This window comes from Paraburkholderia sp. J41 (assembly GCF_905220235.1).
GTDB lineage: Bacteria > Pseudomonadota > Gammaproteobacteria > Burkholderiales > Burkholderiaceae > Paraburkholderia.
On record NZ_CAJMZE010000010.1, the window covers coordinates 1 to 57,671 of the forward strand.

The 57,671-nt window shown below is 65.9% G+C and carries 49 protein-coding genes, 1 tRNA gene and 2 riboswitches (1 of these 52 running past the window's edge); of the genes, 26 read left to right on the forward strand and 24 right to left on the reverse strand.

The features are described from left to right. Positions 1-222: 222 nt before the first annotated feature. The 15 genes from U5805_RS12450 to flhD all read right to left on the reverse strand — a co-directional run bounded on the left by U5805_RS12450 (position 223) and on the right by flhD (position 16,077). On the reverse strand, positions 223-1,518 hold the full coding sequence (locus tag U5805_RS12450) for a DUF3443 domain-containing protein (RefSeq protein ID WP_415914589.1): 1,296 nt from the start codon (positions 1,516-1,518) through the stop codon (positions 223-225). A 22-nt stretch (positions 1,519-1,540) separates the two neighbouring features. Further along, a complete protein-coding gene (locus U5805_RS12455) occupies positions 1,541-2,161 on the reverse strand; it encodes a DUF2844 domain-containing protein (protein ID WP_415914583.1) in 621 nt (206 codons plus the stop codon). Between the two features lie 309 nt (positions 2,162-2,470). Next, positions 2,471-3,235 carry a protein phosphatase CheZ gene (gene cheZ, locus U5805_RS12460; protein ID WP_322103785.1) on the reverse strand — a complete coding sequence of 255 codons (765 nt, stop codon included), beginning with the start codon at positions 3,233-3,235 and terminating at the stop codon, positions 2,471-2,473. 1 nt (position 3,236) lies between these two features. Beyond that, positions 3,237-3,632, reverse strand: coding sequence for a chemotaxis response regulator CheY (cheY, locus tag U5805_RS12465; protein WP_230509555.1), 396 nt, complete (start codon positions 3,630-3,632; stop codon positions 3,237-3,239). Between the two features lie 179 nt (positions 3,633-3,811). Then, entirely contained in the window at positions 3,812-4,948 is a 1,137-nt protein-coding gene (locus tag U5805_RS12470) for a chemotaxis response regulator protein-glutamate methylesterase (protein ID WP_322103786.1), read from the reverse strand. Next, a complete protein-coding gene (cheD, locus tag U5805_RS12475; protein WP_322103787.1) occupies positions 4,945-5,781 on the reverse strand; it encodes a chemoreceptor glutamine deamidase CheD in 837 nt (278 codons plus the stop codon). The genes U5805_RS12470 and cheD overlap by 4 nt, the downstream gene beginning before the upstream one ends. Then, positions 5,778-6,743, reverse strand: a complete 966-nt coding sequence (locus U5805_RS12480) for a CheR family methyltransferase (protein ID WP_415914584.1) — start codon at positions 6,741-6,743, stop codon at positions 5,778-5,780. Before U5805_RS12480 ends, cheD begins: the two co-directional genes overlap by 4 nt. A gap of 311 nt (positions 6,744-7,054) precedes the next feature. After that, positions 7,055-8,935, reverse strand: coding sequence for a methyl-accepting chemotaxis protein (locus tag U5805_RS12485; protein ID WP_322103788.1), 1,881 nt, complete (start codon positions 8,933-8,935; stop codon positions 7,055-7,057). A 183-nt stretch (positions 8,936-9,118) separates the two neighbouring features. Continuing rightward, positions 9,119-9,655: a chemotaxis protein CheW gene (gene cheW / locus U5805_RS12490; protein ID WP_322103789.1), complete on the reverse strand. Its 537-nt coding sequence runs from the start codon at positions 9,653-9,655 to the stop codon at positions 9,119-9,121. 57 nt (positions 9,656-9,712) lie between these two features. After that, on the reverse strand, positions 9,713-12,052 hold the full coding sequence (gene cheA, locus U5805_RS12495; protein WP_322103790.1) for a chemotaxis protein CheA: 2,340 nt from the start codon (positions 12,050-12,052) through the stop codon (positions 9,713-9,715). A gap of 55 nt (positions 12,053-12,107) precedes the next feature. Next, positions 12,108-12,482: a response regulator gene (locus U5805_RS12500; RefSeq protein WP_322103791.1), complete on the reverse strand. Its 375-nt coding sequence runs from the start codon at positions 12,480-12,482 to the stop codon at positions 12,108-12,110. A gap of 13 nt (positions 12,483-12,495) precedes the next feature. Beyond that, positions 12,496-13,584: a flagellar motor protein MotB gene (gene motB / locus U5805_RS12505; protein WP_322103792.1), complete on the reverse strand. Its 1,089-nt coding sequence runs from the start codon at positions 13,582-13,584 to the stop codon at positions 12,496-12,498. 10 nt (positions 13,585-13,594) lie between these two features. Next, positions 13,595-14,455: a flagellar motor stator protein MotA gene (gene motA, locus U5805_RS12510; protein WP_322103793.1), complete on the reverse strand. Its 861-nt coding sequence runs from the start codon at positions 14,453-14,455 to the stop codon at positions 13,595-13,597. A gap of 487 nt (positions 14,456-14,942) precedes the next feature. After that, the gene (gene flhC / locus U5805_RS12515; protein ID WP_322103794.1) at positions 14,943-15,494 is read right to left on the reverse strand and encodes a flagellar transcriptional regulator FlhC; all 552 of its coding nucleotides are present in this window, start codon (positions 15,492-15,494) and stop codon (positions 14,943-14,945) included. A 265-nt stretch (positions 15,495-15,759) separates the two neighbouring features. Then, the gene (gene flhD, locus U5805_RS12520; protein ID WP_322103795.1) at positions 15,760-16,077 is read right to left on the reverse strand and encodes a flagellar transcriptional regulator FlhD; all 318 of its coding nucleotides are present in this window, start codon (positions 16,075-16,077) and stop codon (positions 15,760-15,762) included. A 582-nt stretch (positions 16,078-16,659) separates the two neighbouring features. Here flhD and U5805_RS12525 point away from each other — a divergent pair. After that, complete coding sequence (locus U5805_RS12525; protein ID WP_322103796.1) at positions 16,660-17,724, forward strand: glycosyltransferase family 4 protein; 1,065 nt, start codon at positions 16,660-16,662, stop codon at positions 17,722-17,724. A gap of 309 nt (positions 17,725-18,033) precedes the next feature. Here U5805_RS12525 and U5805_RS12530 read toward each other — a convergent pair whose 3' ends face one another. After that, a complete protein-coding gene (locus U5805_RS12530) occupies positions 18,034-18,330 on the reverse strand; it encodes an H-NS histone family protein (protein ID WP_322103797.1) in 297 nt (98 codons plus the stop codon). 284 nt (positions 18,331-18,614) lie between these two features. Here U5805_RS12530 and aqpZ point away from each other — a divergent pair, with 284 nt between their 5' ends. Together aqpZ and U5805_RS12540 are read left to right on the forward strand one after the other, a co-directional pair. Continuing rightward, positions 18,615-19,361, forward strand: coding sequence for an aquaporin Z (gene aqpZ / locus U5805_RS12535; protein WP_322103798.1), 747 nt, complete (start codon positions 18,615-18,617; stop codon positions 19,359-19,361). A 418-nt stretch (positions 19,362-19,779) separates the two neighbouring features. Beyond that, on the forward strand, positions 19,780-20,475 hold the full coding sequence (locus U5805_RS12540; protein ID WP_322103799.1) for a histidine phosphatase family protein: 696 nt from the start codon (positions 19,780-19,782) through the stop codon (positions 20,473-20,475). 233 nt (positions 20,476-20,708) lie between these two features. Here U5805_RS12540 and U5805_RS12545 read toward each other — a convergent pair whose 3' ends face one another. Next, positions 20,709-21,530: a Cof-type HAD-IIB family hydrolase gene (locus U5805_RS12545; protein WP_322103800.1), complete on the reverse strand. Its 822-nt coding sequence runs from the start codon at positions 21,528-21,530 to the stop codon at positions 20,709-20,711. 380 nt (positions 21,531-21,910) lie between these two features. Continuing rightward, complete coding sequence (locus tag U5805_RS12550; RefSeq protein ID WP_322103801.1) at positions 21,911-22,795, reverse strand: BadF/BadG/BcrA/BcrD ATPase family protein; 885 nt, start codon at positions 22,793-22,795, stop codon at positions 21,911-21,913. A gap of 169 nt (positions 22,796-22,964) precedes the next feature. On the opposite strand from U5805_RS12550, the gene U5805_RS12555 reads away from it, so the two are divergent. Beyond that, positions 22,965-23,573 carry a DNA-3-methyladenine glycosylase I gene (locus U5805_RS12555; RefSeq protein WP_322103802.1) on the forward strand — a complete coding sequence of 203 codons (609 nt, stop codon included), beginning with the start codon at positions 22,965-22,967 and terminating at the stop codon, positions 23,571-23,573. Positions 23,574-23,937: 364 nt separating this feature from the next. Beyond that, positions 23,938-24,390 carry a hypothetical protein gene (locus U5805_RS12560; RefSeq protein ID WP_322103803.1) on the forward strand — a complete coding sequence of 151 codons (453 nt, stop codon included), beginning with the start codon at positions 23,938-23,940 and terminating at the stop codon, positions 24,388-24,390. A gap of 143 nt (positions 24,391-24,533) precedes the next feature. Here U5805_RS12560 and rpsU read toward each other — a convergent pair whose 3' ends face one another. Both rpsU and U5805_RS12570 read right to left on the reverse strand, forming a co-directional pair. Further along, a complete protein-coding gene (gene rpsU / locus U5805_RS12565) occupies positions 24,534-24,746 on the reverse strand; it encodes a 30S ribosomal protein S21 (RefSeq protein ID WP_006401410.1) in 213 nt (70 codons plus the stop codon). Positions 24,747-25,224: 478 nt separating this feature from the next. Next, positions 25,225-26,166: an aldo/keto reductase gene (locus U5805_RS12570; protein ID WP_322103804.1), complete on the reverse strand. Its 942-nt coding sequence runs from the start codon at positions 26,164-26,166 to the stop codon at positions 25,225-25,227. Positions 26,167-26,681: 515 nt separating this feature from the next. Between U5805_RS12570 and U5805_RS12575 the strand changes: the two genes are divergently transcribed. From U5805_RS12575 to U5805_RS12590, 4 genes are all read left to right on the forward strand, one after another. Next, the gene (locus U5805_RS12575) at positions 26,682-28,154 is read left to right on the forward strand and encodes a flagellin (protein WP_322103805.1); all 1,473 of its coding nucleotides are present in this window, start codon (positions 26,682-26,684) and stop codon (positions 28,152-28,154) included. 161 nt (positions 28,155-28,315) lie between these two features. Continuing rightward, the gene (gene fliD / locus U5805_RS12580; RefSeq protein WP_322103806.1) at positions 28,316-29,875 is read left to right on the forward strand and encodes a flagellar filament capping protein FliD; all 1,560 of its coding nucleotides are present in this window, start codon (positions 28,316-28,318) and stop codon (positions 29,873-29,875) included. 16 nt (positions 29,876-29,891) lie between these two features. Beyond that, positions 29,892-30,200, forward strand: coding sequence for a flagellar protein FliT (locus U5805_RS12585; protein ID WP_322103807.1), 309 nt, complete (start codon positions 29,892-29,894; stop codon positions 30,198-30,200). A 229-nt stretch (positions 30,201-30,429) separates the two neighbouring features. Beyond that, positions 30,430-33,417 carry a tetratricopeptide repeat protein gene (locus tag U5805_RS12590; RefSeq protein ID WP_322103808.1) on the forward strand — a complete coding sequence of 996 codons (2,988 nt, stop codon included), beginning with the start codon at positions 30,430-30,432 and terminating at the stop codon, positions 33,415-33,417. 1,128 nt (positions 33,418-34,545) lie between these two features. Here U5805_RS12590 and U5805_RS12595 read toward each other — a convergent pair. Next, complete coding sequence (locus U5805_RS12595) at positions 34,546-35,214, reverse strand: hypothetical protein (protein ID WP_322103809.1); 669 nt, start codon at positions 35,212-35,214, stop codon at positions 34,546-34,548. A 287-nt stretch (positions 35,215-35,501) separates the two neighbouring features. Here U5805_RS12595 and rfbF point away from each other — a divergent pair, with 287 nt between their 5' ends. From rfbF to U5805_RS12660, 13 genes are all read left to right on the forward strand, one after another. Beyond that, complete coding sequence (rfbF, locus tag U5805_RS12600; protein WP_322103810.1) at positions 35,502-36,269, forward strand: glucose-1-phosphate cytidylyltransferase; 768 nt, start codon at positions 35,502-35,504, stop codon at positions 36,267-36,269. A gap of 2 nt (positions 36,270-36,271) precedes the next feature. Continuing rightward, complete coding sequence (gene rfbG, locus U5805_RS12605; protein WP_322103811.1) at positions 36,272-37,336, forward strand: CDP-glucose 4,6-dehydratase; 1,065 nt, start codon at positions 36,272-36,274, stop codon at positions 37,334-37,336. Positions 37,337-37,628: 292 nt separating this feature from the next. After that, a complete protein-coding gene (gene rfbH / locus U5805_RS12610) occupies positions 37,629-38,942 on the forward strand; it encodes a lipopolysaccharide biosynthesis protein RfbH (RefSeq protein WP_322103812.1) in 1,314 nt (437 codons plus the stop codon). A gap of 83 nt (positions 38,943-39,025) precedes the next feature. Beyond that, positions 39,026-40,111: an NAD(P)-dependent oxidoreductase gene (locus tag U5805_RS12615; protein ID WP_322103813.1), complete on the forward strand. Its 1,086-nt coding sequence runs from the start codon at positions 39,026-39,028 to the stop codon at positions 40,109-40,111. A gap of 105 nt (positions 40,112-40,216) precedes the next feature. Further along, positions 40,217-42,010, forward strand: a complete 1,794-nt coding sequence (locus U5805_RS12620; RefSeq protein ID WP_322103814.1) for a thiamine pyrophosphate-binding protein — start codon at positions 40,217-40,219, stop codon at positions 42,008-42,010. Between the two features lie 67 nt (positions 42,011-42,077). Next, a complete protein-coding gene (locus U5805_RS12625; protein ID WP_322103815.1) occupies positions 42,078-43,082 on the forward strand; it encodes an NAD-dependent 4,6-dehydratase LegB in 1,005 nt (334 codons plus the stop codon). A 3-nt stretch (positions 43,083-43,085) separates the two neighbouring features. Then, positions 43,086-44,243, forward strand: a complete 1,158-nt coding sequence (locus tag U5805_RS12630) for a LegC family aminotransferase (RefSeq protein WP_322103816.1) — start codon at positions 43,086-43,088, stop codon at positions 44,241-44,243. Continuing rightward, positions 44,240-44,863 (forward strand): acetyltransferase, encoded by a 624-nt coding sequence (locus U5805_RS12635; RefSeq protein WP_322103817.1) that lies wholly within the window; start codon positions 44,240-44,242, stop codon positions 44,861-44,863. The genes U5805_RS12630 and U5805_RS12635 overlap by 4 nt, the downstream gene beginning before the upstream one ends. Further along, entirely contained in the window at positions 44,860-45,864 is a 1,005-nt protein-coding gene (neuB, locus tag U5805_RS12640; RefSeq protein WP_322103818.1) for an N-acetylneuraminate synthase, read from the forward strand. Before U5805_RS12635 ends, neuB begins: the two co-directional genes overlap by 4 nt. 1 nt (position 45,865) lies before the next feature. After that, the gene (locus U5805_RS12645; RefSeq protein ID WP_322103819.1) at positions 45,866-46,783 is read left to right on the forward strand and encodes a Gfo/Idh/MocA family protein; all 918 of its coding nucleotides are present in this window, start codon (positions 45,866-45,868) and stop codon (positions 46,781-46,783) included. A gap of 52 nt (positions 46,784-46,835) precedes the next feature. Continuing rightward, positions 46,836-47,618, forward strand: a complete 783-nt coding sequence (locus tag U5805_RS12650; RefSeq protein ID WP_322103820.1) for an SDR family oxidoreductase — start codon at positions 46,836-46,838, stop codon at positions 47,616-47,618. Continuing rightward, complete coding sequence (gene neuC / locus U5805_RS12655; protein ID WP_322103821.1) at positions 47,500-48,825, forward strand: UDP-N-acetylglucosamine 2-epimerase; 1,326 nt, start codon at positions 47,500-47,502, stop codon at positions 48,823-48,825. Before U5805_RS12650 ends, neuC begins: the two co-directional genes overlap by 119 nt. A 90-nt stretch (positions 48,826-48,915) precedes the next feature. After that, the gene (locus tag U5805_RS12660; RefSeq protein WP_322103822.1) at positions 48,916-49,986 is read left to right on the forward strand and encodes a nucleotidyltransferase family protein; all 1,071 of its coding nucleotides are present in this window, start codon (positions 48,916-48,918) and stop codon (positions 49,984-49,986) included. A gap of 225 nt (positions 49,987-50,211) precedes the next feature. Here U5805_RS12660 and U5805_RS12665 read toward each other — a convergent pair. Continuing rightward, a tRNA-Arg gene (locus tag U5805_RS12665) sits at positions 50,212-50,287 on the reverse strand. Positions 50,288-50,665: 378 nt separating this feature from the next. Here U5805_RS12665 and U5805_RS12670 point away from each other — a divergent pair. Then, on the forward strand, positions 50,666-51,574 hold the full coding sequence (locus tag U5805_RS12670; RefSeq protein WP_322103823.1) for a c-type cytochrome: 909 nt from the start codon (positions 50,666-50,668) through the stop codon (positions 51,572-51,574). A 74-nt stretch (positions 51,575-51,648) separates the two neighbouring features. Here U5805_RS12670 and U5805_RS12675 read toward each other — a convergent pair whose 3' ends face one another. Beyond that, positions 51,649-52,278: a hypothetical protein gene (locus U5805_RS12675; RefSeq protein WP_322103824.1), complete on the reverse strand. Its 630-nt coding sequence runs from the start codon at positions 52,276-52,278 to the stop codon at positions 51,649-51,651. Positions 52,279-52,360: 82 nt separating this feature from the next. After that, entirely contained in the window at positions 52,361-54,451 is a 2,091-nt protein-coding gene (locus tag U5805_RS12680) for a UvrD-helicase domain-containing protein (protein ID WP_322103825.1), read from the reverse strand. Between the two features lie 431 nt (positions 54,452-54,882). Between U5805_RS12680 and U5805_RS12685 the strand changes: the two genes are divergently transcribed. The 3 genes from U5805_RS12685 to gcvT all read left to right on the forward strand — a co-directional run. After that, positions 54,883-55,929 (forward strand): oxidoreductase, encoded by a 1,047-nt coding sequence (locus U5805_RS12685; RefSeq protein WP_322103826.1) that lies wholly within the window; start codon positions 54,883-54,885, stop codon positions 55,927-55,929. 232 nt (positions 55,930-56,161) lie between these two features. After that, on the forward strand, positions 56,162-56,521 hold the full coding sequence (locus tag U5805_RS12690; protein ID WP_322103827.1) for a hypothetical protein: 360 nt from the start codon (positions 56,162-56,164) through the stop codon (positions 56,519-56,521). A gap of 322 nt (positions 56,522-56,843) precedes the next feature. Then, positions 56,844-56,950: riboswitch (glycine riboswitch) on the forward strand. A 36-nt stretch (positions 56,951-56,986) separates the two neighbouring features. Then, a riboswitch (glycine riboswitch) is annotated at positions 56,987-57,120 on the forward strand. 89 nt (positions 57,121-57,209) lie between these two features. Beyond that, positions 57,210-57,671: the start of a glycine cleavage system aminomethyltransferase GcvT gene (gene gcvT, locus U5805_RS12695; protein WP_322103828.1), read on the forward strand. 657 nt of this gene lie beyond the right edge of the window; 462 of the gene's 1,119 nt are visible here — the first part of the coding sequence; its start codon is at positions 57,210-57,212; the stop codon falls past the right edge of the window.

Consider the following 57,671-nt stretch of genomic DNA (forward strand, 5'->3'; position numbering starts at 1 on the left):
GAAACGCCGCACCGCTGAAACGCCACGCAGCTAGAACGCCGCGCCGCTAGAACGCCCTACCGCTAGAACGCCCTACCGCTAGAACGCCCCACCGCCAGAACGCGGCACCGCTGGAACGCCCAGCCGCCAGAACGCCACACCGCTAGAACGCTGTATCGCTGGAACGCCACGCTGCTGAAATGCCGCACCGCTGAAACGCCGCACCGCTGGAACGCCACGCCGCTAGAACGCCACGAACGGCGCCTTGCCGCCGCTCGCCGTCTGGTCGATGCCGTAGTAGACGTAACGGCCGTAGAAGAACGGCAACCCGAGGTCGAGGCTCGTGGCCGAGCCGAACTCGCCCGCAAGGTTGTTGGCCGCGTAGTTGTTGCCGTTGCCGAGCAGCGACTGCGCGTTCGCGACGTTAAAGCTGGCCGTGGCGGTCGCGCCGCCGCGCGCGGTGAGCGTGGCGCTCAGGCTTTGCGTCTGCGACGGGCAGTAGAACGAGCCGAGATTGCCGCCGCACTGCGGCAACGCGCTATCGACGAAAAAGAGGCCGTTCGAGCCCGAATCGAGAAACGCCGCCTTGAGCGCCGTGTTGTTGAAGGTGGCGGTGACGTTGCCCCATTGATCGGTGGCGAGCGTTTGCGCGCCCGTCATCGCGTTGTTCGACTGCGTGCCGATGCCGAACACCAGCGTGCCCGTGGCCGACGGCGCGCCGCTGTTCGAGACGGGCGCCATTTGCAGGATCACGCCGTTGTTGTCGGTCGCGAAATGCGGCACGGGGTTGGCCACCTGCTGCGCGATGGCGGCGGGCGTAATGGCGCAGTTCGTGCCGTTCGGGCAGGCGAAGTAGTTGCTGCCGCTCGCCGTGGTACACGACACGCCGCAATCGGTGGGCGCCACGCCCACGCCGAGAATGCCGTTCGCGCCCAGATCCTGCACCGTGTCCTGCGCCGCGCCGATGTTCGCGCACGCCTGCGGCGTGGACGAAGCGGCAAGGTCGCCGATTAGCTGGATCGGAATGTTCGACGCGGTTTCGCCGCCGAGCTTCACGTCGGCGGTGCGCACCGAGCCCCACGTATAGCCGTCGGCAAACGCGGTGCATTCCGCAAGGGTGCCGCCGCCCGCAGCCGCCGTGGCGGGCAGCGCGTTCGCGAACGACGCGGGCAGCGCCGAGGCGAGCAGCCGCAGGCCGAACGAAGCCGTGTCCACCTGCACGTTGTTCACGGTCGTGCAATTGCTCGTGCCCGCCACGCACAAGGTCACGCTCACGGTGGGAATGTTGGGCAACTGGCCGGTCAGCCCGGCGTTCACGGTCACGGGCACCGTGTTCGCGGCGGTCGCGGCGATGGGCTGCTGGCTCGGCCCCGAAGAAGCAGACGGCGACGAAGGCGATCCGCCGCCGTTGTTCGCCGCGGCGTCGTTGCCGCTGCCTCCGCCGCCGCACGCGGCCACGAGGGAGACGGCCGAGACGACCAGCGCGATCGCGGCCGACCGCAGGGAGCGCCACGCGGCGCCGTTCGAAGATGGGGAAATCAGCACGCTCGGCCTCCGCTCGTCATTGGATATCGGCGGCGCTCACGCCGGCCGGCAACGCCTGCGGCAGCCATGCCTGCCCCGAGAAAGCGCCCATGTGGCCGCCCGAATGCACGACGAGCCCCGGCTGTTCGACCGCGCCGGAGCCGCGCACGCGCCCCGCCGCGCGGTTCGCCTTGACGCCGGCCACGTACTGCGGGAAATAGCTGCCGAGCAGCGCGGAAAGATCGGGCGGCTGCGGCCCGTTCCAGGCCACGCCGAACACGGCGCCCGCCGCCGAAAGGTATTCGCGCACGACGGTGCCGTTCGCAAGCGTGGTTTGCTGCACGGAATACGCGTTCGCGACCGCGGGCGCGCTTGCCGAGGCCGCCGAAGCCGCCGCGATCTGCACGGCCTGGCGCGCGACCGCCGCCGCCGAAGCGCTGCCGCCGCCGATCTGCGCGGCCACGGAAGCGGCCGCCGAAGCCGGGCTCAGCCGGCTGACGCTCGCACCGGCGGGCGTCGCCATGGGCGTGCCGCCCAGCCCCGCGAACGCGGGAAACGCCGCCGCGCCCAGCGCGCAGGCCAGCGCGGCACGGCACGCGAACACTCGCGCGGCCGTGGCGGAATACGGGATGAACGGATACGAGGTAAACGGATGCAAGGCGGCCCCTCCTTTTATCGACGGCGCGTTGCGCCACGCGCTTGCGGGACCCCCGCGCAAAAAGCGTGCGGCGGAACGAGGCAGCGAGACGGGCAACGGCGCGGCGGGCATCGTTGCACTGCGGCGGCGCGCGCCACGGCAGTGCAACGAGCGAATGTGCAGTAGTATGCCCGCCCTCGGCGACATCGGGCAGTTGGCCGGATGGCCAGCGCGCGGCACCCGCTAAAACGCACATTCGGCGCACATTCGGCGCACATTCGACGCACGCTCGACACTCCACGCGACGCCCGCATGGAGCGCCGCGCGCCCTCAGAACCCGAGGCTGGCGAGCAGATCGTCGACCTGCGCCTGGTCCTGCATGACGTCGGCCTTGCCTTCGGGATCGATCTGCGGCCCGTTGAGCAGATGCTCGGGGCTGCCGGTGCCGCTGGTTTCCTCGGCGAGCGCCGCCGCCGTCGCCGCGAACTGCTCGCGCCGCTCGGGAGCGATGTTCTCCACCAGCACCGTCAGCAATTGCTGCTCGATCAGGTAGACCACGTCCATGATCTTCTTGATCACCTGGCCCGTCAGGTCCTGGAAATCCTGCGCGAGCATGATTTCGAGCAGATGCTGATTGGTGGCCGTGGTCGCCTGCGGCACGTTGCCGAGGAATGCGCGCGTGTCGTCCATCAGTTGACGCACTTCCTCGCGGCCGATCGGCGCGTCGTACCACGTCGCCCAGCGGCTCGACAGGTCTTTCGCGTCGCGCTCCAGCGTTTCCTGGAGCGGCTTGGCGAGTTCGATCGCCGAAAGCACGCGCTCGGCGGCCTGCTCGGTCATGTTCGCGACGTAGCGCAGGCGGTCGCGCGCGTCGGGCACCGCCTCGGCGGCGCGTTCGACGTGCTTGTCGAGGCCGAGTTCGCGCATCGAGTCGCGCAGGTTGCGCGTGAGCTGGCCGATGCGCGCGAGGATGCGATCCGTCGCAAGCTCGCCCGTTTCGCCCGCCGCCGCCGGCGCGTCGCCGAGCGGCGCGGCGACCTCGCCTTGCGGCGCGCTGTCTTGCGCGCCGTCTTGCGCACTGATGGGCTCGTTCACGTCAGCTCCCCGCTTTCGCCATCTTCTCGAGAATCTTGTTGAGCTTCTCGTCGAGCGTCGCCGCCGTGAACGGCTTGACGACGTAGCCGCTCGCGCCGGCCTGCGCCGCCGCGATGATGTTCTCCTTCTTCGACTCGGCCGTGACCATCAGCACCGGCAGATGCGTGAGATTCGCGTCGGCGCGAATTTCCTTGAGCATCGCGAGGCCGTCGAGATTCGGCATGTTCCAGTCGGAGATCACGAAGTCGTAGCTGCCGCCGCGCAGGCGCGCGAGACCCGCCGCGCCGTCCTCGGCTTCGTCGACGTTCGCGTAGCCCAGCTCCTTGAGCAGGTTGCGGACGATCCGGCGCATCGTCGGAAAGTCGTCAACCACCAGAATCTTCATTCCCTTATCCATCTCGGTTCCATTCCTCCAGGCTCAAACCCGGGCAATTATCCAGACAAGCGCGGCGCCTATCCAGATAAATTAATCGCGAGCGATCGTGCCTGCTTTGGCCGCCAGCACAATCTCTCGATATTGGTCGCTCAAGCAGCTTCGCCGATGAGCGCGCACTCACGTTCCGCGGTCGCCGCCGCCTAGACCCGCTGCACGCGGTCGCCCATCGAGGCGAGTCGCGTCATCACGCGGCGGCTCATGTCGCCCAGCGCGGCCACTTCGTCCGCCGCGCCCAGCGCGATCGCCTCGCGCGGCATGCCGAACACGATGCAGCTCGCCTCGTCCTGCGCGAGCGTGTACGCGCCCGCGCGGCGCATTTCCAGCAGGCCCGCCGCGCCGTCGCGGCCCATGCCCGTCAGAATCACGCCGATGGCGTTCTTGCCCGCGTGCGTGGCCGCCGAGCGGAACAGCACGTCGACCGACGGACGATGCCGGTTTACCGGCGGGTCGTCGGACAGATGCGCGATGTAGTTGGCGCCGCTCCTCGCGAGCAGCAGGTGCGCGTGGCCCGGCGCGATATAGGCGTGGCCGGGCAGCACGCGCTCGCCGTGCTCCGCCTCCTTCACGGTGATGCGGCACAGCCCGTTCAGGCGCTGCGCGAACGATTTCGTGAAACCGGGCGGCATGTGCTGCGCGATCAGCACCGCCGGGGCGTCGGGCGGCAGCGGCTGGAGCACTTCGCGAATCGCTTCGGTGCCGCCGGTGGACGCGCCCACGATGATGAGCTTTTCGGTCGACAGCAGCGGATTGTTCACCATCGGCGCGGGCGCCGAAGCCGTTGCCGCGCCGTGCGCGTGGCCGGTTTGCGCGTGCGTTCCCGCGCCCGCGCCGGCGTGCGCGGCCGGGGCCGCATGGTGCGCGCGCACGCGGGCGCGCGCGGCGGCGCGCACCTTGTCGGCGAGCTTTTCCGAATATTCGAGCATGCCGTCGCGAATGCCGACCTTCGGCTTGGTGACGAAGTCGACGGCGCCCAGCTCCAGCGCGCGCAGCGTGATTTCGTTGCCGCGCTCGGTCAGCGACGACACCATCACGACCGGCATCGGCCGTAGGCGCATCAGCTTTTCCAGGAAGTCGAGGCCGTCCATGCGCGGCATTTCCACGTCGAGCGTGAGCACGTCGGGGTTGTGCTGCTTGATGAGTTCGCGCGCGACGAGCGGGTCCGGCGCCGTGGCGACCACGGTCATGTCGGGCTGGCTGTTGATGATTTCCGTCATCAGACTGCGAATCAGCGCCGAATCGTCGACGCAGAGAACCTTGATTTTTTGCACGGCGTTCACGCCTCCTCTACTGTTCTGGCGCCGTCTTGAGCCGATACTTGACCAGATGCGCGCAGCGCGGACGCCTTCGTGCCGAACAGTTCGATACGGGGGCGCGCGGCCTGCGGCTGCGATTGTGAATTCTTGTTCGATGCGGCGGCCGGCGTCGACGCGACGCCCGCCGGCGCGGCGCCCCGAGCGTTGCCGGCGTTACCGGCGTTGCCGGCGTTGAACAGCTCGACGCGCGCGCGCGCCCGTGCAAGCCGCTCGGCGCGCGCTTCGGCGCTTTGCTCGGCGAGCCGCTGCTCGCGCTCGGCCACGCTGGTGTCCTGCGAAAGACGCAGCTTCTTCACCATCACCTGGCCCGTGCGCGGCAGGAACGCGACCTTGCGCGGATGCGAGCCTTGCAGGTCCTCGGCGACGATGCGGATGTTCTCGGTCGCGAGATAGCGGCGCACGAACGCGGCGTTGCGGTCGCCGATGTTCATCGTCGTCATGCCCGCCAGCACGGCCGCGCCGCCGAACACCTTGGCTTCGAAGCGCTCGCGGCGGCCGCCCGCCTTGATGAGTTCGTTGATGAGCACTTCCATCGCATAGGCGCCGTAGCGCATCGAGTCCGAGGCGGCATGCAGCGCGTGCGAATCCGCGCCGTCGTCGGGCAGCATGAAGTGATTCATGCCGCCGATGCCGGCCGTGCGGTCCTGAATGCACGCGGCCACGCACGAGCCCAGCACGGTCACGAGCACCATGTCCTCGTTGGTCGTGTAGAACTCGTTGGGCAGGAGCTTCACGCCGGGACGCTGGAAGTGCGCGTCGAAATAGCGATTGGTCGCGATCGGCAAACGGGCGCTCATGCCGGCGCTCCGATCGCGTCGCTCGCGCGGCGCACGGCGCCGGCATCCGCCGACGACGCGGGCGCGGGCGTTGCCGGGCGGCCGCGCGCGAGTTCGTAGACGGTTTGCCCGCGCAGACGGAACGCCTGCGTCACGTACGTGAAGTTTTCCGAATGGCCCGCGAACAGCAGGCCGTCCGGCTTCATGAGCGGCTCGAAACGCGCGAGCACCTGCGCCTGCGTGGGCTTGTCGAAGTAGATCATCACGTTGCGGCAGAAGATGGCGTCGAAGGTCGTGCGCAATCCGTAGTCCGCGTCGGTGAGATTGAGCTGCTCGAACTTGATCATCGCGCGCAGCTCGGGGCGCACCTTCACGAGCCCCGCGTGCGCGCCGGTGCCCTTCAGGAAGAAGCGCTTCAGGCGCTCGGGCGTGAGGTGCTTGACCTGATCGAACGAGTACACGCCCGCTTCGGCCTTGGCGAGCACCTGCGTGTCGAGGTCGGTGGCGAGCACGCGCGCCTCGCGTGCCGCGCGCTCGCCGAGCGCTTCGACGAGCGTCATCGCGATCGAATACGGCTCCTCGCCCGTCGAGGCCGCCGAGCACCACACCGAAACCTGCGAGCGGCGCTTCACGAAATCCGCGAGGATCGGAAAGTGATGCGCCTCGCGAAAGAACGCCGTGAGGTTGGTCGTGAGCGCGTTCGTGAACGCTTCCCACTCGTTCGGGTCGTTGCGCTTTTCCAGCTCGTCGAGATAGGCGCGAAAGCTGTCGAGGCCGAGCGCGCGCAGGCGCCGCGCGAGGCGGCTGTACGCCATGTCGCGCTTGTGGTCGGACAGCGAGATGCCCGCGCGGCGATGGATCAGCGCGCGAATGCGCTCGAAGTCCGCCGAGGTGAACTCGAAGTCGCGGTTCGTTTCGCCCATGCCGGGCGCCGCGCCGCGCGCCGGATCGGCGTCGTGACGCGGGGTTCGCAGCGCTTTCATGCCGACGCTCCTTCGCCGCGCCCGCCCGCTCGCAATGCGTGCGGCGCACGGGCGTCCTGCCTCGCCGCCGTCGCCCGGCGGGCGGCGCGCGAACGATCTTGCCGTTGGGTAGCGCTCATGTGCATTGCCTTGCTCTCGTTGCCTTGCGTTGCTCGTCTTTGCCTGGTGTTTCGGGGTGCCGCGCGATATTGCGGGGTGCTGCCTTGCTGCCGTGGGTTTGAACACGCCGATGCCGCCCGTGCCGCGCGTGCGCTTATTTCCGCGCTTATTTCCGCGCCGGTTCGCGCGCTCGCGGCAACGTCACGGCCGCGTCAGAACGTTTCCCAGTCCGAATCGTCCGAAGCCGAAACGGTGCCGATGCTCGGCTCCGCGCGCGCCGGCGCGAGCTTCGCGGCAGGCTTCGGCGCCGCCTTCGCGGCCGCCGTTTCCACCGCCGCCGCTGCCGTCGATGCCGCCTTCACAGGCGCGCCGCGCTTTGCAGCCGAACCCGCCGCCGAACCTGCCGCCGACATCGACGCCGAACTTGCCACGGTACTTGCCATGGAAGTTGCCACGGAACTTGCCGACCCCGCCGCCTTCGTCGCCGCCGACGCCGACGCCGGCGCCGCGGCAGGCGGCGTCTTGCCGCGACCCAGCACGCCGCCCGTGCGCCAGCGGCCCAGCACGTTCTGCAACTGGCGCGTCTGTTCCTCGAGCGAGGCCGCCGCCGCCGCCGCTTGCTCCACGAGCGCCGCATTCTGCTGCGTGACCGTATCCATCTGCGTAACCGCGCGGTTGACCTGCTCGATGCCGCCCGACTGCTCCTCGCTCGCCGCGCTGATCTCGCCCATGATGTCGGTCACGCGGCGCACGGCCTGAAGGATTTCCTCCATCGTCGTGCCCGCGCGTCCCACCAGTTCCGAGCCGCTTTGCACCTTGTCGGCCGAATTGTTGATGAGTTCCTTGATCTCCTTCGCCGCGCTCGCGCTGCGCTGCGCGAGGCTGCGCACCTCGCCCGCGACCACCGCGAAGCCGCGCCCCTGCTCGCCCGCGCGCGCCGCTTCCACGGCGGCGTTCAACGCGAGAATGTTGGTCTGGAACGCAATGCCCTCGATCACGCTGATGATGTCGACGACCTTCGCCGAACTCGCCGCGATGTCCTGCATCGTATGCACCACCTGGCCCACGACTTCGCCGCCGCGCGTCGCGATATCGGACGCGTTCACGGCAAGCTGGCTCGCCTGGCGCGCGTTTTCGGCGTTCTGGCGCACGGTGCCCGTCAACTGCTCCATGCTCGACGCCGTCTCTTGCAGCGAAGCGGCCTGCTGCTCGGTGCGCTGCGAGAGGTCGGTGTTGCCCATGGCGATCTCGCGCGCGCCCACGTCGATGGAACCCGCGCCCGTATGCACGGCGGCCACGAGCGTGACGAGGCTTTCCTGCATCTGCTTGATGCCGGCGAACAGGCGGCCGATCTCGTTCTTGCTGTAGACCTCCACCGGCTGCGAGAGATCGCCCTGGGCGATGCGCTCGAAGCACGTGACGGCGTCGGCGAGCGGCTGCACGATCAGGCCGCGCAGCGCGAAGCGGATCGCCACGAGCAGCATGAGTGCGATCACGAGCGCCGCGCCGATCAGCACGCGCATGGTGGCGATCTGCGAGCGCGCGCTCGCTTCGCGCGCCTGCGCGCCGTCCTGAAGCTGCTGCGCGAGGGGCGCGGCCACGCTGTCGTAATCGACGAACAACGGGCTGATCCTGGTGTCGGCGACCGCGTGATACGCCGTTTGATCGTTGGCGCGCAGCGCCGCGAATTCGGGCTGCACGCCGTCCTGCAACAAGGTGGCGCGCTTGCCCGCGAGCGCGTCGAGCGTGGCCGCGTCGATGCCGCTCTTTTGCGCGGACTGGAAAGCCTTCCACGCGTCGTTCGACTTGCCGAGCAGTTCGTCGGCGCGATCGAGCGCCTTCTTCGCCTCGTCGGCGCTGCCCGCGGCCGCGAGCGCGCTTGCGCGTTCGAGCGAGACCCGCGAGCGCAGCAGGTACGACGACGCGTCGTTGAGCGTATGCATCGCGACCAGGTCGCCGCGCGCGATGGCGCCGAGCGAATCGCTCGCATTGCCGAGCGCGATTTGCCCGAGCGCGCCGACCACCATGGTCAGCGCCACCAGAATGACCCCGACGACGCTCAGCGTCGTGCGGATCGACCACTTTTGCAGCATCTCAGTGCTCCTGTCCTGTGCGAATGAGCGAGGCGGCGCGGCGCGGTTTTCGCCGATCGCGTTCGCGATCTCCGCGCGCCGGGGTTCTGGCAAGCCAAGGCGGTTGCGCCGCTCTTTTTACCGGCGGCTTTCCGCTCTTCCTCGCGCTGGCCTTTCGGCCCCCCGATAATCTACCGACCTGCGTCAGACCAACGCGTCGATCAGAGCCATTTCCCGGCTCGTCATCAGCTTTTCGATATCCATCAGGATCAGCATGCGGCCGTCCACGGTGCCGAGACCCGTGAGGTACTCGGTCGTGAGCGTCGCGCCGAATTCCGGCGCGGGCATGATCTGGTCCGTCTGGAGCGTGAGCACGTCCGAGACGCCGTCCACCACCATGCCCACGACGCGATGCGCGACGTTGAGAATGATCACGACGGTCTGGTGGTCGTATTCGACGCGGCCCAGATGAAACTTGATGCGCATGTCGACGATCGGCACGATGATGCCGCGCAGATTGATCACGCCCTTGATGAATTCGGGCGCGTTCGCGATGCGCGTCACGCTGTCGTAGCCGCGGATTTCCTGCACCTTGAGAATGTCGATGCCGTACTCTTCCTTGCCGAGCGTGAAGACGAGGAATTCCTGACCGCCTGCGTCGGCCTGCTGCGCGTCGCGGCGTTGCGCGCCGGCAAGCGCGCCCTGCGCGCCGCCGCCTTGAATCGAATGGACTTCTGCCACGTTAGCCCCTGAACGGTTGGGAAATGTTGAGTTGAGTGCGTGCGGTTTTCATGCCGGTCACGCGAATTCGGCGAACGCGCTTGCATTCGCGCTCGCGCTCGCGCCTACACCGTGCGCGTTGCGCGACTCGCGGTTGAGCGCGGCCACGTCCACGATCAGCGCGACGCTGCCGTCGCCGAGGATGGTCGCCGCCGAAATGCCGTGTACCTTGCGATAGTTCGTTTCGAGGTTTTTCACCACCACCTGCTGCTGGCCCACGAGTTCGTCGATCAGCATGGCGAAGCGGCGCCCCTCGGTTTCCATGATCGTGACGATGCCCTGCGTCGGGTCCGTGCGCGCGCCTTCCACGTTGAACACCTGATGCAGCGCGACGAGCGGCAGGTATTCGCCGCGCACGCGCACCACGCGGTCGCCGTTGGTGACCGTGTAGATGTCTTCGTGACGCGGTTGCAGCGACTCCATCACGAAGTTCAGCGGCAGGATGAAGATCTCGCTGCCCACCTTCACCGACATGCCGTCGAGAATCGCCAGCGTGAGCGGCAGCACGATGCGCGTCGTGGTGCCCTTGCCCGCGTGCGAGGTGATCTCCACGTGGCCGCCCATCGCCTGGATGTTGCGCTTGACCACGTCCATGCCCACGCCGCGGCCGGACACGTCCGTGACCTGCTCGGCGGTCGAGAAGCCCGGCATGAAGATGAGGTTCCACACTTCGTCGTCGCTCATCGACTCGCTGACCTGCATGCCCTGCTTCATCGCCTTCGCGAGAATCTTGTCGCGGCGCAGGCCGGCGCCGTCGTCGCTCACCTCGATCACGATGTTGCCGCCGTGATGCGCGGCGGAAAGCACGAGCTGGCCCGTGCCGTCCTTGCCCGCGGCGCGGCGCGCTTCCACGGTTTCGATGCCGTGGTCGAGCGAGTTGCGCACGAGGTGCGTGAGCGGGTCGATGATGCGCTCGATGAGGCTCTTGTCGAGTTCGGTCGCCTGACCGAAGGTGACAAGCTCGACTTCCTTCCCGAGCTTCGCCGCCAGATCGCGCACGAGACGCGGGAAGCGGCTGAAAACGTAATCCATCGGCATCATGCGGATCGACATCACCGCTTCCTGGAGATCGCGCGCGTTGCGCTCGAGCTGCGCCATGCCGTTGAAGAGGCGATCGTGCAGCGCCGGATCGAACGTGCTGGACGTTTCCGCGAGCATCGCCTGCGTGATGACGAGTTCGCCCACCAGGTTGATGAGCTGGTCGACCTTCTCCACGCCCACGCGAATCGAGCTGCCTTCCGCCGACGTGGCGGCGGCGGCCGGACGCGCCTTGCGTTCGTGGTCGTTGTGCGCGGCGGCGGCCGGGCTCGCAGCGCTCGCCGGCGCGGCCGCTTGCGGCGGCGGCGCGGGCATGGCCGGCGCGGGTGCGGCGGCCACGGGCGCGGCAACGGCCACGGCGGCGGCGGGCGCGGCCATGGGCGCGGCGGGCTCCGGCGCGAGCGCGGCGGCGGCCGGCTGCGCGTCGCCTTGCGGGGCGGCGCCGCGGCCGATCGAAATCTGGCTTTCGTCGATCACGAAGCAGCAGACGGCGATGATGTCGTCGGACGGCACGTCGGTTTCGAGCCACATCGTCAGGTCGTCGCCGGTCTTGACCTGACCGATGATGCGGCCGAGATTGCCCAGTTCTTCGACGAGCAGTTCCTGATCCTTGGCATCGACGGCGCGCAGCGTGATGCGCAGATGGGGGCCTTCGGCCGCCGCGCCGCCAGCCGCGGCCGGCGCTTCGGCGCCGCCGCTCGCGGCCTCGATCGCTTCGTTCACGACGTGCTCGGGCGCGCCGCCCGTTGCCGGTGCGGGCGCGGGCGCGGCGCCGAGCGTGCTATACGCCTCGAACGCGGCTTCGAGGTCTTCCTCGGAGTCGGGGCCTGCGGACGCGGGCGGCGCGGCGAAAGCCGGCTCGGCAACCGGCGCCGCCGCAACCGGAGCGGCGGGGGCGGCCGAAGCGGCTTCGGGCGCGGGCATGCCGAGGCTTTCCGCGTACAGGCGCTCGAGCTTGCCGCGCACGGCGGCCGCCGCTTGCGCGTCGGGTTCGGCGCTGGCGCGATACGCCGCAAGCTGATCCGACAGCACGTCCTTGGTTTCGAGGAACGTGTCGATCATGTCCTTGCGCAGCACCAGCTCGTTGTTGCGAGCGCGATCGAGCAGCGATTCGAGAATGTGCGTGGTTTCGGTGAGCGCCGTGAAGCCGAACGTGGCCGCGCCGCCCTTGATCGAGTGGGCCGCGCGGAAGATCGCCGCCAGATCCTCGGGATCGGGACGGCCGACGTCCAGGTTCAGGAGAAGCTGCTCCATCTGCGCGAGCAGCTCGTCCGCCTCGTCGAAGAACGTCTGATAGAACTGAGTGATGTCGAGAGTCATTGCTCTTTCACCGCGATAAATACCGGTTTGCTGTTCGGGAACGACGCGCCGCGCCTCATGGGTTGGCCTCGCCGAGCGCGCTCGCCAGATCGACGAGCAGTTCGGGGTCGACCGGCTTTTCGATCCAGCCGGTCGCGCCTGCGTCGCGCACGGCTGCCTTGAAGCCTTCGTCCGACTCCGTGGTCAGCACGAGAATGGGCGTTTCGAGGTACGAAGGATTCGCCCGCAACTGCTTGATGAGGTCGAGTCCGCCCATGCGCGGCATGTACAGGTCCGTGAGCACGAGGTCGAAGCGCTGGGCGAGCGCATGCTCCAGCCCTTCGTCGCCGTCGCACGCCACCGTCACGTCGTAGCCTGCCGAGCCGAGCGCCGCACGCAGGATCTCCCGCATGGACACCGAATCGTCGATCGCCAGAATGTGTCTGATCATCCGTTCCTCGTTGTCATTGCGCCGATGCCGCCGGCTTCGGCCCGAACGGCGCGATCTCCTGCGCCGCCCCGCCGCTGGGCGCCGCGCCCAGCTTCGGCGCGATCTCCACGGCCGCCGGCGACGCCTTGCCCGGAATCAGGTCGGGCGCGAGCGGGGGCAGGTTCTTGCCCGAGCCCGCCGCGTCGTCGGAAAGCGTGGTGGTGGTCGAGTCGTCGTGCATCATCGCGTCCTCGGACTTCTTGTTGAGCACGATGATGCTGATGCGGCGGTTCTCCGGGTCGAGCGGATCGGCCTTGTTCAGATTCTGCGTGGACGCAAGCCCGAGCACGCGCAACACCTTCGCTTCGTCCATGCCGCCCGCGACCAGCTCGCGGCGCGAGGCGTTCGCGCGGTCGGCGGAAAGCTCCCAGTTGCTGTAGCCCTTCTCGCCGCCCGCGTACGGCACGGCGTCGGTGTGGCCCTGCACCACGATGCGGTTGGGCACGTCGTTGAGCGTCTTGCCGATCGCACGGAGAATGTCGCGCATGTACGGCTCCACCACGTCGCGCGCGGTCGCGAACATCGGGCGCTTCTGCGAGTCGACGATCTCGATGCGCAAGCCCTGCAACGTCGAGTCGATGCGAATCTGCTGCTTGAACTGGCGCAGCGTGGGGTTCGCCTCGATGGCGGCCATCAGCTTCACCTGAAGATCGTGCAGGCGCACCTGCTCCTTGCGTTCGAGCGAGCCTTGCAACTGCTTGTTGGCGTCGTCGTCGTCGTGCGTCGAAGTCTGGCGCTCCGAGCGCTCGTTCTGGCCGTTGCTGCGGCGCGTGATGCCTTGATCCTGCGACGAGATATCGCGTCCGCCGCCCCTCACGATGCTGGAGTCTTCCGCGCTGCGGTCGCCGCCCCAGAGCGTGATCTTGAGCGGCTGGTTGAAGTAGTCGGCAATGCCGCGCAACTGCGCCGTCGACGCCGACGACAGCAGCCACATCAGCAGGAAGAACGCCATCATCGCGGTCATGAAGTCCGCGTAGGCGAGCTTCCATGCGCCGCCGTGGTGGCCGCCCTTCTTCGGTGCGGCGCGCTTGACGACGATCGCGCGGTCCTTGTTGTTGCTCATCGTGCCGTCCTTACTTCGCCTTCACGCGGCGCACGTGCTCTTCAAGCTCGGTGAACGAGGGGCGCTCGGTCGAAAACAGCACCTTGCGGCCGAACTCCACGGCAATCGCGGGCGCGTAGCCGTTCAGGCTCGCGAGGATCGTCACCTTGATGCACTGGAACATCTTGGTCGACTCGGTCACGCGCTGCTCGGCGAGCGAGGCGAGCGGGCCGATCAGGCCATACGAAAGCAGAATGCCGAGGAAGGTGCCGACGAGCGCCTGCGCGATCATCTCGCCGAGCACCGCGGGCGGCTTGTCGGCGGACGCCATGGTGTGAACCACGCCCATCACGGCCGCCACGATGCCGAACGCGGGCATGGCGTCGCCGACCTTCGAAAGCGCGTGCGCGGGCGCTTCGCCTTCGGAGTGGTGCGTTTCGATTTCCTCGTCCATGAGGCTTTCGATCTCGAAGGCGTTCATGTTGCCGCCCACCATCAGGCGCAGATAGTCGGTGAGAAATTCGACGATGTGATGGTCGGCCAGGATCTTCGGGTATTGCGTGAAGATCGGGCTTTTCGACGGATCGTCGATATCGGCTTCGAGCGTGAGCGTGCCTTCCTTGCGCGCCTTCGCGAGCAGGACGTAGAGCAGCGCGAGCAGCTCCATGTACACGTCCTTGCTGTACTTCGAGCCCTTGAACAGCGCCGGCAGCACGCGCAGCGTGGCCTTGATCGTCTTCATGCCGTTGCCGAGGATGAATGCGCCGAGGCCCGCCCCGGCGATCATCAGCACTTCGACCGGCTGCAAGAGCGCGGCAAGGTGGCCGCCCTCCATGGCATAGCCGCCGAAGACGCACGCGATCGTCACGAGAGTTCCAACGATAATCAGCACAGACGGGTCCTCACTGGAAAAAATGCGCCGCGAACCGCCGTCGGCCCGCGCCCTTAGCTGGGTTTACGGCATCGCCGCGAAAAACTTTGAGCGTGTGCGCCGAGCGCGGCGGGCGGGGTTTGCCCGTAGGGGTTGCCGTGAAGAGGGAAATTGGGGATGGAGCGAGCGGACGGCGCGGCGAGCGCGACGACGGCGCGCGGCGTGCCCCGGCGAGAGCGGGCGCGGCAACAGCGCGTGACGCGACGCGGGCCGGAGCGCGCGGCGCTCCTGTGGCGTTCGCGGCTCTCGCGGTGCTCGTGCGGCAATGCGCCGCCTTCGCGCGCCGCGCCGCATCTTCCCGGCATCGCTGCTCCTATTTCGCTATACCTTCGGCGCTTCTTTGCCGCTTCTTTGCCGCTTCATTGCCGCCTTCGTTGCTGCTTTATTACCGCTTCATTGCCGCATCCCGACCTCGCTTCGCCGCGCCCGGCAACGCATGGCGGGGCACTCAGGCCACGGCGTGCGCCGCCTGAACCGCCAGCGCCGCGCGTCGCGTGCGGCCCGCGCGCGACGGCGGCTGGCAGAGCCCGCAGACATACGCATGCCGCGGATCGTGCGCGTGCGCGACGAAATGGCCGCGGCAGCGCGTACACGGCGTCATCTGCAACAGGTTCGAGCCGAAATAGCGCACGAGCGTCCACGCGCGCGTGAGCGAGAGCGCGGCCGGTTCGTCCTGAATCCGGCACTGTTCCAGATAAAGGCGGTAACTCTTCGCGATCGCCTGCACCGGCTCGCAGCGCGCCTCGCGCCGCATGAAGAGAAACGTGTTGTAGAACAGCGAAGCGTGGACGTTGGGCTGCCACATCATGAACCAGTCGGTCGAAAACGGCAGCATGCCCTTGGGCGGCGACTCGCCCCTCACTTCCTTGTAGAGCCGCACGAGCCGCTCGCGGGAGAGCGAGGTTTCCGCCTCCAGCAATTGCAGGCGCGCGCCCAGTTCGATCAGCTCGATCGCGAGCGCGATCTCCTTGACCTCCTGCACCACACTTTTGGTCGCCATGGATCGTCGACGGATTCCCGATGAAAGTGCGACGAATCGCGAAACGCGATGAACGGGCCGCGCGGCGCATGGCAGCTTGGCGCGCGCGACGCCGTGCGCGAGCGCGGGACCGCGCGATGCCTGAGCGATGCCGCGACAGCGCCGATGTGCGCGCGCCGGCGCTTTTGCGCCGGTTTTGCGCCGGTTTTACGCCGGTTTGCGCCGAATTTCGCGCCGAACCCGGGCCGCCTCGCCGCACTGCGCGAAGGGTGCCCGCTTCGTGCGTTCAGCCGATCTGCTCGACGTCCTGGCTCGCCATGAGAATCGCCGAGTGCGTCTGCACGGACTTGCCCTTGTCGGCGAGCGCGCTGAGGATCGCGTGATCGTCGAAGCGGAAGCGGCAGAGCAACTGGTTCGATGCGGCCAGACGCACCGTCTGCGCGAACGAAAGGTTCGCGATCACTTCGGCGATCTGCTCGGAGATGCCCATGCGGAACATGCCCGTCGGCTTGTCCTCGCGCAACAGACGTTGCGCGAGCAACAGATACGACAGGTTCACTTCCTTGATCTCACTGAGCATGTCGCTGTGTATCTTCGCGCTCATGGATTCCCCCGAATCTGAAACTACGTGGCTGGTCAGGCCGCTTGCGGAAAACGTTTGCTCGCTCGATCGCGGCCCAAGGGCAGCCGAACGGCTCGGTTATGGTCGTGATGCCATTTTGGACGGGGCGCGAACAATTGAAAATTGGCGGGACGCCGCGACGCGTTGCGAGAAAAACTTTCGCATGCGTGTAGGAATTTTTCTGACAAGAACGCGGGAAGGGAGGCGGGAGGGGCGATGCGCGATGTCGAGCGCATACGAACAATCGTCTGTAGATTATAGGCTTTTTATAAATTGCGACATTGCGCCGCACACACGCAAGCCGCCGGGATGCGACCCGGGCACGCTGTTTGCGAATGCCGCGCGCACCCTGCGTCACGGTTTGCAATGGCCGCTTACCGTCGCTGTATCCCGCTGTAACAACATTAAGCGTTTGAAAAACCGCTCCGTCTGGCGCGATGAAGTCGCCATAATCGGTCTCAGGGATTACCCGAAACCGCTGAAAACCGCCGTATCCGCCGCAGTCGCCGCGCCATGCCGCTCATGTCGTCGCAATCCAGCGGCCTTTGCCAAGGAGATCATTCCATGCGAATCGCACAAATTGCGCCCCTCTATGAAGCCGTCCCGCCGAAGCTCTACGGCGGCACCGAGCGCGTCGTGTCCTATCTGACCGAGGCGCTGGTCGAGCAAGGCCACGAGGTGACGCTGTTCGCCAGCGGCGATTCGGTCACCTCGGCGAAGCTCGAAGCGGCGTGGCCGCGCGCGCTGCGGCTCGACCCGACCGTGCGCGACGCGCTCGCGCCGCACATCGTGCTGCTCGAGCGCGTGCGCCAGATGGCGCACCAGTTCGACGTGCTGCATTTTCACCTCGACTATCTGCCGTTCCCGCTGTTCTCGCAGATGGACACGCCGTTCGTCACCACGCTGCACGGCCGTCTCGACTTGCCCGAGTTGCAGCCGGTGTTCGAGACCTTCCAGGACGCGCCCGTCATCTCGATTTCCGATTCGCAGCGCCAGCCGCTGCCGCAGGCCGCGTGGCAGAACACCATCTACCACGGTCTGCCGAAGGATCTGCTCACGCCGCAAACGGGCAAGAAGCCCGAATATCTGGCGTTTCTCGGCCGCATCTGCCCGGAAAAGCGCGTGGACACGGCCATTCGCATCGCCGCGCTCTCGGGCCTGCCGCTGAAGATTGCCGCGAAGGTCGACAAGGTCGACCAGGAATATTTCAAGACCGAAATCGAGCCGCTGCTTTCGCAGGCCAACGTGGAGTTCATCGGCGAAATCAACGAGGCCCAGAAGCCCGAATTTCTCTCGGGCGCCAAGGCGCTGCTGTTCCCGATCGACTGGTCGGAGCCGTTCGGCCTCGTGATGATCGAGTCGATGGCGTGCGGCACGCCGGTGATCGCGTTCAACCGCGGCTCGGTGCCGGAAGTGATCGACCCCGGCGTGACGGGCTTTATCTGCGAGGACGCGCAGGGTGCCGTGGCGGCGCTCCAGAACATCGACACACTTTCGCGCGAAGCGATTCGTGCCCAGTTCGAGCGCCGTTTCACGTCGCACATCATGGCGCAGAATTATGTGGACACTTATACGGCGCTCATCGAAGCGGCGCAGCGCCCGGTTTTGCGCCGCGTGGCCGCCGGTTGACCGGCCGCGGCTCGCTCCGATCGGCTTCGCTCGGCTTCGATTGACTTCGTTCCGCCGCGATTCGCTGTAATTCGTTCCGATTGGCGTTCCGGGCGTGCTGCGCCCGGAAATTTGCGCATGACTTTCGAGATAAATGCTGAAGAACGGGCGAATTACGGCGGCCGGTAGCCACGTGAATCGTTTGCGTCGCCCGAAAAAAGCGAATTAGCCGCTTTCGCGCGAAAGGCAAAAAAAGCCGCATGCTACATGCGGCTTTTTTACTGGATAACCGCCAACGCCCGAATGGACGGATTGCGGCCCGGCGCGACTTCAACCAATCAGGTAGCGCTCGCGGTTCTTGCCCGCGATCCATTTCGGCGGCTTGCCGCGCCCGCTCCATGTCGCACCCGTTTTCGGGTCCTGATAGCGCGGCGGCAGCGGCGCCTTCTTCGGCGGGCGGCCACGGCGCGCGGCTTCGGCAAAACCGAGATCCTGCGCGGAAAGGCCGTATTCGGCGATTTTTTCCTTGATCATGGCGATCACGTCGGAAATTTCCGTGCGCCGCGCCTCCTCGGCCTGCGCCTGGAGCCGTGCGATCTGCGCTTTGAGTTCTGAATATTGCGACATTGCTTTCTCCCCTCTCCCATCTTCATGAAACGCGGTTGGATCGGAGATTAGACGTAATTAACGGAATTCGCAATTGCTATTAATACCGTTTTATCAAATCATTTCTTAATTAACGATGGAAACCGCACCGTCGAATTCGACTTACATCCATCGCAATAATGCGGTCTATTACGCCGGAATTGACAATCCTTGACAGCGCTTCAAATCGCGACTGCCTAGAATCAGTCATTTCCGGTGCCCGTGCTTACGCGGCGCCTTCAAATTTGACTTTCGAGGTGTCTGCAATGCACTTATCCAAACGACTCGCCGCCGAACTCGTCGGCACTTTCTGGCTCGTGCTAGGCGGCTGCGGAAGCGCCGTGCTCGCGGCGAATTTCGCGGGCCCGGTTCACGGTCTCGGCATCGGCTTCGTGGGCGTTTCGTTCGCGTTCGGCCTGACCGTGCTGACCATGGCCTATGCGATCGGCCATATTTCGGGCTGCCATCTGAACCCGGCGGTGAGCGTCGGCCTGACGGTGGCGGGCCGCTTTCCGGCGCGCGACCTCGTGCCGTACATCGTCGCGCAGGTCGTGGGCGCCGTGATCGGCGCGTTCGTGCTCTCGCAGATCGCGACGGGCAAGCCGGGCTTCGATCTCGTCGCGAGCGGCTTCGCGACCAACGGCTACGGCGAGCAGTCGCCGGGCCACTACACGATGGGCGCGGCCTTCGTCTGCGAGGTCGTCATGACCGCGTTCTTCCTGTTCGTGATCCTCGGCGCCACCGACAAGCGCGCGCCCGCCGGTTTCGCGCCCATCGCGATCGGCCTGTGCCTCACGCTCATTCACCTGATCTCGATTCCGGTCACCAACACGTCGGTCAACCCGGCGCGCTCGACCGGCCCGGCGCTGTTCGTGGGCGGCGAAGCCATCTCGCAACTGTGGCTGTTCTGGGTCGCGCCGATCGTCGGCGCCGTGATCGCCGGCATCGTGTACCCGGCGGTGGCGGGGCGCCGCGAAGCCGTCGCGGCCGTGACGGTGCGCGAAACGGCCTAAGCGCCTGATTTCGCATCGGCAGGAAACTACGGGCGCTTCGGCGCCCGTTGTGTTTTCTGGCGAGCTTTACGGTAATGCGGCGCGCCGCTTTTTCGATTCGTTGCGCAATGGCGCGTGGTTCAACGCTGTGCTTGGGTTTTGCGCTTGGGTTTTGCGCTTGGGTTTTGCGCTTGGGTTCTGTGCCCGGGTCCTGTGCTTGAGTCCCATGCTCGAACGCCGCGCTTTAATTGCGCACTTCACTCCCGCGTTCGAATTCCGCCACTGAACGCCGTGGCTCAAACCGGGATTCAACGCGGCGCTTGATGGCATGCCCATGCGGACAAGGGGGCGGCCGGCGCGCTGCTAGAATCGATCGATTCGCCGCCCGGTCCCGCCGCCAGTCAGCCCGTCGATACACACCGCCATGCACCCACGCCTCATGCCCGTCTCCCTTGCCCGCCCGGCCGCGAAAGTGGCCGCATGCATGAGTGCGCTCGTGTGCCTCGGAGCGCCGCTCGCGCACGCCGCGGATTCCACCGATGCCAATGCTGCCGCGCTCGCCGCGCAGACGTCGCGCGACACGGAAACGCTCGTTTTCGTGAGACACGGCGAAAAGCCGCCCGAAGGACTCGGCCAGCTTAATTGCAAGGGACTCAACCGCGCGCTCGCGCTGCCGGCCGTGATCGCGGCGAAGTACGGCAAGCCCGCGGCGATCTACGCGCCCGACCCCGGCGAGCGGAAAAAAGACAACGGCCATTCGTACTATTACGTGCGACCGCTCGCGACCGTCGAGCCGACTGCCATCCAGTTCGGCATGCCGATCGAAACGCCCTACGGACACTCGCAGATCGACGCGCTGGAAGGCACGCTCGTCGACAGGAAATGGCGCGGACGCACGGTGCTGATCGCGTGGGAACATCGCGAAATCGAGGCGTTCGTGCGGCGCATCGTTGCCGCGCACGGCGGCACTGCGAGCGACGTGCCGCGCTGGGAAAGCGCGGACTTCGACAGCGTGTACGTGGTGCGCGTCGACTGGAGCGGCAACACGCCCGTCATGCGGTTCGCGCACGAGCACGAAGGACTCGACGGACGCGCCGACGATTGCCCTTGCGCCCAATTGCCCGCCGCGCAGTGAGGCGGCGTGCGCTGTGTTCCAAGTTGTCCTCTCAGTTGCCCCAATCAATTACGCTCCGGTTGCCCTATCAATCACGCTCCCGGTTGCGTATGAGCGCGCACCCGAATTGGCGCTTTGAGCCGCACGCCCAGCTTCGCACTGATTGGCACTGATTGGCACTGATTGGCGCTCGCCCCGCGCCTGAATCACGTCGATCGCAGCCAATCGCCGCTGACCGACGGACGCAGCTTCGTTCAGGAAGCGAGTTCGTCCTTCAGCGAAAACAGCTTGCGCAGATGATGCGCGACACCCGCCTCGAAGTTATTGCCGATGCGCGGCACCGTGGGCAGCCGTTTGATGAGATCGGGATTTGCGTTGTTCATCATGAACGGATGACCCGCCGTTTCGAGCAGATCGATGTCGTTCATGTTGTCGCCGAATGCGATGCAGCCCGACGCGTCCAGGCCGAGCCGGTCGAGCACGACGCGCAGCGCGCGGCCTTTCGACACGCCGGCCACCATCACTTCGAGACAATCGGGCAGCGAGTAGGTGACATAGAGCGCGTCGCCGAATTCGCGTGCGAGATTCCGAGCGACGTGCGCGAGGTCGGCAGGGTCGCCGATGTAAAGCGCCTTCGCGATGCCGGCGCCTGCGTGGTCGCGCAACGTCGTGACGCGGTACTCGAAGCCGGAATCCTGGTGGTAAGCAAGCAGTTCGGGCGCGTGGCGGTCGATAAGCCAGGCGTCGTCGGTGTAGATGCTCACGATCACGCGGCCGTGCTCGCCCACGGTTTGCGGCGAGACGAGACGCTCGACCACGGGCGCGGGCAGGTTGCTCGCGTGGATCTGCGTGTCGTCGGGTGCATGCACGCGCGCGCCGTTCGCCGTGATCAGATACGGGCGAATGCCGAGCACGTTGCGGATGCCGGCCACGTCGCAATAATGGCGGCCGGTGGCAATGACGAACGGCAGCCCTTGGGCTTCGAGCGCGCCCAGCGTGGCGACGGTGAACGGGTCGACCTGATGGTCGCTGTTGAGCAGCGTTCCGTCGAGATCGGTTGCAATGACCTTGTACATGGCACTATCGAGCGGCTAACGAGAAACCAGCCATCCTAGCATTGACGGGCAAGCACCGCCCTTGACGCACCTCGCGCGCCGCGTCGAACGCGAGCCGCGCCGCGAGCCTGAACCGCACCGAAACTACGCGCCCGCGACTTGCCAGCGACGCGCAACCGCGCGGCTTTCAAGCAAGCGGCTTCGCCCTGCCGCGCTCAACCGAGCCGCTTTAGCCCGGCGACTTTCAACCGGGCGACTTTCAACCGGGCGACGATCAACCCGGCGACGATCGACCGGCGACGACCGGCGACGATCAACCGGCGACGATCAACCGGCGACTTTCAACCGGGTGAGTTTCAACCGGGCGACGATCGACCGGGCGACGATCGACCGGGTGACGATCAACCCGCCGCGAGCCGCGCCGCTTCCTGCTGCGCAAGCCGCAACGCGCCGCTCGTGGAATCCGCAAGCGGTGCGCGCAGGCGCTCGCGCTGCGCCGGCGGAATCCACTCGCGCAAGGGCTGGCCAAGTCCGCCCGCGAGAGCGACCGGCAGCGCCGCCTGCGGGTCGAGCGCCACGATGAATTTGCCGATGGCTTCGCCCGCCTCGCCAAGCAGCTTCGCGACGAACGGATGCCCGCGATGCGCGAGCACCACCGGCGCGAGACTCGCGTAAGCCGTTTGATTGGCCGCGCATTGCCAGACGATGAGACTTTCGCGGTCGGTCGCGCCGACGTGGGCAAGCAGCGCCTGCGCGAACGCGTCCATCGCCACGCGCCCGTCGAGCGCCTGCTGCGCCCAGACGATCGCACGCAGGCCAAACCACGCGCCGCTCGCTTCGTCGCCGGACGGAAAGCCGAAGCCGCCTGCAATGCGGCACTCGCCGCTCTCGGACAGCGCCGCCGCGATGCTGCCGGTGCCCAGCGCGACCACCACGCCCGGCGCGCCGCCGTGCGCGCCCAGCAGCGACGTGTAGACGTCGCTTTCCACGGCCAGCGCCGCGACGCCCGGTGCGGCCGCGAGAAACGGCCCGAGCCAGGCGGGGTTGTTCACGCCCGCGAGCCCGCAGCCGAGTATGCATTGCGACCAGTCGAACGGCACGCCCGCCTCGGCGAAAACCGCACGGCACCCCGCCTCGATCGATTGCCACGCGCGCTCGATGCCGAGCCCGAGCCCCGACGGGCCCGCCGTGGCGCGAGCCAGTTCGACGCCGTGGATGTCGCCGAGCGCGACGCGCGTGCCGGTGCCGCCGCCGTCCACGCCAACCAGCCAGGAATAGTTCTGCATGATGTTTGCCGCGCCTCGCGCGAAAAAGAGATGTCGAAAATCGTGTCGTGCCGCAGAGACTAACGGCTTGACCTCAATCGCACAATTAGCCGGATGGCCAGGGTGTTCTCGCGATCGCGATCCGTTATTCTTGCGGGGCCGCAATGGCGGCTCGCAAGGAGAATTCATCGTGACACACCGCTGTAACTGGGCGACGACCGAAGCGCTCGCGCATTACCACGATACCGAGTGGGGCGTCCCCTCGCGCGACGACCAGCACCTCTTCGAAATGCTCGTGCTCGAAGGGGCGCAGGCCGGCCTTTCGTGGTCGACAATCCTCAACAAGCGCGAAGGCTACCGGCGTGCATTCGCGGGTTTCGACGTCGCCAAGGTCGCGCGCTTCACGCCCAAACGCGTCGAAACGCTAATGGAAGACGCGTCCATCGTGCGCAATCGAGCGAAGATCGAATCGGCCATCCTCAACGCGCGCGCGGTTCAGCAGATTCAGGCCGAGCACGGCTCGCTCGCCAACTTCGTCTGGTCGTTCGTGAACGACACGCCGCTCCAGAACGACCTGGCTTCGTACCGCGACGCGCCCGCCTCGACGGAAGTCTCGGACGCGCTCAGCAAGGCGCTCAAGAAGTACGGGTGCAAGTTCGTCGGCACGACCATCTGCTACGCGTTCATGCAAGCCGTGGGCATGGTCAACGACCACGAGCGCGACTGCATGTGCCGCGCGGCGTGCGTCGCTCGCGCCACGGGGCACGGCAAGAAGCCGGGCAAAAAGCAGCCGGCGTGATGATAGGCGCGGCGGATTTCGTCAGCGTAAAAACGGCGGCAATTAGGCGATTGCTGCGTTTGGGCAACACCTCGCCGGCTCGGCGCCCGAAGTTGGGGAAAATCCCGAGCCGTCGTCTCGGTCGGTCGAAAACTCAAGCGCATCAAAGGGTTGCGCGACGCTCCGCGCACCGCTCGACCGCGCACGAAGCCGGTTTTCGATTCGCCATCGTGCGCAGCGCCACGTTTTTCTTTCGGCGCGCCGTTATAACGAAAGTGGATGCAGCGCGTCAGGGGACAGGTTCAGATGTCGGCCGGGAGGCCGGCGGCGCCGCATTCGAGGCGAATTAACCGCTGTGCCCGCCATCGGGGGACAGGGGGCTGAAATGAAAAACGTCCACTTCCTGACGCATCAGGAAATCTTCGACCGCGCCGTGGCGCATCTCGGCGGCCAAGGGCGCGCGTCGCTGCTTCCACGCGGCGGCGGCGCCTATCGGGGCGGCGGCTGCGGCGTCAACAGCCACGGCAACTACGGCGGCTGCCCGGTCGGCAGCCTGATCCGCCCACGAGACTATGTGAGCGCGATGGAGGGCATTCCCGTGCGCTTCGTCGGCCGCGAGGCCAGCGAGGTGCCGCTCTATATGGATGTCGGCGTGGCCGCGCTGAAGAAGGCGCTCTTGCGCGCGCACGTCAACATTTACGATCCAACCACGGTGAGCCTGCTTAGTTGCCTTCAGAACGTACACGACGTGTTCGGCGTGTGGGAATGGCGGGAGCGGCTTTGCTCGATCGCGGCGCAATTCGGACTATCGCCCGGGCACATCAGGGACGCGGCTTAGCGCGCCGGGCGGCTGCGTAAAAGCCGCCGCAAACTCCAACCCAGACGCAGACGTCAAACGCAATCGCCAATCGCCAAACGCAAACGGCGGCGCAGCTTCTTGCGAAGCATGCGCCGCCGTCTGGCGGATTTCTGAAAAAACTCTTAGTGGAGCTTCTTCGGCAGCATCTGGCTGCGCAGGCGCTTGTGCAGGCGCTTAACAGCAGCGGCCTTCTTGCGCTTGCGAACGGCCGTCGGCTTTTCGTAGGACTGGCGCTCACGCAGTTCGGCGATCAGGCCGTTCTTTTCGATTGCGCGGCGGAAGCGGCGGATTGCCACTTCGAACGGCTCGTTTTCTTTCAGAAGAATCGTCGTCATGTATTACCTGGTTCAATTTGCGTTTCAATGGCGCGAGCGTGGAATCGCTCACGCACCGGCCCTCCGGTCGTTCGCCGCGTGGGGGCGTAACGAGAGGCAAGGCGGCCACGGAGGCCGGAAAAGAGAATAGGGGGTTCACAGCGGAACGCGGCCAGGCTCACCTTGCAGCAAAACGCGCCTGACCGCCGGTTTGCGGCCGCCAACAGTAACGAACACGGCAACAAAACAGGCAAAGATCTCAATTCACTCTCAATGATATCAGGAAAGATTCCGCCTGACCAGGCTTTGTTGATGCACTTCAATGACTTGCACGAAGCGCCGCACACGTTCCCCAATGCGCGCCGCCCGTCCCGCGTCTCCTTCCCCCTTTCGTCCCGCATTTCGTCCCGCATTTCGTCAAGTCATCCGTCCGGCGATCAGAAATCGCGCAAAGCCGCGCCTGGCGGCATTCGGCGCCCGGCGCGGCCTGAGCGGCGCATCAGGCGCTGGCGTCGTTGAGCGCCTGAATATCGGCGGGATCGAGCTTCAGGCGCACGGCCGCCGCGAGGCTTTCGAGCTGATCGAGCGAAGTTGCGCTCGCGATCGGCGCCGTGATGCTCGGACGCGCGATCAGCCACGCGAGCGCCACCGCCGCGAGCGTGCTGCCGTGGCGCTCCGCCACGAAATCGAGCGCCGCCAGAATGCGGATGCCGCGATGGTCGAGATACTTTTCCACGCGCGAGCCGCGCGCGCTCTTGCTCAAGTCCTCGCGCGAACGGTACTTGCCCGACAAGAAGCCGCTCGCGAGGCTGTAATAGGGCACGACCGCGAGCTTCTGTGCGAGCGCCACGGGCTCGATGTCGGCTTCGTAGTGCGCGCGGTCGTACAGGTTGTATTCAGGCTGAACGATCTGATACGCGGGCAGGCCGGATTGCTTCGCCACGGCCAGCGCCTCCTCGATGCGCGCGCCGGTATAGTTCGACGCGCCGATCACGCGTACCTTGCCCGCCTCGATGAGCCGCTGGTACGCGCCCAGCGTTTCCTCCAGCGGCACGCTCTGGTCGTCCTCGTGCGAGAAGTAGACGTCGATGTAATCGGTTTGCAGGCGGCGCAGCGAATCCTCCACGGCGGCGGCGATGTTCGCGGCCGACAGCCCGCGCCGGCGCGCGTCCTTCGCGACCTTGGTCGCGATCACCACCTTGTCGCGCTTGCCGCTTTTCGCGAGCCATTTGCCGATGATCGTCTCCGACTCGCCGCCCTGGTTGCCGGGCACCCACGCCGAATAAACGTCGGCGGTGTCGATGAAATCGAGGCCGGCGTCGGTGAAGGCGTCGAGGATCGAGAACGAGGTGGCTTCGTCGGCCGTCCAGCCGAAAACGTTTCCGCCGAACATGAGCGGGGCGACCTGCAAGGCGGAAGTGCCGATCCTGCGTTGTTCCATGATGACTCCGTGAAATGGGCGAAATCGTCCGCGATGGTCCGCGATCTCCGCGCAATCTCCGCAAGATCGCCGCGACGGCGTCGTGACAGCGGCGAGCGGCACGCGCCGCGAATCCGGCTGCCGCGACCTCGCGAATCCTGGCTCCCGGGCTCGAAAAGCGGGACTGTTGAGCATACGCCGGCGCGCCGGACGTTGCAGCCGCGACGCCACGCGCGCCTCGGCGAACGCGCCGCAGCAAGAAGCGGTAACGCCTCGTAAGCGGTTCGCATCGACATGCCGGGCCTTCCGGACAGCCTGAAATCCCCGCCAACCCGCGTAAATCCGTGCGTCAGGCGCGGCGGGCGCGAATGCGCCGGACCTTGCGCGAAACGGGGCGCAATAGTTTGTGCAAGAACTCTCAAGTTTTTTTCAGGCCCGCCGTCAACCTTCACTGAGGCGGCCAGCAATGAACGATGTGCTTCCGCCGTTTTCAACGTGGCCAGGATTCAAAGACTCTAGCCTCTACGGAGAATTCCATGCTTAGCATCAACAGTAATATTTCGTCGCTCGTCGCCCAGGAAAATCTGAGCGGCTCGGGTAGCGCGCTTTCGCAGGCCATCACGCGCCTGTCGTCGGGCAAGCGCATCAACAGCGCGGCAGACGACGCAGCCGGTCTCGCGATCTCGACGACCCTGCAAACGGCGATCAACGGCCTCACGCAAGGCGTGTCGAACGCGAACGACGGCGTTTCGATGGTCCAGACGGCTAGCACGGGTCTGAGCCAGATCACGCAAAGCTTGCAAACCATTCGCCAGCTCGCCAACGAAGCCGCGGGCGGCTCGCTCTCCTCGAGCAACCAGGCAGCGCTGCAACAGGAAGTGTCGCAGCAGATCGCCGAAGTGAACCGTCTCGCGTCGCAAACGACGTACAACGGCATCAACCTGCTGAACGGCACGGCCGGCAACATCTCGGTTCAAGTCGGCTCGAACGTCGGCCAAACCATCTCGATCAACCTGAGCCAGGGCGTTTCGGCGGCTTCGCTCGGCAGCGGCCCGGTCCAGGCCGGCAACACGCTCGGCACGATCACGGGCCTCGACCTGAACTCGAACGGCACGGTCAACACGACGGCCAACGCCGCCGCGATCACCTCGATCAACGTGCTGGCCGACGGTCACGGCGGCTTCACGTACACCGACCAGAACAACCAGGTTCTCTCGAGCGCGGCTTCGGCGGCCCTGTTCACGACGACGTCGACGAACGGCATCAGCAGCATCGCCCTGAACAGCAGCGCAAGCAACGGCCTGAACCTGAGCACGGAAATGTCGGGCATCACGGCAGCCGCGGCGGGCTGGGGTTCGACGGCTACGTCGGGTCAAGTGCTGGGCACGCTTTCCGGCCTGAGCATCAACCCGGCCAACGGTTCGGCCGCTTCGGCCGGCACGGCCAACACGATCACGTCGATCACCGTCGAATCGAACGGCAGCGGCGGCGTGCAGTTCGTCGACCAGAACGGCAACTCGCTGTCGAGCACGGTGACGTCGGCCCTGTTCTCGGGCGCGGCGGTTTCGGGCGGCGCGGCTTCGACGCTGGCGTTCAACGGCACGGCTCCGACCAGCACGATCGGCACGAGCTCGGTCCAGACGTACCCGACCAACACGACTTCGCTCGCTTCGATCAACTACAACAACGCACCGACCTCGGTGGCCGCTGTCAACATCAGCACGACGCAAGGCGCGAACCTCGCGATGGAAACGGTCGACAACGCACTCGCGACGATCAACAACATCCAGGCAACGCTCGGCGCCGCGCAGAACCGTCTGACGGGCATCTCGACGTCGCAGCAAGCTGAGTCGACCGACCTGTCGAGCGCGCAATCGCAGATCACCGACGCGGACTTCGCGCAGGAAACGGCGAACCTGAGCAAGGCGCAAGTGCTGCAACAAGCCGGTATCTCGGTGCTGGCGCAAGCCAACTCGCAGCCGCAGCAAGTGCTCAAGCTCCTCCAGTAATCGGAGCCGGGCGATAGCCGCGGGCGCGCTGTGCAGAAGTCGCACGGCGCGCCCGCGCAACCATTTGAGCCGCATGCCGCGCGCATGCGGCGTTTGTACAAGCGACCTCTTCTTCCGGCATATGGCCGGATCGCGTAGTCCAGAGCCAGTACGGAGCACACATGTCAACCGTCAGCGGAACCTCGTCCACGACCTCCACCACGGCGGCGCAATCCGCCGCCCAGGCCCAGGCAGCCGCGCAAGCCGCGCTGCAACAGGCCGCGCAGTCGATCATCGGCAGTTCCACGGGCAGCTCGCTTGACGTGTCGTCGCTCGTCTCGGCGCTCGTCACCGCGAAAGTCGCGGGCCAAACGGCCACGCTGACCGCGGAAACGACTTCCGACAACGCACAGATTTCCGCCTGGGGCCAGCTTTCGGCTTCGCTCTCGGGCCTCCAGACTTCCATCGCACCGCTTTTCAACGGCTCGATGCTCACGGCGTTCACGGCCACGGCAAGCGGCACGGGCGTGACGGCCTCCGCCGGCAGCGGCGCGGTGGCGGGCAGCTACACGCTCGACGTCTCGCAGATCGCGAGCGCGCAAAGCCTGACCTCGAGCGCGTTCACGACCACCCAGGCGCAGTCGCTCGGCTCGGGCGCGATGACGATCCAGGTCGGGTCGTCGTCGATGACGCTCAACATCAATTCGTCGAACGACAGCCTGAGCGGCATCGCCTCGGCGATCAACTCGTCCAGCAGCAACCCGGGTCTCACGGCTTCGGTGATTACCGGCTCGGACGGCCAGCATCTCGTGCTCACGTCGAAAAGCACCGGCGCGGCGAACACCATCAACATCACGGTCAACGCCACCTCGAGCACGGCGCTGCAAAGTCTCGCCGTCACCACGACGGCAGCGGACGATGCGACCGCGGGCAGCAAATCCACGGTTGCGCAAACGTCCAACTGGAACCAGACTTCGGCCGCGCTCGACGCGGTGTTCACCGTCAACGGCGCGAATGCGACGAGCGCGAGCAACACCGTCACGAGCGTCGTCAACGGTCTGACGATCGGCTTGACGGCGGCCGCCGTCGACACCTCCACGGACCACAGCGGCGGGCAGACGATCACCGTGGCGAGCGACACCTCCAACGAGGTGTCCGACATCAGCAACTTCGTGACCGCGTACAACTCGCTCATGAGCACGATCAGCACGCTGACCGCGTTCAACTCGAGCGCGGCGGCGGGTTCGCAAGGCGCCACGCTGCTCGGCGACTCGCTCGTGACCAACCTGCGCACGACGCTCGGCAATATCGTCGGCGGCACGGTGTCGAGCGACGGCGTGAGCGGCACGCTGGCTTCGATGGGCATCACGCTGAACGCGGACGGCACGCTCTCGCTCGACTCGTCGGCGCTCAGCACGGCGGTCGCGAACAATCCTTCGCAAGTGGCGGCGGTCTTCAATCTGACCAACGGTATCGGCCAGCAGCTCAACGCGGCGGTCACGCCCTACGCGCAGTCGGACGGCCTGATCGATTCGCGCATCAGCGCGGCCACCACCGACCTGAACAACGTGACGACGCAGACTCAGGCGCTGACGGCCTACAGCCAGCAGCTCACCTCGCAGTACAACGCGCAGTTCACCGCGCTGAACACGCTGATGACGACCACCACCAACGACGCGGCTTACCTGACGCAGTTGTTCGGCGGCGCCAACAGCAGCGGCACGCTCAACAAGTCGTCCTGAGGCGCGAGGCTAGACCATGACGGATACGACGCAATTGCAACGGGTCGAGCGCGTGCTCGCGCTGACCGTCGAGATCGAGGAAGCCGCGGCGCTTTCCGACTGGGAGCGCGCCGCGCGCGTGACCGAGGAGCGCTCGCCGCTGCTGCGTTCGATCGCGGCCACCGACGACCCGGCGATTCTCGCGCGAATCCGCCGCATTCAGGATCTGGACGCGGCGCGCCTGCGCGACGCACATCTGGCGCAATCGCAGCTTTCGGCCGAATTCGGCGGCGCGGTCAGCAATATCCGCGCGGCGTCGCTGTATCAACGGGTGGCGCGCTTCTGATCGGCGCCGGCCGCGCGCCGATCCGACCGGAAAGCCTGGGAAGCCCGCCTCGCGCGGGCTTTTTTCCGCCCGCTCCCAAGGTGGCGAATTGCGCCGCTTTCCCGCCTCTACTCCCGCGATCGTCGCCGGAACGGCCTCGCTACACTGCTTCGTGACACAACACGTTCCTCGCCGGCGTAGCGACGAAGCCCGGGCCACGCCTTTTCCGCCCGGCAACACAAGGAAGTCCATGAACATCGAAACCGATCTGCAAGAGGCGATCGAGCATCACGCGAACCAGCGCTTCGAAGCGGCCGCGCTGGCGTACCGCGCGGTTCTCGCCGCCGCGCCGCGCCACCCGGACGCCAATCATTACCTCGGACTCCTGATGGTGCAGACCCAGGGCGTGGCGAGCGGCGTGCCGTTCCTCGTTTCGGCGGTGGAAGCGGCACCGGAGCGCGAGGAATTCCGTGCGGTGTGCGTCGAGGCGCTGACGCTCGAAGGCCGGCACGACGACGCGCGCAGCCTGCGCGAAGGCGGCGCGCCAAAGCCGTCTGTCGATGCGGACGTGGCCGCGAACGTCGCCGTGGATGCCGATGCCGGCGTCGATCCCCGGCCGCGGCCCGAATCCGCGCCCGCCGGCGCACCGGCAAGCGCAACGGCAAGCGCGAGCGCGCCGGCCGAAGCGGACGCCGCGCTCGAAGCGCTCGCGCGCGAGTTCGAAGCGACGATCGACACGCTGCACGCGCAGGCGCTCCACGACAACGCCGAAACGCTTGCGCTGGAGATGGTCAAGCTCCTGCCCGATCACGGCTTCGGCTGGAAAACGCTCGCGCACGCGCAATTGCGGCGCGGCAGGCTCGACGCCGCGCTCGCGCCGCTCGAACACGCCGTGGCGCGGCTGCCCGACGACGCGGAACTCGCGTTCCATCTGGCCGCCGCGCGGGCCATGCGCGACGGCATTGCCGAAGAAAACGCCGGCAATTTCGCCGCCGCCGGGCGCCATTACGCCCAGGTGCTGGCCGCGCACCCGGCTTTCCCGCCCGCGCATCATCGCCTCGGATTTTGCGGCGTCATGCTCGGCCAGCCCGAAGGCGCGATCCCGCACCTCGAAAAAGCGCTGGGCGGCGACCCGATGAACCTCCAGTACTGGACGCATTACATCGACGCCTTGCTGCACGCGAACCAACTCGACGCCGCCTGGATCGCGATGGGCATGGCGCAGGAGCGCGGTCTGGAAGGCGACGTGGCCGAAGGCCTCATCAACATCATGACGCAGCTCGGCCTGACGGCCGGGGCGCGCCTCCACCGCGTGCAGCCCTCGGCACCCCAGGCGGCCGCGGCGCCCGTGGCGCAGCAGGCCGCCAAAAACGCGCCCACGCCGCGCCTGCTGCACTCGCTCTCGGACGCGATGGAGCCGGAGCGGGCCTACATCGACGAATTGATCGCGCGCTTCAATCGCGGCGAGATCGCCGAGGTGGCCGAAGCCGCGCGCGCGCTCGTGGAGCGCTTCCCGGCGCACGGCTTCGGCTGGAAAGCGCTCGCCGTCGCCCTGCACCGGCTCGGGCAGTACGAGGAGTCGGACCGGCGCGCCGCCCGCGCGCTCGAAATCATGCCCGGCGACACGGATCTGCTGCAAATCGTCATCGCCATGCGTGCCGCCAAAGGCAGCTTCGACGACGCCGAAGCGATGGCGCGCGAAGTCATCGCGAAGCATCCCGATCACGTGGAAGGCCACCGCCTGTTGGGCGCGGTGCTGATGTCGCAAGGCCGGCTCGATGAATCGCTCGCCGCCGCGCAACGCGCGGTCGATCTCGCCAGCAACGCGTGGCTGCCGAACAACACGCTGGCCGTAACGCTCATGAAGCTCGGGCGGCTCGACGAGGCCGCGGCCTATTTCCGCCGCGCGAGCGATCTCAATCCCGCCGACGACATGTCGCACAGCAATCTGGCGTTCTGTCTCACGCACATCGATCACATCACTCCCGAAGCGCTCTACGCCGAACATCGGCGCTTCGCCGAGAAGTTCGAAGCGCCGCTCAAGCCGCACTGGGCGCCGCACGCCAACACGCGCGACCCCGAACGACAACTGCGCGTCGGCTTCATTTCCGGCGACTTCTGCCATCACGCCGTGGCGAGCTTTTTCGAGCCGATGCTCGCGCCGCTTTCGCGCGACCCCGGCCTGACGCTCTACGCCTACTCGAACACGACCATCGACGATTCGGTGACGCGCCGCCTGCGCGACGGTTTCGCGCACTGGCGCGACGTGGTGGGCACCTCGAACGACGCGCTCGCGGAGCAGATTCGCGCGGACGGCATCGACATTCTCATCGACCTGTCGGGGCACACGGCGCAGAACCGCTTGCTCGCGATCGCGCGCAAGCCTGCGCCCGTGCAGGCGTGCGCGATCGGCTATCCGGGCACGACGGGCCTGGACGCGGTGGACTATTTCCTCGCCGACCGCTTCTGGGTGCCGTCGGACAAGTTCCGCAACCAGTTCAGCGAACAGATCGTCTATCTGCCGACGATGGCGCCGTTCGAAGCCGACCGCCTGTGCCCGCCGGTCAACCATCTGCCGGCGCTGCACAACGGTTACGTCACCTTCGGCAGCTTCAACCGTCTCGACAAGATCAACGAGGACGTGATCGAGCTGTGGTCGCGCCTGCTGCACGAAGTGCCCGGCTCGCGCATGCTGATCGCGGCGATGCCCAAGGGCAGCGCCGGCCCGGATCAGGTCGCGCAATGGTTCGCGCGCCACGGCATCGGCCGGGAGCGGCTCGACTTCAAGCCGCGCGCCGGCATCGCCGTGTATCTGCAACAGCATCATCGCGTCGATATCTGTCTCGACACGTTCCCGTTTTCGGGTCTCACGACCGCGCTGCATTCGCTGTGGATGGGCGTGCCGACGCTCACGCTGCCGGGGCGCACGGTGCCGGGCCGCAGCGGCCTGACCGCGATGTCGCACGTGGGCCTGGAAAGCTTTATCGCAACGGACCGCGACGACTTCGTGCGGCGCGGCGTGGCGTTCGCCTCCGACATTCCCGCGCTGGCCGAACTGCGGCTCGGCATGCGCGAGCGTTGCCGCCGCTCGCCGATGTTCCGCCCCGAACTGGCGGCCGCGAGCCTGTCGCTCGCGCTGCGCGGCATGTGGCGGCGCTGGTGCGAAGGGTTGCCGCCGGAGTCGTTCACGGTTTCGGGGACCGACGACCAATCCGCCCCATTCGGCACCGACGAATGAGTGCCTCCACGATTACCGATAAAAGCATCGACATGCAGAAAAAAGATTTCATCATTTGCGCGCCGCTCGAACTGGTGTTCCTGTCGCACGGCGCCATGACGCTCGTTCAACTGGCTCGCGCCATCGAACGATCGGGGCGATCGGCGTTCGTCTGCACCTACCAGTTCGTCAACGGTCGCGAGGCGATTCTCGACATCGATTTCGACAGCTATCAGCCGGCCAATGCCGCGGAAAAAGTCTTTGTCGACAAAGTGAATCGGGTTCGCAGCGAATTCGGTATCCGCATGCTCAGGAATTTCACGCCTGAGCGAATCGACGGCTGCTATGTGGTGTATCCCGAAGTGATGCGCTTCAATGCGCTCAATGCAAAGCGCGTCGTGCGCTATTTCCTGAACAAGGATACGCACGTGCCCAACACGCGGGTCGAAGTCGGACCCGACGACTTCGTCCTGTCGTTCTCGGACGCAATGCATCCGGACCCTCATCATGTATCGCTTTATGTCGGCGACGATTCGGCGCTTTTCAACAACGAGGGCACCTATCCGGCTACCGAGCGCAAGATGGACATCACCTACATCGGCAAAGGGGATCAGTACGGACTGAGCGGGGTGATTCCCGGCACGATCGAAATCACCCGCACGTGGCCCACGACCAAGGAACAGCTCGCGATCCTGCTACGCAATTGCCGCTTCTTCTACACGGGCGACGCGTGTACCAAGCTGAATCTGGAAGCCCTGAGCTGCGGCGCCATTCCCGCGTTCATTCATAACGGGCCGTGGACCGACGCGGAAATCGACGGCGGCGAATTCGGTGTCTTCCCGCGCCTGCACGCCGGCACGAAGGAGCGCGACACGTTCCTCGAAACGTTCGAAGTCCAACGAACCGAATATCTCGGCCGCTTGCGCAGTTATATCGACGGTTGGGATGCCAATATTGCCCGGTTTATCGAAAAGGTCGACGCCCATTTCGACGCGAGATGAAGGCCGGCGGCAACATCGCGCCCGCGGGAATGCCGTGCCGTTCGTCACCCGTGCGCGGCGAAGCCGGATTCCCGCGCCCCGGCGACAAGTCCTTGTCCCGCAATGATCTCCACGACGCGAGAAAGCGGCGCGGGCCAACCCAACCGCATTAGAACGGAACGTTGAACAGCTCCTGCGCCTTGCAGGGCTTCGAACGGCGCCGAACCCGCACCGCCCCGCTTTCGTCCGTGAAGGCAATCGAATCGGACGGAATCTCGCGGTTGAATACGAGCGTGTTGACGCCTATCGACGTTCGATCGCCCACCGCGTGATTGCCGACCAACTTGGCGCCCGCGGACAGAAACACCCCTTTTCCGATGTTCATGGGCGGATTGGCCGTGTTGACCGTAACGTTTTGAAGCACGACGAGAAAATCAGAATAATTCGCGTGCCCAAGCACGGAGCCGACCGCGTGCTCGAAATAAAATATTTTGGGTAATTCGACTTTGTACGAAAGAAATATCGAATGGAGCATTCGGTTCAATACGGTCAGCTTGTCGCAAATGACCCGGTTCCCCGAGCGATGCCAAAGACTGTTCGCGAGCAGATAGAGAAACGAACAATACTGGTCCGAGTGCAGATGCGAAAACGTCACCGCTCCGGCTTCGTTGTAACCCCGCGCGGCAATATGCCGAAAACAGAATTCGAGTCGATCCAGAGCCAGCGCCAGGGCAGCGTCGACGTCGGCGCCCTCGAACGCGTGCCCGTCGGGAAAGAATGTCGTGAGTTGCGCATTGATATAGCGCTTCAATTCCTGGCGAGGAAGCGAGAGTCGCATGCGAGGAGGCTCGATAAGAACAGGAATGGAAGAACGGGAGTCACGCTCGCCCGATTAAACCGGCGGCACGCCGGTCATGCGCTCAAATGTCGTTGCCGCCGCCGGGCTCGCCTCGATGCAATGCAACGCGAACCGGTACGCACGATATGCGGCGGAGTGTATTGTGCCGCCCTCGCGGGGATCGCCATCAATGGATTTGACTTGCCAATTGGGTGCTTTTCGGGGCTTTGACTGCCCGGCCGGCCACCTACCATGTGCAGCATCAAAACCCATATTCAGGACGATCAGTGAAAGCCGTGATTCTTGCCGGCGGCCTTGGGACCCGGCTGATGGAAGAGACGATTGTCAGGCCCAAGCCGCTTGTCGAAATCGGTGGCAAGCCGGTGCTCTGGCACATCATGAAGACCTATGCCGCCAACGGGATCAACGATTTCATCGTCTGCGTCGGCTACAAAGGCTATCTGATCAAGGAGTACTTCGCCAACTACATGCTGCACAACGCCGACGTCACGTTCGACGTCGCGCGCGGCACCATGGAAGTGCATCACAACACCGCGGAACCGTGGCGCGTGACCGTCGTGGACACGGGCGAGCGAACCATGACGGGCGGCCGCCTCAAGCGCGTGCGCCCCTATATCGGCAACGACGACTTCTGCATGACGTACGGCGACGGCGTGGGCGACATCGACATCGCCGCGCTGATCCGCTATCACAAGTCGCACGGCCGCCATGCAACCGTCACGGCCGCGCAGCCGCCGGGCCGCTTCGGAGCACTGAACATCGAAGGCGACACCGTCATCTCCTTCAAGGAAAAGCCGCACGGCGACGGCAGTTGGGTCAATGCCGGCTTTTTCGTGCTCAAGCCGAAGGTGCTCGATTACATCGACGACGACGATACGCTGTGGGAGGCGGACCCGATCGAGCGAATCGCGCGCGACGACCAGTTGCGCGCTCACTTCCATCGAGGCTTCTGGCAGCCGATGGACACCTTGCGCGACAAAACGCTGCTCGACGAACTGTGGAATAACGGCACCGCGCCGTGGAAGCGCTGGTGAGCATGAACCGCAACCATTTCTGGCGAAACCGGCGCGTCTTCGTCACCGGGCACACCGGCTTCAAGGGTTCCTGGCTCGCGCTGTGGCTAGACCGGCTCGGTGCGCGCACGACCGGCTACGCACTGCCGCCGCCGACGACACCGAGCCTTTACGAACTCGCCCGCGTCGATGCGCGGATCGATTCGGTGATCGGCGACGTGCGCGACGCTGCGCAGTTGCGCGCCGCGATGGGCGCCGCGCAGCCCGAGATCGTGTTCCACCTTGCCGCCCAGCCGCTGGTCCGCGCCAGCTACATGGAGCCGGCCGCGACGTTCTCGACCAACGTGATGGGCACGGTCAATCTGCTCGACGCCGTGCGGGCCACGCCTTCCGTACGCTCGGTCGTCGTCGTCACGACGGACAAGTGCTACCGGAATCAGGAATGGGCATGGGGTTATCGGGAATCGGACCCGCTGGGCGGTCACGACCCGTATAGCGCGAGCAAGGCCGCGACGGAACTCGTGGCGTCCGCCTATCGAGCGTCGTTTCTCGAAGCGGGCGGCGTGACGGTGTCGACCGCGCGCGCCGGCAACGTGATCGGCGGCGGCGACTTCGCGCAAGACCGGCTGTTGCCCGATTTCGTGCGCGCCGCCGCCACGGACACCGAACTGGAGATACGCCACCCGGACGCGACCCGTCCCTGGCAGTTCGTCCTCGACCCGCTGCGCGGCTACCTGGAGCTGGCCGAACGCGGCTTCGCGCGGGAACCCGGCATTGCCGACGCGTGGAACTTCGGCCCCGACGAAAACAGTGTGCGAACGGTGCGCGAAGTCGTCGACGGATTCATCACATCGTGCTCGCTGAGCCGGCCGCCACGCGTGCGGTTCGGCGCACAGACCGCGCAGCCTCACGAAGCGACGCTGCTGAAGCTCGACACCTCGAAGGCCCGCGCGCGTCTTGCGTGGCGTCCGGCGCTGGATTTGCGCACGACGCTCGACCTGACCGCCGACTGGTATCGCACGTGGCTCGAAGGCGGCGACGTGCATGCGCTCACCATGAAACAGCTCGCGCGCCATCTGGAAGCGTAGCCCTCGCTCCGCCTTCCAGCGGCCTCGATGCGGCCTCGATGCGGCCTCGATGCAGCGTTTAAAGCCGCCTCCGCATCGCCGCCACACCGCCTCCGCATTGCCGTCGCGCCGCCTCCGCGGCGTCTGCCGGATAGCGTCTCCGCCTGCCTCCCGCGACCGTCCGAATTGCGCAGAAAAGTGCCCGGTATTCCCGGCTTAAAGATTAGCCGCCGTTCGTACACTAGCGACACGGAATATTTCACATGGCGCGGGCGCAACAGCGCAGGCGGCGGTAATCAGGATGGGCACAAGCATGAATCAGGACGCGCTCAGGCGAGAAATCCTCGCACTGGTCGAGCGGTACGCGCAGCAAGGCTGCGCGCCACAGACGTTCGTTCCGGGCACGCACACGATCGCTCCGGCGGGCAAGGTGATCGGCGCGGACGAAATGAAGAACATGGTCGAAGCGGCGCTGGATGGCTGGCTGACCACGGGCCGATTCAACGACGCGTTCGAAGCGGCGCTCGCGCGCGTGCTGGGCGTGCCCTACGTGTCGACGGTCAACTCCGGATCGTCGGCCAATTTGCTCGCCTTCTCGGCGCTTACGTCGCCGCAGCTCGGCGACCGCGCCATCCGCCCGGGCGACGAAGTCATCGGCGTCGCGGCGGGGTTCCCGACCACGGTCAACCCGATCCTGCAATTCGGCGCGATTCCCGTGTTCGTCGACATCGACATTCCGACCTACAACGTGGACCCCGCCCTGCTCGAAGCCGCGATCTCGCCGAAGACAAAGGCGATCATGCTCGCGCATACGCTCGGCAATCCGTTCAATCTCGAAGTCGTGACCGCGCTTTGCCGCAAGCACGGCCTGTGGTTGATCGAGGACTGCTGCGACGCGCTCGGCGCCACGTTCCAGGGCCAGCTTGCCGGCACCTTTGGCGATATCGGCACGCTCAGCTTCTACCCGGCTCACCATATCACCATGGGCGAAGGCGGCGCGGTGTTCACGCGCGACCCGCAACTGAAGCTGATTGTCGATTCGTTCCGCGACTGGGGACGGGACTGCTATTGCGCGCCCGGCAAGGACAACACCTGCAACAAGCGCTTTTGCTGGAAGCTCGGCGATCTGCCGCCGGGCTACGACCACAAGTACACGTACTCGCATCTCGGCTACAACCTGAAGATAACCGACATGCAGGCGTCGTGCGGTCTCGCGCAACTCGGGCGGCTCGACGGGTTCATCAACCGCCGGCGGGAAAACTTCGCATTCCTGCATAACCGGCTGCGAAGCTGCGAAGAATATCTGATCTTGCCGGAAGCGACGCCGGGCAGCAATCCGTCGTGGTTCGGCTTCCCGCTGACGCTGCGCGAGAACGCGCCCGTGAGCCGCACCGATCTGTTGACCTATCTCGATCAGAAAAAAGTCGGCACGCGCCTGCTGTTCGGCGGCAACCTGCTGCGACAGCCGTATATGAAAGGCCGGACGTACCGCGTCGCGTCACCGCTCACGCGAACGGACACCGTCATGCACCATACGTTCTGGATCGGCGTGTATCCCGGCCTCGACGAAGCAATGCTCGACTACGCCGCGAGCGCGATCGAGCAGTATCTCGGCATCGCGTTTTGATGGCCGGCGGCACGTAATCATGACGACGCACCGATACGCGAGCCGACCTGCCGCGCCCGGCGCCTCCAACGTCGAGAATAGCAATGCATGACATTCCAACCGGCTTCTCGCTGTTTCGCGAAGACCTCGAGCACGTGCGCCGCGAACTCGCGCCGCTGTGGCCCGAGCTTCGCGGAGCCCACCTTTTCCTGACCGGCGGCACCGGCTTCTTCGGCATCTGGCTGCTCGAAACGCTTCTCTGGGCCAACGAGGCGCAGCGCCTCGGCTTGAAGATCACCGTCTTGAGCCGCACGCCCGAGCGGTTCCTGACCGAGCGGGCGCCGCATCTACGCGATCACGCGGCCTTGCGCTTCGTCGCGGGCACGTCGGCGGACTTCGCCATGCCCGCGGAGCCTTGCTCGCATATCCTGCACGCCGCATCGGAAAGCAACGCCGACCAACGCGCGGACTGGGCCGAACGGCAGTTGAATTCGGCCATCGACGGCACGCGCCGCCTCATCGAAATGGCCGTCAGGCACCAGTCGCAATCGCTGCTGCTGACGAGTTCGGGCTCCGTCTACCTGCCTTCCGACGCGAGCGACGCGAGCGACGCGATGCGGTATGCGGAAGGCCCCGCCAGCCTCGCCGACTATGTGTCGGAGCGCAGCGTCTACGGCCAGACGAAGCGCACGATGGAAGTCATGACGGCTGTTGCGGCCCGGAAGCACGGCTTCAACGCGCTGATCGCACGGTGTTTCGCGTTCGTCGGTCCGTATCTGCCGCTCGAGCACAACTACGCCATCGGCAACCTCGTCCGCGACGCGCTCGAGGGGCACCAACTGGTCGTGACAGGCGACGGCACGCCGCTGCGCTCCTATCTCTACGCCGCCGACCTCGTCGTGTGGCTGCTCACGATTCTCGTTCGCGGCCGCACCGGCGTACCGTACAACGTCGGCGGCAAGGAAGCCGTTTCCATCGGCGAGCTGGCGCATCGCGTCGCCGCCGTGGCGGGCGCGCCGGCCGACTGCGTGACGATCAGGGGCACGCCCGTGCCGGGTGCGATTCCGGCAGCGTATCTGCCGTCGCTTTCGCGTATCGAATCGGATCTCGGCGTGCGTGCCGCCATCGCGCTCGACGACGCGATCGGACGAACGCTCGCCTGGCACCGCCTGCGAGCGGGCGCGCGATAGCGACCGAAACCGCGCAAACCACTGGACACATTTTTCTTTCCGCACGGCTCCCGGCGCAACGTTCCGGAGCCTTCCGCAAGATCACTTTTTATCGAGCTAGTCAAAATGGCAATCAGTGTCGCCGATTATGTTTTCCAGCGTGTCGCCGAGGAAGGCGTCAAGGACGTGTTCATGGTGTCCGGCGGCGGCATCATGTACCTGTGCGATGCCGTGGGCCGCTCGCCCAGCCTGCGCTACTGGTGCAACTATCACGAACAGGCCTGCGCCATTGCCGCCGAAGGTTATGCCCGCGTGACCGAGGGCCTCGGCGTGTGTCTTGTGACGACCGGACCGGGGAGCACCAATGCGCTTTCCGGCATCGCGGGCGCGTGGGTCGATTCGATTCCGGTTCTCGTGATCTCGGGACAAGTCCGCACGGCCATCATGGCCGACTACGAGCGCCAGCGTCAGGTGGGGCCGCAGGAAATCAATATCACGCCCATGGCGGCGCCCGTCACGAAGCATGCGGTCACGGTCACGCGCGTCGAGGACGTTCGCTACGAACTCGAAAAGTGCCTGTATCTGGCGCGCGCGGGCCGTCCCGGCCCCGTCTGGCTGAACCTGCCGCTCGACATCCAGTCGGCGATGATCGAACCGGCCGAACAGCGCGCCTACGTTCCCGAGGCCGCCGCCACGCCCGAACTCGCCACCGCCGTCGTCGCCCAGATCGCCGAACTGTTCGCGCAAGCGCGGCGGCCTGTCGTGCTCTACGGCAACGGCGTGGTGCTCAGCGGCGCCCGCAAGTCGTTTCGCAAGCTCGTCGAGGATCTGCGCGTTCCCGCGATGTCGACGATCAGCGCCATGGACGTGCTCCCCGAAGACCATCCGTTCTTCCAGGGCCGCATCGGCCCCGGCGGCCAGCGCCGCGCCAACTTCGCCCTCCAGAATTCCGACCTCGTGCTCGCCATCGGCACGAGCTTGTCCATCTCGGCCATCGGCTTCAGCGACCGGTTCGCGCCCAAGGCAAAGAAGATCCTCGTGAACATCGACGAGGGAGACCTCGAAAAGCGCAACGTCACGATTGATTTGTCGGTGCTCGCCGACGCGAGCGAATTCATCGCGGCGCTTCACGGTCAGCTCGAATTGCTCGATCGCGAAACCCCGCAACGCTGGCTCGACGCCTGCGCGACGTGGAAGTCGGAATACCCGCCGATGCCTTCGGCCGAACATCTGCAACAGAGCCATGTGGACATCTATGCGGCGTACGACGAGCTTTCCCGGCAACTGGGCGCGACCGACGTCGTCGTGAGCGGCAACTCGCTCGACGGCTGCATCATCGCTTATCAGAACCACCGGGTGAAAGACGGCCAGGTGGCATTTACGAGCGCCTGCATGGGCGCAATGGGCTGGGATCTTCCCGCGCTCGTCGGCGCGTGCATCGCGGACGACCGCCGGCGCCGCGGCGTTCTCGTCACCGGCGACGGCAGCGTGCTGTTCAACATCCAGGAGCTGATGTTCCTGGGTCACAACCGCCTTAACGCGAAAATCTTCATCAGCAACAACGACGGCTACCAGAGCATACGCAACACCCAGACGCGCTTTTTCGACGGGCGCGAGGTCGGCACCGATACTCGCTCGGGCGTGGGCAACCCGAACTTCGAGCAGCTTGCCGCCGCGTTCAACCTGAAGTATCTGCGCATCGCCTCGAATGCCGAACTCGAGGCATCCATCGCCCGCGTGTTCGCCGACGACGAACCGTGGATCGTCGAGATGATGGTGTCCCAGCAACAGCAGCGCTTTCGCGCAAGCTCCTACCGCAAGCCGGACGGCACGCTGGCCTCGCGCCCCATGGAGGACATGGACCCGCTGCTGCCGCGCGAGGAACTGGAACGCAACATGACGATGTTCGATAACGACTAAACACGTCCGGCCGCCCGGCGCCGCCTCTCGTGCCGGGCCGCATCGACCGATCTCGCAAAGGAAGCTCATGTCATCCAAACGAAAAATCCTGATCACCGGCGCTGACGGGTTCATCGGCTCGCATCTGACCGAGCATCTCGTGCGCGCCGGGTACGACGTCCGGGCGTTCGTGCTTTACAACTCCTTCAATTCATGGGGATGGCTGGATCACGCGAGCGCCGAGGTGCGCTCCGCCGTCGAAATCTTCGCGGGCGACATTCGCGACCCGAACGGCGTTCGCAACGCAGTCAAAGGATGCGACGTCGTCCTGCACCTTGCCGCGCTGATCGCGATTCCGTACTCGTACCATTCGCCCGATACCTACGTCGACACCAACATCAAGGGCACGCTGAACATCGTGCAGGCCGCGCGCGACTTCGGCGCGCGCGTGGTGCATACGTCCACGAGCGAGGTGTACGGCACGGCGCTGACGGTGCCGATTTCCGAAAGCCATCCGCTTCAAGGCCAGTCGCCGTATTCGGCCTCGAAGATCGGCGCGGATCAGATCGCATTGTCGTTCCATCTGTCGTTCGGCACGCCGGTCACGGTGCTGCGCCCGTTCAACACGTATGGTCCGCGCCAGTCCGCGCGGGCCGTGATTCCGAGCATCATCACGCAAATCGCCAACGGGCAACGCACCATCAAACTGGGTTCGCTGCATCCGACACGCGATTTCAACTACGTCACCGACACCGTGCGCGCCTTCGAAGCCGCGATGAACAGCGACGCCGCCGTGGGGCAGACGCTCAATGCCGGCAGCGGATTCGAGATCAGCATCGGCGACACGGTCAAGGTCATCGCGGAAACGATGAACGTCGAGATTCGCGTCGAAACCGACGAAGCGCGCCTGCGTCCGGAAAAGAGCGAGGTGGAAAGGCTGCTCGCCGACGCGACGCGGCTGCGCACGTCGACCGGCTGGGCGCCGGAATACGGCGACCTCGAAGGCTTTCGCCGGGGAATCGCGAAAACCGTGCAATGGTTCATGGAACCGGCCAACCTCTCGGGCTACAAGGCCCATCTCTACAACATCTAGGCCATGACGCGCGCCCACGACATCCTGCGCATCGTCCGCGAGACCTACGGCGGCTCCGGCCCGCTGCCTTTGCACGCCCCGGTGTTCGGCGGCAATGAGCGAGCCTACGTTCAGGCCACGATCGACTCGACGTTCGTCTCCTCGGTAGGCGCGTACGTCGATCAGTTCGAGCACATGCTGGCCGCGTTCACGGGGGCGCGACACGTCGTCGCCACCTCGAACGGCACGACGGCATTGCACATGGCCCTGTTGCTCGCGGACGTACGGCCCGGCGACCTCGTCGTCACCCAATCGCTGAGCTTCGTCGCCACGGCAAATGCCATTGCTCACGCGTCGGCCGCGCCTGCATTCGTCGACGTGGAGATCGGCACGCTGGGCATGTCGCCCGATGCGCTGCGCGCATTTCTCGAAAGCGAGTGCGACCGCACCGAAGGCGGCACGCGCCATCGTGCGTCGGGGCGGCGCGTGTCGGCGTGCGTGCCGATGCATTCGTTCGGCTTCCCATGCCGCATCGACGAAATCGCCGGGATTTGCGCGCGCTGGAATCTCGCGCTCGTCGAGGACGCCGCCGAGGCGCTCGGCAGTTGGCGCGACGCGCGGCATTGCGGCACGACGGGGCTACTGGGAACCCTGAGCTTCAACGGCAACAAGATCTGCACGACGGGCGGCGGCGGCGCCATCATGACCAACGACGCCGGCCTGGCGAAGCGCGCCCGGCATCTAACGACGACCGCGAAAGTCCCGCACCGCTGGCGCTTCGAACATGACGAGATCGGCTACAACTTCCGGCTTCCCAATCTGAACGCGGCACTCGGCTGCGCGCAACTCGAGCGGCTGGAAGACTTCCTTGCCTTCAAACGCGGGCTCGCGCAGCGCTATGGCGAGGCTTTCGGTGCGGCGGGCATCCCTTTTCTGACCGAACCGGAGAACACGCGCTCGAACTACTGGCTGTGCGCGATCCTGCTCGACGACGAAAAAGAACGCGACGCTTGCCTCGAAGTCACGAACGACGCGGGTGTCATGACGCGTCCCGTCTGGGAGCCGCTGCACACCTTGCCGATGTTCGCGCAGAGCCCGCGCGGGCCGCTGGCCGTGACCGAACACGTCGCGGCGCGGCTGGTCAACATTCCGAGCGGCGTGCGTGCCGGAGCGCCGGCATGAAGGACATCGTGCTGGTTGGCGGCGGCGGGCATTGCAAGTCCGTGATCGATGTGCTGGAAGCAACGGCGGACTGGCGTATCGCGGGCGTCGTGGAACGCCGCGGCAGCGAGATTCGCGAGGTGCTGGGCTATCCGGTAATCGGCTTCGACGAAGACCTCGCCTCGTTGCGCGAGCGCTATGCATTCGCGCTGGTCACCTGCGGCCAGGTCAAAACGCCGGAGCCGAGAATGCGCCTCTTTCGTGCGCTGAAAGCCGCGGGTTTCGCGCTGCCCACGCTGATCTCGCCGCGCGCCCATGTTGCGCGCTCGGCGGCGCTGGGCGAGGGAACCGTCGTCATGCACGGGGCGCACGTCGGGCCCGCCGCGCGGATCGGCGCGAATACGATCGTCAACAGCCGCGCCTTGATCGAGCATGACGCCCTCGTCGGCAGTCATTGCCACATCGCGACCTCCGCGACCGTCAACGGCGGCGTCACGGTCGGCGACCGCAGCCTGATCGGCAGCGGCGCCGTCTGCCGCGAAGGCGTCTGCATCGGCGCCGGCTGCATCGTCGGAATGGGAACCCGCGTGCTCAAACCGCTACCGGACGGCACGCTGTTTATTGGAGCACACGCCGCATGAACCCGATCTGCACGATCATCGCCGAGGCCGGCGTCAATCACAACGGCTCCGTGGAACTGGCCTTTCGTCTCGTGGACGTGGCCGCGCAAGCGCAAGCCGATTACGTCAAATTCCAGACGTTCCAGGCGGAGAAACTCGTCACGCGCCAAGCGCCCAAGGCGAATTACCAGAAGCTCACGAGCGGCGCGAGCGAATCGCAATTCGACATGTTGAAGCGGCTGGAATTGCCGCCGTCCGCCTTTCGCGACATCGCCTCGTATTGCGACGAAAAGAAGGTCGGCTTCCTGTCCACGCCGTTCGACGCGGAATCGGCGGATTTTCTCGCCAGCATCGGCATGCGGGCGCTCAAGGTCTCGTCGGGCGATCTCACCGATATTCCGTTCCTGCGCCAGCTCGGCGCGATGGGCCTTCCGGTCATCCTCTCCACCGGCATGGCCACGCTCGGCGAAGTGGAAGACGCACTGGAGACGCTCGAGGCGGCCGGCACACCGCTCGAACGCGTGACGGTGCTGCATTGCACGACCGAATACCCGGCGCCGGTGGAGGACGTCAATCTTCGCGCCATGCTCACGCTCGGCACGGCCTTTCCGCGCGTGCGCGTGGGCTATTCCGATCACACCGAGGGCATCGACATTCCCATCGCCGCCGCGGCGCTCGGCGCGCGCGTGCTGGAGAAGCACGTCACGCTGGATCGCTCGATGGAAGGGCCGGACCACCGAGCGAGCATCGAACCCGGCGAGTTGGCGCAGATGATCCGCGGCGTGCGCCGCGTGACTTCGGCGCTCGGTGACGGCCGCAAGCGTCCGTCGGCGTCGGAACGACCGAATCGCCTCGTGGCGCGCAAATCCATCGTCGCGAGCCGCGCGATCGCCAAGGGAGAGCCGCTCTCGGCCGACAACCTCGCCGTGCGGCGCCCCGGCACAGGCATTTCGCCCGCGCAATGGGATCGCGTGCTCGGCACGGTCGCCGCGCGCGACTACGCCGCCAACGAGCCCATCTGACATGAGCCGGTCTCTCCTCGTCATCGGCTACGGCTCCATCGGCGCGCGCCACGGCAGGCTGGCCGCCGAACTCGGCATGGACGTTTCGTGCGTGACGAGCCATCCCGCCGCGCCGTTTCCGCGCTTTGCGAGCGTTGCCGATGCGCTGGCTAACGACGCGCCGGCACACGTGGTGATCGCCAATGCCACCGGGCACCACGCCCACGCCCTGCGGGAACTCGCGAAGGCGGGATTTGCCGGCCACGCGCTCGTCGAAAAGCCACTGAGCCATACGCTGGACGACACGCTCGCCGCCCCCGCGTTCCCGACCTCCGTCGCCTACAACCTGCGCTTTCACCCGCTCGTGCAAGCCTTGCGCGCGGCGCTCGCGGACCGCCCGCTTCATAGCGCGAGCTTTTACGCGGGCCAGTATTTGCCGCAGTGGCGTCCGGGCACGGACTACCGTTCTTCGTACTCGGCACACCGGCATCTGGGCGGCGGCGTATTGCGCGACCTGTCACATGAAATCGACCTCGCGATCTGGTTATGCGGGCGGCCCCGCTCGGTCGCGGCCGTCGGCGGCCATCTGAGCGACCTCGAAATCGACAGCGACGACGTCTATTCGATCCTTGCTGTCCACGAGCGTTGCCCCGCGGTATCCATAACGGTCAATTACCTCGACCGCGCGCCGAAGCGCGTCATCACGATCAATGCGCGCGACCTGAGCGCGAGCGTCGATCTCGTCAACGGCACGCTGACACTGAACGGCAACACCGACTCTCGCGAAACCCCGCGCGACGCCACCTATCGCGCGCAACTACAAGCTTTTTTCGACAACGACACCTCCACGATGTGCAGCTTCGAGGAAGGGCGCGAAGTCATGCGCTTCATCGCGGCCGCCGAACTCGCCGCGTCGGGGTCGTGCTGGGTTCGCCCGTGATTCCTCCTGCAACGAATATCGACACCCGATGATGCGCACGATTTCAGAACTCATGTCCCTGTCCGGCAGAACCGCCCTGATTACCGGCGGCGCCGGCCACATCGGCGCCGCGATTGCCGAGGCACTGGCGGAAGCCGGCGCGACGATCGCGCTGGTCGACCGCCAGCGCGGCGATCTCGAACGATGCGCGGAGCGTATCCACGACGCGACCGGCGCCACGGTCGCGACTTTCGAAGCGGAACTCGCGGACGAAACGAGCGTACGCTCGCTGCCCGCGCGCGTGGCCGGCGAGTGCGGCGGGATCGACGTGCTCGTCAACTGCGCGGCATTCGTCGGCACGACGAAGCTCGACGGCTGGGCGGTCCCGTTCGAACAGCAGCACAGCGCGGCATGGCGCGCGGCCTTCGAGGTGAACGTCACGGCCGCGTTCGAACTCGTGCAGGAAGCGTTGCCGTGGCTCAAGCGCTCGGGGAAAGGGTCCGTGATCAACGTCGCCTCGCTTTACGGCGTCATGGGGCCCGACTGGCGGCTCTACGAAGGCACCTCGATGAGCAACCCGGCCGCTTACGGCGCAAGCAAGGGCGCGTTGATACAACTCACGAACTGGCTTTCCACGACCGTCGCTCCTCACGTGCGCGTGAACGCCATGAGCCCCGGCGGTGTCTGGCGCAATCAGCCCGCCGCGTTCGTAGAGCGCTACACGCAGCGAACGCCGCTTGCCCGCATGGCGACCGAAGAAGATTTCAAGGGCGTCGCGCTGTTCCTCGCCAGCGACCTGTCGAGCTACGTCACGGGCCAGAACATCGTCGTCGACGGCGGCTGGTGCGCGTGGTGACACCGCGCATGCCCTTTCCATCCTGATCTGCCCGATACCCCATTACGCCATGCGCACAATTTGCATTTTCACAGGCACTCGCGCCGAATACGGCCTGCTGCACCCGGTGATTCGGGCGCTGAAAGCGCGCCCGGACGTGACGGTCAAGTTGCTCGCGACCGGCTCGCACCTCGCGGTCGCGAACGGCGCGACCTCGCGTGAAATCACGGATGACGGCGTCGAGATCGACGAACGCGTGGAAGTGCTGATGGATAGCGCCACCGAAACGGGCGTGTGTACCGCGATGGGTCTCGGGATGATTCGCTATGGCGACGTATTCCAGCGCATGAAGCCCGACCTTCTCCTCGTGCTGGGCGATCGCTACGAAGCATTCGCGGCGGCGGCCGCGGCGACCGTCTGCGGAATTCCCATCGCGCATCTGTACGGCGGCGAATTGACGTTCGGCGCCATCGACGATGCGTTCCGCCACGCGATAACGAAGTTGAGTCACTTGCATTTCACGGCGACGCACGCCTATCGCGCCCGCGTCATCCAGCTCGGCGAGGACCCCGACTGCGTGGTCACCGTGGGCTCGCTGGGCGTGGAAAACACTCGCACGCTCGCGCTTCACGACAGGGAAGACACCGCGCGCCGCCTCGGCCTGGACATGGGCACGCCCTACTTCCTCGTCACGTTCCATCCGGCGACGCGTTCCGCGAAGGCGCCCGAAGTGCAGCTCGGCGCACTGCTCGAAGCGCTCGACGGCTTTCCCGGGCACGCAGTCGTCGTAACCGGAGCCAATGCCGACGCAGGCGGACTTGCCATCAACCGCCTTCTCGCGGAGCGCGCGGCCCGGCAACCGGAACGCTACCGGTTCCACATGTCGTTGGGAGCGAAGCTGTACCTGTCGGCGGCCCGCGATGCGTGCGCCGTCGTCGGCAATTCGTCGAGCGCGATCATCGAAGTGCCGTCGCTCGGCGTGCCGTGCGTGAACGTCGGCCCTCGCCAGGCCGGGCGCACCCATGGCGATGGCGTCATCTCCTGCGGCGACGACGCGCCGGAAATCGTCCCGGCGATACAGCGGGCGCTGTCACCGGAATTTCGCCGGCTCGCCGCCAGCGCGCGCAATCCCTACGACCATCCCGACACGACCGCGCAAATCGTCCGCGCACTGGTGTCGTTCGATCTGGATCGCGCGCGGAACAAGACGTTTCACGATCTTGGATAACCCCGCGAAGCCAAAGCGCGGATACGCGAAATCCCGCGCGCGAAACCTTCGTCCCTTTTTCGAGAGCCATCTGCTCGAGGAAACACCGATATGAACCCCCTTCACCTGGCTCGTCTCAAGGTATCCCTCGACGACAGTCTCTCCGATGTCATCGCCAGCATTCAGGCAAGCGGAGCGCTTGGTTGCGCGCTGATTTACGACGAGAGCGGGCGTTTCGTGAACATCGTCACCGACGGCGACGTCCGGCGCGCGTTTCTCGAAGGCAAGCAACTCAATGCCACGGCGCGCGATATTCACGAGATCAAGCTCAAGACGCCGCGGCCGACGCCCATCACGGCGCGCATCGATTCGACCCACGCCGAAAGAACCGCGCTTTTTCGGCAGAACTCGCTGCGCCAACTGATTCTCGTCGACGGGCACGGCGCGCCGGTCGACGTCATCGATCATCAAAGCATCAATGCGTCGCCCACCTACGTGAATCAGTCGTTCACCGCCGTCGTGATGGCAGGCGGCTTTGGGACGCGCCTGAGACCGCTCACGGCGGACACGCCCAAGCCGATGCTACAGGTGAACGGACGCCCGATGCTGGAAATCAGCATCGAGAAGCTGATCCGCTTCGGCGCGAATCGCATCGTCATTTCCACGCACTACCTTCCCGAGAAAATCGTCAGTCACTTCGGCAATGGCGAGCGTTTTGGCGTGCCCATCGAATACATTCAGGAAGAGACGCCGCTCGGAACCGGAGGCGCGCTATCCCGCCTTGCCTGCCAGGACAACACGACGCTTGTGTTCAACGGCGACATCCTGACCACGCTCGATGTCAGCATGTTCCTCGCCTACCATCTGCGAACCGAATCGGCGATGACCATTGCCGCGACGCAGTACAGTTTCGAGGTGCCGTTTGGCGTGGTCAGCTCGGCGGGATCGCAGGTGACGCATATCGAAGAAAAGCCGAAATTCAGCTTTCTCATCAATAGCGGCATCTATTTTCTTTCGCCCAAGGTTTTCGCGAACCTGCCCCAGAGCGGGCCCTATCACATGACGGACGTTGCGCACGATTTGATCCGGCGCGGCGCGAGCGTCTCGTGTTTTCCGATCTTCGAGCACTGGCTGGACGTCGGCCGTCCGAGCGACTACGATCTCGCGGCAAAACTCTTTTGAGCTGCGGGCACGAGCGAGGTGCGTGTGTCGATTTATGTGTTCCGGGGGACTCGACCGCGTGGGTCGAACGCGGCATAGGTCGCGTTTCGCCTTTTTTATGGCGTGAGGAGGTAGGAAGCGCTCGTTCGGAAATATGTCGCGCTGAAACAAAAAAGGCCCTCGGCGTTTGCCTTAGGGCCTTCATTTCGTCAGGTTTCATCGGACCTGGCATTCGTTCGAATTTCTTGGCGCGCCCGGCTGGGATCGAACCAGCAACCCCTGCCTTCGGAGGGCAGTACTCTATCCATTGAGCTACGGGCGCGTTGACATAACCTGAATGCCGGAACAGCAACCGGCACTCGAAGCAAGCGCGCTGCCACCGGACCGAAGAACACGGAAGAAAGCAGCGCTGACGTGAGTCCGAGAGAATACCCGGTTTCGCCTGCCCCGTCCACCGGGCGCGCCAGCCGCCGCACGACTCGCAAATAATAGGGAAGCATTCCCAGCGCGCATAACCGAAACCAAACTGAAACCGCAACAAAAAACCGCAAGCTCCGGGTAAACGCCCGCTGAACAGCGCCCGCCGGCAGGCACCCGCCGCAAAACCTTGCGACTATAATCGTCGGTGTTTGATCTGTCGCATGGCCACTGCCGTCCTGCTGTACCGCTCACCACAAGACCAACGGGAGACGAGACAAGCATGAGCGAAGCACCCCACGGAGCCCCGATCAAAACACCCGGCCAGCTGATCGCCGCTGTCGTCGCCGGGTTTGCCGTCCCCATCGTCATCATCATTTTGCTCGCGTATTACGTCGACAATACGACGCGCACCGGCGCGGGCACCGACGAACTGTCCGCCCAGCAGGTCGCCTCGCGCATCGCGCCCGTCGCGCAGGTGAACGTGCGCGACGCCAACGCCCCGCGCGTCTACAAAACCGGCGAACAGGTCTATCAGGCCGTGTGCTCGGCATGCCACGCAACGGGCGCGGCCGGCGCGCCGAAATTCGGCAACTCGGGCGATTGGGCGCCGCGCATCGCGCAAGGCTACGACACGCTCTGGAAAACGGCGCTCTCGGGCAAGGGCGCGATGCCGCCGCGCGGCGGCACGAGTCCCGACGATTACAGCGACTACGAAATCGGCCTCGCCGTCGCCTATATGGCGAACCACGGCGGCGCGAACTTCCAGGACCCGCCCAAACCGGCGCCGGGCGCCGCGAACGCCGCGAATACCGCGAATGCCGCTTCGGGCGCTGCCGGTTCGAATCCGGCCTCGGGCGCCGACGCCAACGCCGCCCAGGCGCAAGCCGCCGCAGCCGCGATCGCCGCCATTCCGCAGGCTTCGTCGGCACCGGCCGCGAGCGCCGACGCCTCGCAGGCCGGCAAGGCGCTCTACACGCAGGTCTGCCAGGCGTGCCACGCCGCGGGCGTGCTGGGCGCGCCGAAGTTCGGCAACAAGGCCGACTGGGCGCCGCGCCTGAAAGACCCGATGGACACGATCTACAACTACGCGCTGCACGGCAAGGGCCAGATGCCGCCGAAAGGCGGTTCGACCGCCTCGGACGCCGACGTGAAGGCCGCCGTCGACTACATGGTCAGCGCGGCAAAGTAAGCCGATAAGGGCGGGGCAAACGCGCCGCCGAAAACGCAAAATCCCCGCTCGTCGCGATGCGAAGCGGGGATTTTTTATGCGTCGATACCGCGCGCCGCCAGTGCGAAGTCCCGCACGAAAGCGAATTCGCCCGCGGCCTCGCCGGCGAGCGCGCCGTAATGCGCGGCCAGTTCGGCGGGCGCGAGCCACGGATAGCGCAATCCTTCCTGCAAGCGTTCGAGCTTCGCGCCGTCGAGGTCGTCGATCACGTCCATGCGCGCGATGTGAATGTGAAAGTGCGCGACGCGCGGCGCGGAACGGCCCGTATCGCCCGGCGATGCGAAAACCCAGCGGTACGTGCCGTGCCCGACGCGCAGCGCGCCCGCCGCCGGTTCGCGCATCACCACGAGCCACGGCAGCGAATCGATCACGCCGTCGCGGGCAACGAGCGCATCGGCGTCACAAAGATAGTAGGTGCGGCAGCGCGAATAGCGCGCGCCGAAGTCGCTGACGAGCGTTTTGGCGATCGCGTCCGCGCCCACGCTGCGCGCCGGAAACGCAATATTCGGCGTGGCCAGCGAAAACGTCAGCACCGCGTCGGGCGCGAAGGCTTCGTGGATGCGCTCGGGCTTCGTGTTGTCCTTCGCGTCGATATAGGTTTCGAGCGCCTGGCGGTAATGGGCGAGCAGCGAGTCGGGCAACGGGTCGGAGAAGGAACCGGTCATGGAAGGCGGTTGATGCGAGAGGAAGTCGTTCACTTTACCCCGCGCCGCATCCCGATCACGCAAACACCCGCGCGGCGCAGGGTCAGCCCTTCTGCAACAACGCCTTCAAACTCGCGAGCCGATCCTTCGGCGTCATGGGCGCTTCTTCGGGCGTGGGCGGCGGCGCGTCGTCGAGTCCCATTTCGGGGATGAAGCGCGACGCCTCGCACACCACCGTTTCGCGCGCGCGCTTGCGCTTCTTGCACCAGTTCAGATGCAGGCTGCGCTGCGCACGCGTGATCGCCACGTACATGAGGCGGCGTTCTTCCTCGATGCGCGCGTCGTCGACGATGTCGTCTTCCGAGCCGCCGCGATGCGGCATGATGCCCTCTTCCACGCCCACGAGAAACACGTGCGGATATTCCAGCCCCTTCGACGCATGCACGGTCGAAAGCCGCACGGCGTCCGGGTCCTCCTCCTTGCCTTCGAGCATCGACATCAGCGCAACGGTTTGAATCAGGCCCATGAGGTTCTTGCCGGTGTCCGCGAGACCGTCGGCGTTGTCGTAGCCCGTTGCTTCGCTGTCCTCACCGATCTCCTGTTCCGGCTTCGTGCCCTTGCGCTTGAGCCATTCCAGGAATTCCAGCACGTTCTGCCACTTCGACTGCGCCTGGCGCTCGTCGAACGCGTCGTAGAGGTAAGCCTCGTAGTGGATCGCGTCCATCAGATCGTCCAGCACGACCGTCGCCGGATCTTTGTGCGCGCGCTCGGCGAGGCGCTGCATGAAGTCGCAGAACACGCGCATCGGCTCGACCTGGCGCGCCGAAAGCCGCGCCTCGATGCCGCCCATGTAGACGGCCTCGAACAGCGACACCTTCGCCTGCCCCGCGAACGCGCCGAGCGCTTCGAGCGTCGTATTGCCCACGCCGCGGCGCGGGGTGGTGATCGCGCGGATGAACGCGGGATCGTCGTCGTGATTGGCGATCAGGCGCAGGTACGCGCAGAGATCCTTGATCTCGGCCTTGTCGAAAAACGACTGGCCGCCCGAGAGCACGTACGGAATGCGCTCGCGGCGCAGCACCTGCTCGAAGATGCGCGCCTGAAAGTTGCCGCGATACAGAATGGCGTAGTCGCGAAACTGCGCGCGCCGCTCGAACTTGTGCGCCGAAAGCCGGAACACCACCGACTCGGCCTCGTGCTCTTCGTCGTTGCAAGGCGTGACGGTGATCGTGTCGCCCATGCCGTGCTCGGACCACAGCTTCTTCTCGAACAGCTTCGGATTGTTCGCGATGACGTTGTTCGCCGCCGTGAGAATGCGCACCGTCGAGCGGTAGTTCTGCTCCAACTTGATGACGTGCAGCTTCGGGAAGTCCTTGCCGAGCTGCGCGAGATTTTCGAGCGTCGCGCCGCGCCAGCCGTAGATCGCCTGATCGTCGTCGCCCACGGCCGTGAACGCCGCGCGCGGGCCCGCGAGCAGCTTGAGCAGCGTGTACTGGCAGGCGTTGGTGTCCTGGTATTCGTCGATCAGCAGGTAGCGCAGCTTGTTCTGCCAGCGCTCGCGCACCGGCTCGTTCTGCGCGAACAGTTCGGCGGGCAGGCGGATCAGATCGTCGAAGTCCACGGCCTGGTACGCGTGCAGCGTCGCCACGTAATTGCGGTAGACGATGGCGGCCTGGTGCTCGTCCTCGTTCGACGCCGTGGCAAGCGCCTCTTCGGGCATCACGAGACCGTTTTTCCAGAGCGAGATGATCGACTGGATCTTGCGGATAAAGCCTTTATCCGTCGATCCGACCTGCTCCTGGATCATGGCGAAGCAGTCGTCCGAATCCATGATCGAGAATTGCGGCTTCAGGCCCAGATGCTCGGCTTCCTGGCGCAGGATCTGCACGCCCAGCGAGTGGAACGTACATACCGTGAGCTGGTTCACCGGCACCTTGCGGCCTTCCTTGCCGGGCGTGGTGAGCGTCTTGCCTTCGAGCAGCTTGCCCACGCGCTCGCGCATTTCGGCGGCGGCCTTGTTCGTGAACGTGACGGCCGCGATATGGCGCGGCTCGAAACCTTTCGCTTCGATCAGGTGCGCGATTTTCTGCGTGATGACGCGCGTCTTGCCGCTACCCGCGCCCGCGAGCACGAGACAGGGACCGTCGAGATAGCGCACCGCTTCGCTTTGGGCGGAATTAAGGCCTGCGGACATCGTTGCTGGATTGGAAAAACGGGTGGTACGGCTGAGGCGCGCGGCGCCGCGCTCCACGACAAAGGGAAACGCGGCGGTCCGCGCGGCGCGAGGCGTCGGCCTCTCACGCGGGAGGTGCGATGTTAACACGGCGCGAGGCCGCGACGATGCGGCCCCGACAATACCGCCGCGTCGTCGCCGCCGCGTTGGCGAAAGTCGCTGTTGTCGCTGTTGTCGCCTTTGTCGCCTTTGTCGCCTTTGTCGCCTTTGTCGCCTTGCCGCCCCGCCGCTCGGCATCGCCATGGAATCGCCGTGGATATCGCTCGATTCCAGCCGATCCGTCCCTCGCCCGAACGCGTGCGTCCGGCGCCCGTGCCACAATACCGGGCTCCCGCCACTCGCGGCCGCGCTACCCGCGCCGCCGCTCACACGTTGGAAAGAGGAAGCGCTTCATGACAGCACCGCTGCAAATCGGCCTGATGGGTTATGGCTTCGCCGGTCAGACCTTTCACGCGCCTGTGATCGCCCATAGCGGCGCCGCGCAACTTTCGGCCATCGCCACGAGCCAGGCCGGGCGCGCGCAGGCCGATTACCCCGACACCGCGATCGTCCCCGACATCGACGCGCTGCTTTCGATCGACGCCATCGAATGCGTCGTGATCGCCACGCCCAACGACACCCACTACGAACTCGCGCGCCGCACGCTGGAACGCGGCAAGCACGTGCTCGTCGACAAGCCGGTCACGCTCACCGCCGAACAGGCGCGCACGCTCGCCGCCGTCGCGAAGCAGCGCGGCCTCGTGTTCGCGCCGTTCCACAACCGGCGCTGGGACGGCGATTTCCTCACGGTGCGCGAGTTGATCGCGAGCGGCGAACTGGGCCGCGTGACGCAATTCGAATCGCATTTCGACCGCTTCCGCCCGCTCGTGCGCCAGCGCTGGCGCGAGGACGCCACGCGCGGCGGCGGCCTGCTCTACGACCTCGGGCCGCATCTGATCGACCAGACGCTCGCGCTGTTCGGCACGCCCGAAGCCGTCACGGCCTTCGTGCATACGCGCCGCGACAACGCGAGCGCGCCCGACTACGCGCACCTCGTGCTGCGCTACGCCGGTCTCGACGCCGTGCTGCACGCGAGCGCGCTGGCCGCGTTCGCGCCGCGCTTCGTCGTTCACGGCACGCGCGGCAGCTATCTGAAGAACGGCCTCGACACGCAGGAAGATCAGCTCAAGGCCGGCTTGCGCCCGGGTCAGAACGGCTTCGGCGCGGGCAACGAGCCGGGCCGTCTGCACGTGCTCGCCGACGACGGCCAGGAAACCGAACGCGACGTGCCCAACGCCGCCGGCAATTACGCCGGCCTCTATCGCGCGCTGGCTGCCGCGATCCGCGAAGGCACGCCGTTCCCGGTGAGCCCGCAGGATGCTGTCGACGTAATGACGATCGTCGAACTCGCCATGCAAAGCGCCGCCGAAGGCCGCACGCTGCCGTTCGCGCGCGCTTGAGCGTATTTAGGGCGCGCTCGGGTGCGTTTTTTGGGTGCGTTTTCAGGCACGTTCCCGCGGCGCCTCCTTCACGCACGCCGCCGCTGGGCCTCGCTTGCATTTGCCCGACGCCGCTGAAAGCTCCATACAAACGGTTACACCTGCCGCGCGCCGCGCCGTCATCGCACGGTGCGCGCCGTACGTTGCCTTTCTGCATGCCGCGGAAAAGCAAAAACGAACAACAGGAGATTTCATGATCCGCTACCACCACGCCCTTCGCTTCATGACCGCCGCGTCGCTCGCCGCGAGCCTTGCCGCGTGCGTCGTCACGCCGCCCGCGCAGCACTATGCCGGTCCGTCGCCGCATCAGGAAAGCGTCGAACGCCTGCATCAAGTCGACGGCCGCATCGACAATCTCGGTCATCGCATCGACGCGCGCGTTTCGCAGGGCTACTATCCGCCGCCGCAGGGCGGCGCGCTGCATCACCGCCTCGACACGATTCGCGGCGAAGCGCACGACATGGCCGCGCAGCATGGCGGCGGCCTTTCCGTCGACGAACATCACGTGCTGGGCCAGGAACTCGATCAGGCTGCGCGCGCGATCGGCGGATAAAGCAGCGGATAAAGCAACGCGTGGGCGGCGGGACGAGCGGCAGATCAATCGGCGCATCGAGCGGCACTGTCGACGGATAAAGCAACGCATCCGCACGCAAACGCAGCCGCAAATGCAACCGCAAAGGCAGCCGGAAGCGCAGCCGCAAATGTAGCCGCAAACGCAGCCGGAAGCGCGCGACGATCGCCGCCCCGGCCCTCTTTATCGTCCGGATAAGGCAGGCAGCGCGCAAGCGCCGCCCAGCGGCCGTTTGCGTGCGCTCCCCGCGCCGCGCACCGAATTTTTACGCATTGACACGCCCCGGAAGCGTCCCGCACAATCGCTGCGCGCGCCGGGAGAGCGCGCCGCCACGCACGAGGCTTCTCGGGCAAGGCGGCGCCGCCGAAGGGGCAACCCACAAACTCTCAGGCAAAAGGACCGTGCGCGCCGGACCTTTGCGAGCGCTCCGTTAAGGAGCAGCACGCAAATCCGCACTCTGGAGAGCGGCAGTAGTTCGTCGATCGGTCGTGGATCGTATCGGCGTTCAGGCTGCCCACCGAAGGGGCGCGCGCCAGCCGCAACGGCGCAATCTCTCAGGTACCGAGGACAGAGGGGCCATGCAAGACCGACCACGGGCATCGTGCCCGCGGCGCGTCCTGCATGGCCCTTTTCGTTTCTCGCGCGAATTTTCGCGACTGCCCGAGGCCCCATGACCGAACTCAAACGCACCCCGCTCAACGACACGCACCGCGCGCTCAACGCCCGCATGGTCGATTTCGGCGGCTGGGACATGCCCGTCAACTACGGCTCGCAGATCGACGAGCATCGCGCCGTGCGCACCGACGCCGGCATGTTCGACGTCTCGCACATGTGCGTCGTCGATTTCGCGGGCGCGAAGGCGCGCGAGTTTTTCGCGCGCGCACTCGCCAATAACGTCGCCAGGCTCGTCACGCCGGGCAAGGCGCTCTACTCGTGCATGCTCAACGCGCAAGGCGGCGTGATCGACGATCTCATCGTCTATTACTTCGCCGACGACGAATTCCGCACCGTCGTCAACGCGGGCACGGCCGAAAAAGACATCGCCTGGTTCGAGAAGCTCAACGCCGAAGGCGGCTTCGGCCTGACCATCACGCCGCGCCGCGATCTGTCGATCGTCGCCGTGCAAGGCCCG

Excerpts from the sequence above, each read along its gene's own strand:
- U5805_RS12615 (WP_322103813.1), top strand. The coding sequence starts at position 39,026 with ATGCATGACATTCCAACCGGCTTCTCGCTGTTTCGCGAAGACCTCGAG.
- flhD (WP_322103795.1), bottom strand. The coding sequence starts at position 16,077 with ATGAGCGCGAAGATACACAGCGACATGCTCAGTGAGATCAAGGAAGTG.
- U5805_RS12575 (WP_322103805.1), top strand. The coding sequence starts at position 26,682 with ATGCTTAGCATCAACAGTAATATTTCGTCGCTCGTCGCCCAGGAAAAT.
- cheA (WP_322103790.1), bottom strand. The coding sequence starts at position 12,052 with ATGACTCTCGACATCACTCAGTTCTATCAGACGTTCTTCGACGAGGCG.
- U5805_RS12530 (WP_322103797.1), bottom strand. The coding sequence starts at position 18,330 with ATGTCGCAATATTCAGAACTCAAAGCGCAGATCGCACGGCTCCAGGCG.
- U5805_RS12645 (WP_322103819.1), top strand. The coding sequence starts at position 45,866 with ATGAGCCGGTCTCTCCTCGTCATCGGCTACGGCTCCATCGGCGCGCGC.
- U5805_RS12635 (WP_322103817.1), top strand. The coding sequence starts at position 44,240 with ATGAAGGACATCGTGCTGGTTGGCGGCGGCGGGCATTGCAAGTCCGTG.
- U5805_RS12585 (WP_322103807.1), top strand. The coding sequence starts at position 29,892 with ATGACGGATACGACGCAATTGCAACGGGTCGAGCGCGTGCTCGCGCTG.
- U5805_RS12540 (WP_322103799.1), top strand. The coding sequence starts at position 19,780 with ATGCCCGTCTCCCTTGCCCGCCCGGCCGCGAAAGTGGCCGCATGCATG.
- U5805_RS12690 (WP_322103827.1), top strand. The coding sequence starts at position 56,162 with ATGATCCGCTACCACCACGCCCTTCGCTTCATGACCGCCGCGTCGCTC.
- cheD (WP_322103787.1), bottom strand. The coding sequence starts at position 5,781 with ATGAGCGCCCGTTTGCCGATCGCGACCAATCGCTATTTCGACGCGCAC.
- U5805_RS12625 (WP_322103815.1), top strand. The coding sequence starts at position 42,078 with ATGTCATCCAAACGAAAAATCCTGATCACCGGCGCTGACGGGTTCATC.
- neuB (WP_322103818.1), top strand. The coding sequence starts at position 44,860 with ATGAACCCGATCTGCACGATCATCGCCGAGGCCGGCGTCAATCACAAC.
- U5805_RS12545 (WP_322103800.1), bottom strand. The coding sequence starts at position 21,530 with ATGTACAAGGTCATTGCAACCGATCTCGACGGAACGCTGCTCAACAGC.
- U5805_RS12660 (WP_322103822.1), top strand. The coding sequence starts at position 48,916 with ATGAACCCCCTTCACCTGGCTCGTCTCAAGGTATCCCTCGACGACAGT.
- U5805_RS12480 (WP_415914584.1), bottom strand. The coding sequence starts at position 6,743 with ATGAAAGCGCTGCGAACCCCGCGTCACGACGCCGATCCGGCGCGCGGC.
- cheY (WP_230509555.1), bottom strand. The coding sequence starts at position 3,632 with ATGGATAAGGGAATGAAGATTCTGGTGGTTGACGACTTTCCGACGATG.
- U5805_RS12560 (WP_322103803.1), top strand. The coding sequence starts at position 23,938 with ATGAAAAACGTCCACTTCCTGACGCATCAGGAAATCTTCGACCGCGCC.
- U5805_RS12550 (WP_322103801.1), bottom strand. The coding sequence starts at position 22,795 with ATGCAGAACTATTCCTGGCTGGTTGGCGTGGACGGCGGCGGCACCGGC.
- fliD (WP_322103806.1), top strand. The coding sequence starts at position 28,316 with ATGTCAACCGTCAGCGGAACCTCGTCCACGACCTCCACCACGGCGGCG.
- U5805_RS12500 (WP_322103791.1), bottom strand. The coding sequence starts at position 12,482 with ATGATCAGACACATTCTGGCGATCGACGATTCGGTGTCCATGCGGGAG.
- flhC (WP_322103794.1), bottom strand. The coding sequence starts at position 15,494 with ATGGCGACCAAAAGTGTGGTGCAGGAGGTCAAGGAGATCGCGCTCGCG.
- U5805_RS12675 (WP_322103824.1), bottom strand. The coding sequence starts at position 52,278 with ATGACCGGTTCCTTCTCCGACCCGTTGCCCGACTCGCTGCTCGCCCAT.
- aqpZ (WP_322103798.1), top strand. The coding sequence starts at position 18,615 with ATGCACTTATCCAAACGACTCGCCGCCGAACTCGTCGGCACTTTCTGG.
- U5805_RS12595 (WP_322103809.1), bottom strand. The coding sequence starts at position 35,214 with ATGCGACTCTCGCTTCCTCGCCAGGAATTGAAGCGCTATATCAATGCG.
- U5805_RS12630 (WP_322103816.1), top strand. The coding sequence starts at position 43,086 with ATGACGCGCGCCCACGACATCCTGCGCATCGTCCGCGAGACCTACGGC.
- U5805_RS12670 (WP_322103823.1), top strand. The coding sequence starts at position 50,666 with ATGAGCGAAGCACCCCACGGAGCCCCGATCAAAACACCCGGCCAGCTG.
- U5805_RS12620 (WP_322103814.1), top strand. The coding sequence starts at position 40,217 with ATGGCAATCAGTGTCGCCGATTATGTTTTCCAGCGTGTCGCCGAGGAA.
- U5805_RS12650 (WP_322103820.1), top strand. The coding sequence starts at position 46,836 with ATGTCCCTGTCCGGCAGAACCGCCCTGATTACCGGCGGCGCCGGCCAC.
- U5805_RS12685 (WP_322103826.1), top strand. The coding sequence starts at position 54,883 with ATGACAGCACCGCTGCAAATCGGCCTGATGGGTTATGGCTTCGCCGGT.
- U5805_RS12680 (WP_322103825.1), bottom strand. The coding sequence starts at position 54,451 with ATGTCCGCAGGCCTTAATTCCGCCCAAAGCGAAGCGGTGCGCTATCTC.
- U5805_RS12570 (WP_322103804.1), bottom strand. The coding sequence starts at position 26,166 with ATGGAACAACGCAGGATCGGCACTTCCGCCTTGCAGGTCGCCCCGCTC.
- U5805_RS12485 (WP_322103788.1), bottom strand. The coding sequence starts at position 8,935 with ATGCTGCAAAAGTGGTCGATCCGCACGACGCTGAGCGTCGTCGGGGTC.
- U5805_RS12525 (WP_322103796.1), top strand. The coding sequence starts at position 16,660 with ATGCGAATCGCACAAATTGCGCCCCTCTATGAAGCCGTCCCGCCGAAG.
- rfbG (WP_322103811.1), top strand. The coding sequence starts at position 36,272 with ATGAACCGCAACCATTTCTGGCGAAACCGGCGCGTCTTCGTCACCGGG.
- motB (WP_322103792.1), bottom strand. The coding sequence starts at position 13,584 with ATGAGCAACAACAAGGACCGCGCGATCGTCGTCAAGCGCGCCGCACCG.
- rfbH (WP_322103812.1), top strand. The coding sequence starts at position 37,629 with ATGAATCAGGACGCGCTCAGGCGAGAAATCCTCGCACTGGTCGAGCGG.
- U5805_RS12590 (WP_322103808.1), top strand. The coding sequence starts at position 30,430 with ATGAACATCGAAACCGATCTGCAAGAGGCGATCGAGCATCACGCGAAC.
- rpsU (WP_006401410.1), bottom strand. The coding sequence starts at position 24,746 with ATGACGACGATTCTTCTGAAAGAAAACGAGCCGTTCGAAGTGGCAATC.